Origin of the sequence: Parahoeflea olei, assembly GCF_001703635.1 — a bacterium.
In the GTDB taxonomy this organism is placed as follows: Bacteria; Pseudomonadota; Alphaproteobacteria; order Rhizobiales; family Rhizobiaceae; genus Hoeflea; species Hoeflea olei.
On the sequence record NZ_LQZT01000003.1, the window covers coordinates 84368 to 141370 of the forward strand.

The 57003-nt window shown below is 65.1% G+C and carries 52 protein-coding genes, 2 tRNA genes and 1 pseudogene (2 of these 55 only partly in view); 22 read left to right on the forward strand and 33 right to left on the reverse strand.

The window, feature by feature from the left end:
- Both AWJ14_RS04340 and AWJ14_RS04345 read right to left on the reverse strand, forming a co-directional pair.
- Positions 1 to 554, reverse strand: partial view of a GDYXXLXY domain-containing protein gene (locus AWJ14_RS04340; RefSeq protein WP_066175369.1) — the 5' portion only. Its footprint begins 49 nt before the window's first position; 554 of the gene's 603 nt are visible here — the first part of the coding sequence; its start codon is at positions 552 to 554; its stop codon lies beyond the left edge, outside the window.
- On the reverse strand, positions 551 to 1684 hold the full coding sequence (locus AWJ14_RS04345) for a DUF2157 domain-containing protein (protein WP_066175372.1): 1134 nt from the start codon (positions 1682 to 1684) through the stop codon (positions 551 to 553). The genes AWJ14_RS04340 and AWJ14_RS04345 overlap by 4 nt, the downstream gene beginning before the upstream one ends.
- A gap of 280 nt (positions 1685 to 1964) precedes the next feature.
- On the opposite strand from AWJ14_RS04345, the gene AWJ14_RS04350 reads away from it, so the two are divergent.
- The 5 genes from AWJ14_RS04350 (at position 1965) to AWJ14_RS04370 (ending at position 5398) form a co-directional block, all read left to right on the forward strand.
- On the forward strand, positions 1965 to 2105 hold the full coding sequence (locus AWJ14_RS04350; RefSeq protein ID WP_066175373.1) for a DUF1127 domain-containing protein: 141 nt from the start codon (positions 1965 to 1967) through the stop codon (positions 2103 to 2105).
- A 387-nt stretch (positions 2106 to 2492) separates the two neighbouring features.
- The gene (locus AWJ14_RS04355) at positions 2493 to 2636 is read left to right on the forward strand and encodes a DUF1127 domain-containing protein (RefSeq protein ID WP_066175376.1); all 144 of its coding nucleotides are present in this window, start codon (positions 2493 to 2495) and stop codon (positions 2634 to 2636) included.
- A 327-nt stretch (positions 2637 to 2963) separates the two neighbouring features.
- Positions 2964 to 3110: a DUF1127 domain-containing protein gene (locus tag AWJ14_RS04360; RefSeq protein WP_066175378.1), complete on the forward strand. Its 147-nt coding sequence runs from the start codon at positions 2964 to 2966 to the stop codon at positions 3108 to 3110.
- Between the two features lie 113 nt (positions 3111 to 3223).
- Positions 3224 to 4666 (forward strand): methylenetetrahydrofolate--tRNA-(uracil(54)-C(5))-methyltransferase (FADH(2)-oxidizing) TrmFO, encoded by a 1443-nt coding sequence (trmFO, locus tag AWJ14_RS04365; RefSeq protein WP_066175379.1) that lies wholly within the window; start codon positions 3224 to 3226, stop codon positions 4664 to 4666.
- Between the two features lie 96 nt (positions 4667 to 4762).
- The gene (locus AWJ14_RS04370) at positions 4763 to 5398 is read left to right on the forward strand and encodes a hypothetical protein (protein ID WP_066175382.1); all 636 of its coding nucleotides are present in this window, start codon (positions 4763 to 4765) and stop codon (positions 5396 to 5398) included.
- Positions 5399 to 5447: 49 nt separating this feature from the next.
- Here AWJ14_RS04370 and AWJ14_RS04375 read toward each other — a convergent pair whose 3' ends face one another.
- From AWJ14_RS04375 to yajC, 6 genes are all read right to left on the reverse strand, one after another.
- Entirely contained in the window at positions 5448 to 6419 is a 972-nt protein-coding gene (locus AWJ14_RS04375) for a sterol desaturase family protein (protein WP_066175383.1), read from the reverse strand.
- Complete coding sequence (locus tag AWJ14_RS04380) at positions 6412 to 6870, reverse strand: hypothetical protein (protein ID WP_066175385.1); 459 nt, start codon at positions 6868 to 6870, stop codon at positions 6412 to 6414. Before AWJ14_RS04380 ends, AWJ14_RS04375 begins: the two co-directional genes overlap by 8 nt.
- Positions 6871 to 7005: 135 nt before the next feature.
- The gene (locus tag AWJ14_RS04385) at positions 7006 to 7881 is read right to left on the reverse strand and encodes a phytoene/squalene synthase family protein (RefSeq protein WP_245304126.1); all 876 of its coding nucleotides are present in this window, start codon (positions 7879 to 7881) and stop codon (positions 7006 to 7008) included.
- Positions 7882 to 7885: 4 nt separating this feature from the next.
- Entirely contained in the window at positions 7886 to 8272 is a 387-nt protein-coding gene (locus AWJ14_RS04390) for an Mth938-like domain-containing protein (protein WP_066175387.1), read from the reverse strand.
- Between the two features lie 2 nt (positions 8273 to 8274).
- Positions 8275 to 10836, reverse strand: coding sequence for a protein translocase subunit SecDF (gene secDF / locus AWJ14_RS04395; RefSeq protein WP_066175389.1), 2562 nt, complete (start codon positions 10834 to 10836; stop codon positions 8275 to 8277).
- A 92-nt stretch (positions 10837 to 10928) separates the two neighbouring features.
- Complete coding sequence (gene yajC / locus AWJ14_RS04400; RefSeq protein WP_066175391.1) at positions 10929 to 11255, reverse strand: preprotein translocase subunit YajC; 327 nt, start codon at positions 11253 to 11255, stop codon at positions 10929 to 10931.
- Between the two features lie 302 nt (positions 11256 to 11557).
- Between yajC and AWJ14_RS04405 the strand changes: the two genes are divergently transcribed.
- The gene (locus tag AWJ14_RS04405; protein ID WP_066175563.1) at positions 11558 to 12427 is read left to right on the forward strand and encodes an ATP-binding protein; all 870 of its coding nucleotides are present in this window, start codon (positions 11558 to 11560) and stop codon (positions 12425 to 12427) included.
- A gap of 88 nt (positions 12428 to 12515) precedes the next feature.
- On the opposite strand, the gene AWJ14_RS04410 is transcribed toward AWJ14_RS04405, so the two are convergent.
- From AWJ14_RS04410 to AWJ14_RS04470, 13 genes and pseudogenes are all read right to left on the reverse strand, one after another.
- On the reverse strand, positions 12516 to 14069 hold the full coding sequence (locus tag AWJ14_RS04410; protein ID WP_245304127.1) for a peptidoglycan DD-metalloendopeptidase family protein: 1554 nt from the start codon (positions 14067 to 14069) through the stop codon (positions 12516 to 12518).
- A 249-nt stretch (positions 14070 to 14318) separates the two neighbouring features.
- Positions 14319 to 14972 (reverse strand): protein-L-isoaspartate(D-aspartate) O-methyltransferase, encoded by a 654-nt coding sequence (locus AWJ14_RS04415; RefSeq protein WP_066175395.1) that lies wholly within the window; start codon positions 14970 to 14972, stop codon positions 14319 to 14321.
- 3 nt (positions 14973 to 14975) lie between these two features.
- Positions 14976 to 15734 (reverse strand): 5'/3'-nucleotidase SurE, encoded by a 759-nt coding sequence (gene surE, locus AWJ14_RS04420; protein ID WP_066175397.1) that lies wholly within the window; start codon positions 15732 to 15734, stop codon positions 14976 to 14978.
- A gap of 27 nt (positions 15735 to 15761) precedes the next feature.
- A complete protein-coding gene (serS, locus tag AWJ14_RS04425; protein WP_066175399.1) occupies positions 15762 to 17045 on the reverse strand; it encodes a serine--tRNA ligase in 1284 nt (427 codons plus the stop codon).
- A gap of 87 nt (positions 17046 to 17132) precedes the next feature.
- Complete coding sequence (gene tatC, locus AWJ14_RS04430) at positions 17133 to 17954, reverse strand: twin-arginine translocase subunit TatC (protein WP_066175401.1); 822 nt, start codon at positions 17952 to 17954, stop codon at positions 17133 to 17135.
- Positions 17951 to 18658 (reverse strand): Sec-independent protein translocase protein TatB, encoded by a 708-nt coding sequence (gene tatB / locus AWJ14_RS22965; RefSeq protein ID WP_066175405.1) that lies wholly within the window; start codon positions 18656 to 18658, stop codon positions 17951 to 17953. Before tatB ends, tatC begins: the two co-directional genes overlap by 4 nt.
- A 41-nt stretch (positions 18659 to 18699) precedes the next feature.
- Positions 18700 to 18900 (reverse strand): twin-arginine translocase TatA/TatE family subunit, encoded by a 201-nt coding sequence (locus AWJ14_RS04440; protein WP_066175407.1) that lies wholly within the window; start codon positions 18898 to 18900, stop codon positions 18700 to 18702.
- A gap of 30 nt (positions 18901 to 18930) precedes the next feature.
- Positions 18931 to 20034 carry an ABC transporter ATP-binding protein gene (locus tag AWJ14_RS04445; protein ID WP_066175409.1) on the reverse strand — a complete coding sequence of 368 codons (1104 nt, stop codon included), beginning with the start codon at positions 20032 to 20034 and terminating at the stop codon, positions 18931 to 18933.
- A gap of 60 nt (positions 20035 to 20094) precedes the next feature.
- On the reverse strand, positions 20095 to 20853 hold the full coding sequence (gene scpB, locus AWJ14_RS04450) for an SMC-Scp complex subunit ScpB (RefSeq protein WP_083220005.1): 759 nt from the start codon (positions 20851 to 20853) through the stop codon (positions 20095 to 20097).
- Positions 20850 to 21640 (reverse strand): annotated as a pseudogene (locus tag AWJ14_RS04455) (segregation and condensation protein A). The gene scpB and the pseudogene AWJ14_RS04455 overlap by 4 nt, the downstream one beginning before the upstream one ends.
- Before the next feature lie 552 nt (positions 21641 to 22192).
- Entirely contained in the window at positions 22193 to 25618 is a 3426-nt protein-coding gene (locus AWJ14_RS04460) for an SPOR domain-containing protein (RefSeq protein ID WP_083220006.1), read from the reverse strand.
- Between the two features lie 60 nt (positions 25619 to 25678).
- Entirely contained in the window at positions 25679 to 27439 is a 1761-nt protein-coding gene (gene argS, locus AWJ14_RS04465) for an arginine--tRNA ligase (protein ID WP_066175415.1), read from the reverse strand.
- Positions 27440 to 27507: 68 nt separating this feature from the next.
- Positions 27508 to 28713 (reverse strand): deoxyguanosinetriphosphate triphosphohydrolase, encoded by a 1206-nt coding sequence (locus tag AWJ14_RS04470; protein WP_066175420.1) that lies wholly within the window; start codon positions 28711 to 28713, stop codon positions 27508 to 27510.
- A gap of 140 nt (positions 28714 to 28853) precedes the next feature.
- Between AWJ14_RS04470 and erpA the strand changes: the two genes are divergently transcribed.
- From erpA to AWJ14_RS04485, 3 genes are all read left to right on the forward strand, one after another.
- Positions 28854 to 29189, forward strand: coding sequence for an iron-sulfur cluster insertion protein ErpA (erpA, locus tag AWJ14_RS04475; protein WP_066175427.1), 336 nt, complete (start codon positions 28854 to 28856; stop codon positions 29187 to 29189).
- A gap of 68 nt (positions 29190 to 29257) precedes the next feature.
- On the forward strand, positions 29258 to 30040 hold the full coding sequence (xth, locus tag AWJ14_RS04480; protein WP_066175569.1) for an exodeoxyribonuclease III: 783 nt from the start codon (positions 29258 to 29260) through the stop codon (positions 30038 to 30040).
- A 109-nt stretch (positions 30041 to 30149) separates the two neighbouring features.
- Entirely contained in the window at positions 30150 to 30407 is a 258-nt protein-coding gene (locus tag AWJ14_RS04485; RefSeq protein ID WP_066175431.1) for a hypothetical protein, read from the forward strand.
- Between the two features lie 147 nt (positions 30408 to 30554).
- Here the strand turns inward: AWJ14_RS04485 and AWJ14_RS04490 are convergent, their stop codons facing one another.
- The 8 genes from AWJ14_RS04490 to AWJ14_RS04520 form a co-directional block, all read right to left on the reverse strand.
- Positions 30555 to 31352 (reverse strand): tetratricopeptide repeat protein, encoded by a 798-nt coding sequence (locus AWJ14_RS04490; RefSeq protein ID WP_139112526.1) that lies wholly within the window; start codon positions 31350 to 31352, stop codon positions 30555 to 30557.
- Complete coding sequence (gene ilvD / locus AWJ14_RS04495; RefSeq protein WP_066175433.1) at positions 31339 to 33063, reverse strand: dihydroxy-acid dehydratase; 1725 nt, start codon at positions 33061 to 33063, stop codon at positions 31339 to 31341. Before ilvD ends, AWJ14_RS04490 begins: the two co-directional genes overlap by 14 nt.
- 282 nt (positions 33064 to 33345) lie before the next feature.
- Complete coding sequence (locus AWJ14_RS04500) at positions 33346 to 34776, reverse strand: outer membrane protein transport protein (RefSeq protein WP_083220007.1); 1431 nt, start codon at positions 34774 to 34776, stop codon at positions 33346 to 33348.
- Between the two features lie 40 nt (positions 34777 to 34816).
- Complete coding sequence (locus tag AWJ14_RS22530; protein ID WP_210183496.1) at positions 34817 to 35014, reverse strand: hypothetical protein; 198 nt, start codon at positions 35012 to 35014, stop codon at positions 34817 to 34819.
- A gap of 80 nt (positions 35015 to 35094) precedes the next feature.
- Complete coding sequence (locus AWJ14_RS04505; protein WP_066175438.1) at positions 35095 to 37911, reverse strand: valine--tRNA ligase; 2817 nt, start codon at positions 37909 to 37911, stop codon at positions 35095 to 35097.
- A 581-nt stretch (positions 37912 to 38492) separates the two neighbouring features.
- Positions 38493 to 39347, reverse strand: a complete 855-nt coding sequence (locus AWJ14_RS22135; protein WP_066175441.1) for a DUF2497 domain-containing protein — start codon at positions 39345 to 39347, stop codon at positions 38493 to 38495.
- 272 nt (positions 39348 to 39619) lie between these two features.
- A complete protein-coding gene (locus AWJ14_RS04515; RefSeq protein ID WP_425349611.1) occupies positions 39620 to 40954 on the reverse strand; it encodes a TolC family outer membrane protein in 1335 nt (444 codons plus the stop codon).
- Between the two features lie 196 nt (positions 40955 to 41150).
- A complete protein-coding gene (locus AWJ14_RS04520) occupies positions 41151 to 41819 on the reverse strand; it encodes a protein-L-isoaspartate O-methyltransferase family protein (RefSeq protein ID WP_066175444.1) in 669 nt (222 codons plus the stop codon).
- Between the two features lie 227 nt (positions 41820 to 42046).
- Here AWJ14_RS04520 and AWJ14_RS04525 point away from each other — a divergent pair.
- Positions 42047 to 42120 (forward strand) — tRNA-Cys (locus AWJ14_RS04525).
- Positions 42121 to 42238: 118 nt separating this feature from the next.
- On the opposite strand, the gene AWJ14_RS04530 is transcribed toward AWJ14_RS04525, so the two are convergent.
- Complete coding sequence (locus tag AWJ14_RS04530; RefSeq protein WP_083220008.1) at positions 42239 to 42574, reverse strand: hypothetical protein; 336 nt, start codon at positions 42572 to 42574, stop codon at positions 42239 to 42241.
- 160 nt (positions 42575 to 42734) lie between these two features.
- On the opposite strand from AWJ14_RS04530, the gene AWJ14_RS04535 reads away from it, so the two are divergent.
- From AWJ14_RS04535 to AWJ14_RS04560, 6 genes are all read left to right on the forward strand, one after another.
- Positions 42735 to 42809, forward strand: a tRNA-Asn gene (locus AWJ14_RS04535).
- Between the two features lie 261 nt (positions 42810 to 43070).
- The gene (locus AWJ14_RS04540) at positions 43071 to 44531 is read left to right on the forward strand and encodes a cryptochrome/photolyase family protein (protein WP_066175447.1); all 1461 of its coding nucleotides are present in this window, start codon (positions 43071 to 43073) and stop codon (positions 44529 to 44531) included.
- Positions 44528 to 45868: an NAD(P)/FAD-dependent oxidoreductase gene (locus tag AWJ14_RS04545; protein WP_066175450.1), complete on the forward strand. Its 1341-nt coding sequence runs from the start codon at positions 44528 to 44530 to the stop codon at positions 45866 to 45868. The genes AWJ14_RS04540 and AWJ14_RS04545 overlap by 4 nt, the downstream gene beginning before the upstream one ends.
- Positions 45869 to 45870: 2 nt before the next feature.
- Positions 45871 to 46722: a DUF1365 domain-containing protein gene (locus AWJ14_RS04550; RefSeq protein ID WP_066175580.1), complete on the forward strand. Its 852-nt coding sequence runs from the start codon at positions 45871 to 45873 to the stop codon at positions 46720 to 46722.
- Positions 46723 to 46759: 37 nt separating this feature from the next.
- A complete protein-coding gene (locus AWJ14_RS04555; protein WP_066175455.1) occupies positions 46760 to 48010 on the forward strand; it encodes an SAM-dependent methyltransferase in 1251 nt (416 codons plus the stop codon).
- 123 nt (positions 48011 to 48133) lie between these two features.
- The gene (locus tag AWJ14_RS04560; protein WP_066175458.1) at positions 48134 to 49489 is read left to right on the forward strand and encodes an MFS transporter; all 1356 of its coding nucleotides are present in this window, start codon (positions 48134 to 48136) and stop codon (positions 49487 to 49489) included.
- 8 nt (positions 49490 to 49497) lie between these two features.
- On the opposite strand, the gene AWJ14_RS04565 is transcribed toward AWJ14_RS04560, so the two are convergent.
- Together AWJ14_RS04565 and AWJ14_RS04570 are read right to left on the reverse strand one after the other, a co-directional pair.
- Complete coding sequence (locus AWJ14_RS04565) at positions 49498 to 50301, reverse strand: SDR family NAD(P)-dependent oxidoreductase (RefSeq protein WP_066175460.1); 804 nt, start codon at positions 50299 to 50301, stop codon at positions 49498 to 49500.
- An 89-nt stretch (positions 50302 to 50390) separates the two neighbouring features.
- On the reverse strand, positions 50391 to 51041 hold the full coding sequence (locus AWJ14_RS04570; RefSeq protein ID WP_066175463.1) for a ChrR family anti-sigma-E factor: 651 nt from the start codon (positions 51039 to 51041) through the stop codon (positions 50391 to 50393).
- 275 nt (positions 51042 to 51316) lie between these two features.
- Here AWJ14_RS04570 and AWJ14_RS04575 point away from each other — a divergent pair, with 275 nt between their 5' ends.
- The 6 genes from AWJ14_RS04575 (at position 51317) to AWJ14_RS04600 (ending at position 55784) form a co-directional block, all read left to right on the forward strand.
- The gene (locus AWJ14_RS04575; RefSeq protein WP_066175466.1) at positions 51317 to 52354 is read left to right on the forward strand and encodes a cysteine synthase A; all 1038 of its coding nucleotides are present in this window, start codon (positions 51317 to 51319) and stop codon (positions 52352 to 52354) included.
- Between the two features lie 21 nt (positions 52355 to 52375).
- Entirely contained in the window at positions 52376 to 53101 is a 726-nt protein-coding gene (locus tag AWJ14_RS04580; RefSeq protein ID WP_066175469.1) for an alanyl-tRNA editing protein, read from the forward strand.
- 202 nt (positions 53102 to 53303) lie between these two features.
- Positions 53304 to 53612, forward strand: a complete 309-nt coding sequence (locus AWJ14_RS04585) for a hypothetical protein (protein ID WP_066175472.1) — start codon at positions 53304 to 53306, stop codon at positions 53610 to 53612.
- 187 nt (positions 53613 to 53799) lie between these two features.
- Entirely contained in the window at positions 53800 to 54663 is an 864-nt protein-coding gene (sseA, locus tag AWJ14_RS04590) for a 3-mercaptopyruvate sulfurtransferase (protein WP_066175475.1), read from the forward strand.
- A gap of 1 nt (position 54664) precedes the next feature.
- Positions 54665 to 55216, forward strand: coding sequence for a GNAT family N-acetyltransferase (locus AWJ14_RS04595; protein ID WP_066175477.1), 552 nt, complete (start codon positions 54665 to 54667; stop codon positions 55214 to 55216).
- A 97-nt stretch (positions 55217 to 55313) separates the two neighbouring features.
- Positions 55314 to 55784 (forward strand): DUF1203 domain-containing protein, encoded by a 471-nt coding sequence (locus AWJ14_RS04600; protein WP_066175480.1) that lies wholly within the window; start codon positions 55314 to 55316, stop codon positions 55782 to 55784.
- Positions 55785 to 55893: 109 nt separating this feature from the next.
- Here AWJ14_RS04600 and ald read toward each other — a convergent pair whose 3' ends face one another.
- Positions 55894 to 57003 carry the 3' portion of an alanine dehydrogenase gene (gene ald / locus AWJ14_RS04605; RefSeq protein WP_066175482.1) on the reverse strand. Its footprint extends 9 nt past the window's final position, so only the last 1110 of its 1119 coding nucleotides appear in the window; the start codon falls outside the window, past its right edge — the gene reads right to left on this strand; it ends in the stop codon at positions 55894 to 55896.

Here is a 57003-nt window from a genome sequence, read left to right on the forward strand (position 1 = left end):
GCGATCTGCGGCTCGCCTTCGGCCGAGACCCGCACCGCCACGGTGGTCCGCCCCTGGTTCTGCGCCTTTTCGATCTCCAGCCCCTCGCCTTCGGGCACGTAATAGCGCTCGATGCCGAAATCGAGCTGCGGAATCGAATACCGCAGGCCCGAGGCCGCCCGCACCCGCACCGGCAGCGATTTGAGAACGACCTCGTCGGCGGCGACGTTCTCGGGCCGCGTGAAGCTTGCCGAGCGCGCGGTGAAGATGCCGTCCCCGTCCGCTGCCAGCGTCAGCCAGACGGGCTGAACAGTTTCCGTGGACGGCCAACTGCCGGTGACCATGTCATCGCTCACCGACGAGACGTCGGCATAACCCAGCCGCACGTAATCGCCCCGCATCAGGTCGCGCGGATCGATCGGCTCGGTTCTGAGCAGGATTTCACGGCCGTCCCGCAGGATCGACGCCCGGTGCTCGATCGCCTGCGCCAGGCTTCCGATCAGCACGACAGCCGAAATCGCCGCGGCGATGTAGGGATTGGGCCTGCGCCTGAGAGTGTCTGCAAAGCCGCTCATGCGCTTGCCTCCCGCGTCTTCTTGAACCTTTTTTCGATCTTCATCACCGCAAAGGCGATGAGCGCGAGCAGGAGGCCGCCCAGGAACAGGAAGCCGGAGCTGCCGAGCAACGAGCCGAGCGTTTCGCCCACGACATAGATCGTCTCGCAGGTGAAGGCGAAATAGGCGAAGCGACGCGCCAGCCGGTTTTCGCCGCCGGCCACGGCCAGCACCACCACGCTCGCCACCAGGATCAGGGCGGCCATCGCCATCTCCGTGACAAGCCCCGAGCCGATCAGCGATGCCGGGGCGATCAGCGAAGCCTGCACCATGGCGAGCCCCACCAGCAGCATCACCGCGCCATAGCCCGAGAGTGCGCCGTGACGGGGAATGACGCCCGCCACGGATGCGGGCGCGAAGGAGCCCAGCGCAAAGGCCGCCGCACCGAGCGCCGCCAGGACATAGCCCGGATCGAGCGTCGTGGTGTCGTCGATCACCCACAACGTCCAGCCTACGAACGCAATCGCGCTCAAATGTCCGGCAAGGGCGGAGCGCGCGCGCCAGGCGGCGAAGGCCGTCGCGAGGATCAGCGCCAGCGCGGTCGCATAGGCTCCGACATTCGCGAAACTGCCGGAGATGCCCGAAAACACATCCGCTTCGCTGGCCATGTAGCCAAGCACCAAAGCACCCGCGCCCGCCGAGGCCAGTGCGGACGAAAACGAGAGCGCCACCACCAGGGCGCCAACGGCCCAGGTCAGTGTGAATGCGGTCGCGTCACCGCTGATATGGTACATCTGCCCGATCAGGGCGAGGCCCGCGCCGTAGCACAGAAGCGCGAACACCAGCGCCGCCTCGGCCACCCAGGCCGCCCCGCGGCGCAGCGCCGCCGCAGCAAGGCCGAGGCCCGCGGCAATCAGCGCGAGCAGGCCCGCGACCCGCATCACCCGCGGAATGCCTTCCCAGTTGGCGGCCACCAAGGCCACCACCGCAGCGCCGAACAGCACGGCCGCCAGAACCGCAAGCACACCGGACAGGCTGAAGCCGGAGTGGCGGCGGTCGTGATCGGCCAGCAGCACCTCGCCTTGTCCGGGCTGCAAAAGCCCGCTGCGCGTCCACACTTCGATCTCGCGCGCCAGGTATCGTCTCAACATGCGGCAATTTCCCTCATTGCACTCTTCCGCCCGGAACCTACATCAATCGCCGAAACGCACAACGGTCCGCGTTGCGCGAAGAAACGGCAGCCTGCTCCCGAATTATGGCGAGTCTGCATAGCCATGAGGCAAAACAGCACACGAAACGATTTAGCCATGCATTTACGGTATAGCTTCCATGAGTTTATTGCACTGCACAAATCGGTTTAACCTGACTATATTCACCTCATCGGAACGCCACGGTGGCGCGCCGGAGACAGCGGAACGAAGGAGATAGACCATGAAGCTGATCCGCTCCTTTTCGAGCTGGCGTAAGTACCGCGAAACATGCGTCGAGCTCAACAGGCTCTCTGAACGCGAGTTGAGCGACATCGGCATGTCCCGGGGCGATATTCCATTCGCCGCACGACGCGCCTTGTAAGAGTTTCAAGAATTCGGAGCGGCCTCCTCCTCCTCCCAAAGCCGCTTCGATGTGACTGACGTTCATCCTCCTCCCGAGCGTCAGTCTCCCAAAATGGCGCCCACCGGATCCTCCTCCCCCGGTGGGCGTTATTTTTTGGCCAGTCGCTCTTGTCCGCCTGCCGTTCCCTCCTGATCCCGCACCCGCCACCGCCTGCAGCCGACCCCAGCCCCCCCTGCAGTGCACACGCGCGCCTTAGCCTTGAAAAACAAGGGTTTGTTAAGATGCGTTGCAGTTTACGCATGGCTCCTTTGCGTAATTTTGCTCTGCACAAATTTGCGCAGATTGCCTATATTCAAGTCAACAAAACGGAGCTGCCGAGGCAGCCACAATCGAAAGGATCGAACCATGAACATCCGTAAGGCCTACAAAGACTGGCGCGACTATCGCAACACGGTCAACGAACTGTCCCGCATGTCCGAACGCGAACTGAACGACCTGGGCATTTCCCGCGGCGACATCCCCTTCGTGGCCCGCCGTCCCGGACACTGAAGGCAGGAATTCACAACCCGGCATTAACCGGCTTGTTCAAACGGCGCCCTGGCGACAGGGCGCTGTTTCTGTTTGTGGGGATACCCCTTGCCCGGCCAAGCGCCGGGTTTGTCAGGGCTTTTTTCCCGGGTCCGTTTCAGGCCCGCAACTGCCTCAAATTTCGGCACCACCAGGAACTGCACGGGCGGTTAACCAGCCATACCGGGCACGCATGCCTGACGTGAAAATATTGCTCTGCACAAATCGTCAGCAATCGCCTATATCTAGGGCATTCCAAAGATCAAAACACCGGCAGTGAGCCGGCGCCCCAAAACCGAGGAGCACATCATGAACATTTTCCACCGCGCCCGCACCTGGATGAAAACCCGCCAGACCGCGCATGAACTCGCCAACCTGTCCAACGAAACCCTCGCCGACATCGGCCTGACCCGTTTCGACATCGACAACGTGGCTCGCGGCCTTCGCACCCGCTAAACGACATCGTTCTTGCCCGTTCGCAACGGCGTCCGCTCGGACGCCGTTTTCGTTTGTGCGGATCAGCCACAAACGCCTTTGAGCCGGGCCCGCCTCCGTGATAAACGGGCGCCATGACCAAGCTTAGCCCTCCCCCGTCTTCCTCCCCCGTCCATGTCGTCGGCGGCGGTCTCGCAGGCTCCGAAGCCGCCTGGCAGATCGGCCGGCGCGGCGTTCCCGTGATCCTGCACGAGATGCGGCCGGTGCGCGGCACCGATGCCCACAAGACCGACGGGCTCGCCGAACTGGTCTGCTCCAACTCGTTCCGCTCCGACGACGCGGAAAACAACGCCGTCGGCGTGATCCATGCGGAAATGCGCCTGGCGGGCTCGCTGATCATGGCCTGCGCCGACAAGAACCAGGTGCCGGCGGGCGGCGCGCTGGCGGTCGACCGCGACGGCTTTTCGCAGGCCGTGACCGCGGCGATCGAGGCCGAGCCGCTGATCACCGTCGCGCGCGAGGAAGTGACCGGCCTGCCGCCGGCCGCATGGGGCCAGAGCATCATCGCCACCGGCCCGCTCACCGCACCGGCGCTCGCGGACGCGATCAGCGCCGAGACCGGGCAGGACGCGCTAGCCTTTTTCGACGCCATCGCCCCGATCATCCACACCGATTCGATCGACATGTCGGTGTGCTGGTTCCAGTCGCGCTACGACAAGGTCGGCCCTGGCGGCACCGGCAAGGACTACATCAACTGCCCGATGGACAAGGCGCAGTACGAAGCCTTTGTCGACGCGCTCATTGCGGGCGACACCACCGGCTTCAAGGAATGGGAAGGAACGCCCTATTTCGATGGCTGCCTGCCGATCGAGATCATGGCCGAGCGCGGCCGCGAGACGCTGCGCCACGGACCGATGAAGCCGATGGGGCTCACCAATGCCCACCAGCCGGACGTCAAACCCTATGCGGTGGTGCAGTTGCGCCAGGACAACGCACTCGGCACGCTCTACAACATGGTCGGATTCCAGACCAAGCTGAAATACGGCGCACAAGGCGAGATCTTCCGGCTGATTCCCGGCCTCGAGAACGCCGAATTCGCGCGTCTCGGCGGACTGCACCGCAACACCTATCTCAATTCGCCGCGGCTGCTCGACAGCACGCTCCAGCTGCGCGGGCGCCCCGGCCTCCGGTTCGCCGGCCAGATCACCGGCTGCGAAGGCTATGTCGAAAGTGCCGCCATGGGCTTGCTCGCCGGTCGCTTCGCTGCAGCAGAGCAGCTGGGCGAGCCGCTCGCGCCTCCGCCTGCGACCACCGCCTTCGGTGCGCTGCTCAACCACATCACCGGCGGCCATATCCTGAGCGACGACGAACCCGGCAAGCGCTCGTTCCAGCCGATGAATGTCAATTTCGGCCTGTTTCCACCGCTCGATCCCGGCGCCATCCAGCGCCCGGAAGGTGGAGGCCGGTTCCGCGGCAAGGACAAGGCGAAAGCCAAGAAGCAGGCGCTGGCCCGCCGCGCGCTCGGGGATTTTGCGGCCTGGCTCGGCCAGCCCGGCACCGCCGATGCCGCCGAATAGCCGTTCCGCCGGGCAATATTTGCGCCCCTCGCAAGGTCGAGCGCCCCAAGCGGCGCGGCTGGCGGGTGCGCACAGTCAACGCGCCTCGATCATCGCATGACACCCGTTCGGGATCGCGGCTTTGCCTTCGCCCTGATCGGGCTCGCCGCTGTTGCGACCGCCATGGCCGGACCGGCCCGGGCGGAGCCCAATTGCGCGGACGCCGTGCGCACCCTAATCAAGAGCGAGTATCCGGGCAAGTTTCCGCTCAAGACACCGGTCAAAAGCCGGATCCTTACCAAAATGCCCGGCAGCCCGGCCATGGCCACCTTCGTCCTCACCGACGGCGAACGGCATTTGAGCCTGAATGAGGACGGCGCCCCGGTTGCGCTGTATACCGAGGGCGGGTTCTACACCACGCCCGACAATGGCGAGAGCTGGGTGCTGGAGCAGGCCTTTTCCGCAACGGACCTCAACGAAGCCCGCCGCGGCCTCGAGACGCAGGCGCAGGACGCCCGGAACATCACCTGCACCCATGGCCTCGATCTCGATGGCCGCACGGTCCATCATTACACAGCCAAATACACGCTCCACATGATCGGTATGCCTGTCCACGCCGAATACTGGGTCCTCCCCGATACGGACTTTGCCTGGAAAACCCGGTTGATCTACGATCCCGGTGCAGAGAATGTCGTGGTCGAGCAGACAGCCGAACCGGCTCCGGAAGAACGCCTGCCCAATCCCGAAGGCTGATCAGCGGCTGGCGGCAAGGGCCGCCGCCCGTCCCTCATATTATCTCGGTCTATTCCGCCGCGACCGTGCGCGGAAAGGCTGACGGAGCAAGACCCGGAAGCCCGGGGGTGCCCGCCTGATCGGGGTGTCTTGCCACATAGTCCGCCTTCAGCTGCGCCGACCCCTTGCGCGAACCGTCATGGCTCCAGCCCGGCGGCGCGAACAGATAGGCCAGTCTCTGGCGCAAGCTCAGCCCCGGCTGAAACGCATCGCGGAACATGTCGACCCATTCGTGAAACGCCACCTTGAGCGGGTTGAAGCTGCCGATGTTCTTGACGATGCCGTAACGCGGCATGTCCTCGTCGCGCTCGGGCACGAAGCTGCCGAACATGCGATCCCAGATGATCAGCGTGCCGGCATAATTGCAGTCGAGATAGCGCGGATTGGTGGCATGATGCGCGCGGTGGTGCGACGGCGTGTTGAAGATCGCCTCGATCGGTTTCCACATCCGCCCGATCGCCTCGGTGTGGATCCAGAACTGGTAGACCAGGTTGAGCCCGCCCACGAACAGAAGCAGCACCGGATGAAACCCGATCAGCGCCAGCGGAATGCGCAGGATGAACATGCCGGTAAAGGTGCTGGTCCAGCTTTGCCGGAGCGCGGTCGACAGGTTGTAGTGCTGCGAGGAGTGGTGGTTGACGTGCTCCGCCCAGACCCAGCGGCAGCGATGCGCGATCCGGTGATACCAGTAATAGCGCAGGTCATCGAGAATGAAGCACAGCGCCACCGCCCACCAGGAGGTGCCGAAATCATGGATCCGGTAGTCCCAGGCCCATATCAGCACGCCAAAGGCGACAAACCCGAGCAGCAAGCCCGAGACCACATTGCCCACACCCATCATCAGCGAGGTGGCCGTGTCGCGGGTCTCGTAGTCGCCGCGGCCCTTGAGCACGCGGATGACGAACAGTTCCAAGAGAATCGCGATCACGAAGAACGGAATCGCCAGCTGTGTGACATCCGGAAAATCCTTGAGATCAGGCATGGTCCCCTCCTCCGGGCCCATCGAATTTCGGGCTTGCCAGCACGAAACTGCCGCACAGCCACAGCGACACCTCGGCCGCCTCCTCCCTGTTCAGGAACACATAGTTTCCGCCCTTGAGGGTGGAATCGTGAAACGTCACCTCCAGGCCCGGCTCGTCCTCGAGCGGCTTGACCGCCACCGAACCGGGCATGATCAGCCGGGCGATGAAGTGATGCCCCATCGCCTGCAGGAAGCCCACCTTGCCGTCCGCGAGCCGCAGGAAGCAGGCCTTGCCATCCATGGTCATGGTCACCGAGCGAATCGCTTCATCGGGATAGGCGCGCGCGAATTCCATGATCGCTTCACCCGGATCGCGCGTATCGACCTGCTTGGATCCGCCGCTGTAATGGACCGCAGCAACCACGACCAGCACGCCGAACGTGACCAGAACAACCAAAACGCCGATACTCATCCACATCCTCCGATAGTGACGCGGCTACGGGTTGCGTCACTGGCGCAGACTATGCCGCGCGGCTATGGGTTGTGCAAGCCGGGGCCGCCGGCACCCCACGCCCGGCGACCGAACCTCGAAGCAAGGCGCGAGAAGTTAGAGCCGGCCGCGCCGGGCACTGCGCAGAAGCCGCCATTGCCGGCGCCATTGCGCCGGATTGAGCGAGCCGGACAGGCTGTCAGCCCCCAGCCTTTCAGCGCGCGCAAGCACCGGCTCGACCAGCGACACCGGCAGATAGGCCGGGAAGACGCTGTCGCTCAGCGCCGCAATCGCCGGCTTGGCCTTGGTCAGATGCTCCCGCCCGTAGCTGGAAAAAGCCCGCACAGCGGTGCCGATCGCCGGCCGGTTGTCGCCCGCCAGGAACGAATCGCGGTCGAGCCCGGTGGCTGCCAGCAGGTCGGCGGGCAGGAAAACCTGTCCGCGCGCCTGGGTGATCGGCAACATCAGCAGATGTCCCGCCACCGCCTGCGCGACCCCGGCATGGCCGCTGGCGGTGCCAGCCCCGGCAGCCACTGCGGAATCGAGGATCAGCGCGGACATGTGCAGCACCGTCGCGGCGGTTTCGCCGGCATAGCCTTCATAGCCGTCGCGGTCGGGCATCGGGTCGTCGTAGAGATCGAAGATCCGCGCCTCGCACATCGCCAAAAGCGGCGCCCGCGGCAAGTGCCGGCGCGCGATCACGTCGAGGATCAGGCGGGCCACGGGATTGGCCTCGGCCTCCCCGGCACGTTCCCCCGCAAGCACGTCGCGCCACCATTGCAGCCGGATTTCGCCCGGCAGCGGTTCGCGCACCCTGTCGCGGACCGAGGCGATCTCGGCATTGAACAGCATCAGCGCCAGAAGATCGTCGCGGGCGTGCTCCGGCATCAGCAGCAGCGCCAGATAGCGGTCGAGATCGGCGGCGCGCAACCGGGCGAGCAGCCCGGCACGTTCCTCCGGCGCGAGCGCAGGCGGTGGTTCGGCGGCGCTCACGGGATCAGACTGCGACGAGCGCGGCGGCGACCGCCCGCGATTCGGCCAGCATCACGTTGTAGGTCCGGACCGCGGCCCCGGTGCTCATCGGATCGGACGAAACATGGGCCGCGCGCAGCGCGGTCCTGAGATCGCCCGGCAGCGGCCGGATCGACAGTCCGGTTCCGACCAGCAGGAATTCGATCTCTCCCGTTTCCCGCAGCACCTTGTCGAACAGGCTCGCCTCGAGCGGCGTGTCCCCGGTCACGTCCCAGCCGTAAATGCCGGACGGCAGGCAGAGGATCGAGCCCCGGTGCGACATGTCCGCAAACCGGAACCCGCCATTTCCATAGGCCTCGATCGGCGCACGGCCAGGGAAATGCGCCTCGCGGATCTCGATGCCCCGTGCCATTCTCAGGCCGTGCTCTTGGACGCGCCGCCCGGAGCGGTTTCCTCTTCGGTCTCCTCGTCCTTCTCCGAGCGGAAGGTATCCGACCTGAGCTTGAACAGGATCAGCACCGGCGCGGCGATGAAGATCGACGAATAGGTGCCGACGACGACGCCGAAGATCATGGCGAAGGTGAAGGACCGGATCACTTCGCCGCCGAACACGAACAGGGCGAGCAGCGCCAGAAGCGTTGTCAGCGATGTCAGGATGGTGCGCGGCAGCATCTGGTTGATCGAGAGGTCGAGCAGCGCCGGCAGCGGCATCTTCTTGTAGCGCCGCAGGTTTTCGCGGACACGGTCGTAGACCACCACGGTGTCGTTGAGCGAATAGCCGACGATCGTCAGCACCGCCGCGATACTCGACAGGTTGAACTCGATCCCGGTGACCACAAAGATGCCGATGGTCAGCACCACGTCGTGCACCGTGGCGATGATCGAGCCGAGCGCGAACTGCCACTCGAACCGGAACCAGATATAGACCAGAATCGCGAGCAGCGAGGCGATCACGGCGATCGTGCCCGCCTGCGCCAGTTCGCCCGAAACCGTCGGACCTACCACTTCCACGCGGCGGATATCGTAGTCGCTTTCGAGTTCGGCACGCACCAGGGTGATGACCGTCTGTTCGGCGTTCTCGCCGCCGCCCTGGGCCTGGACCCGGATCAGCACCTCACGTGGCGAGCCGAATTCCTGCGCCTGGATGTCGCCGAGATTGAGTTCGGAGAGCCGCGCTCGGATATCGCCGACATCGGCATCGCCGCTCTTGGCCTGCACCTCGATCATCGATCCGCCCTTGAAATCGATGCCGTAGTTCATGTTGATCGTGGCGAACAGCGCCATCGAGGCGAGCGAAGCCGCCGCCGACAACAGGAACGTGAAGCGCCGGATCTTCATGAAGCGGAACGTGAAATCGCGGATGATCGCATCCAGCGCACCCTTGGGCATGGCCTTGGGACGGCGCCGCCGCACCCATTCCGCCACCAGCCAGCGCGTGAAGGTGAAGGCGGTGAAGACGGTGGTGGCGATACCCACGGCAAGCGTCACGGCGAAGCCCCGCACCGGCCCGGTGCCAAGATAGAACAGGATGACAGCCGCGATCAGCGTGGTGATGTTGGCATCGAGAATGGTGGAGAAGGCCTTGCTGAAGCCCGCATCGATCGCCTGGATCAGCGATCGCCCGGATCGGTGCTCCTCGCGGATTCGTTCGTAGATCAGCACGTTGGAATCGACCGCCATGCCGACGGTCAGCACGATGCCGGCAATGCCGGGCAATGTCAGCGTCGCCCCGAGCAGGGTCAGGATGGCGATGATCATCACCACGTTGGCAATCAGTGCCAGGTTGGCGAGAAAGCCGAGCATGCCGTAGGCCACGAACATGAAGACCAGCACCAGGGCCGCGCCGATCATGCCGGCGATTTCGCCGGCGGCGACCGAGTCGGCCCCCAGGCCCGGGCCCACCGTGCGCACGGTGAGCGTGGCCGGCAGCGCGCCGGCGCGCAGCAGGATCGCCAGATCGTTGGCGCTCTGGACGTCAAAATTGCCCGAGATCTGCCCGGTGCCGCCCAGGATCGGCTCGCGGATCACCGGCGCCGACACCACCTGGTCGTCGAGCACGATGGCAAAGGGCAGTCCGACATTCTTGGTGGTCGCCTGGCCGAAGCGCTGGCCGCCCTTGGAATCGAAGCGGAAACTGACGATTGGCTCGTTGGTGCGCTGGTCGTAGCCGGCCTGGGCATCGACCAGGTTTTCACCCGAGACCAGAACCGCACGCTGCACGAGATAGGGAACCGGCGGATCGTCGGTCGAATAGAGCACTTCCGACCCTGCCGGCGGACGGCCTTCGATCGCCTCCTGCACCGGCATCGAGGTATCGACCATCCGGAAGGTGAGCTTGGCGGTCTGGTTGAGCAGGTTCTTGAGCCGTTCGGGATCGGACAGACCGGGAACCTGAACCAGGATGCGGTCTGCGCCCTGGCGCTGGATCACCGGCTCGGTGGTGCCGAGTTCATCGATGCGCTTGCGCACCACCTCGATCGACTGCGCCACCGCCGAGGACACCCGGTAGGTAATGCCCTGGTCGGTCAGGAGGATGCGAAGCTGGCCGGGTTGCGGCTCCTCGATGGTCGCTTCGGCGACGGTTCCGCCGCCGAACAGGCCGGAATTCACCGGCTGCGTGAGCTCCTTGAGCGCTTCCTTGGCCTCTTCCACGCGGGCATCGTCGCGAATGCGCACCTGCACCATCTGGCCGGTGCCCGAAAGCCCCGTATAGCCGATACCGGCGTCGCGCAGCAGCCGCCGCACATCATCGACGGTGGTGTTGAGCCTGTCCTTGATGATGTCCTGGCGGTCCACCTGCAGCAGCATGTAGGAACCGCCCTGCAGATCGAGGCCGAGCGTCAGCTTCTTGGAGGGCGCCCATTCCGGCAGGTTCTGCACCTGCTGCTGGCTGAGAAGGTTCGGGAAGGCGAAGACGACGCCGGCGAGAACCGCAAGCCAGATAAGGGTTGTTTTCCAACGGGAGAAATAAAGCATGGCGCTCTCGGCTCATCCTCAAGGACGAATAGGGGTGGGCATTACACGGCGGAACAGGACGGACAGGGAAAGTCCCTGTCCGTCATTTGAGGCTATTCCTTGGCAGGCTCGCCCTTGACGCGGACATCCGCGATCAGGCTGCGCATCGTGCGCACCTTGACGCCATCCGCGATCTCGACTTCCAGCTCGTTGTCGTCGACCACCTTGGTCACCTTGGCGACGATGCCGCCGCCGGTGATGATCTGGTCGCCACGGCGGACGTTCTTGAGCATTTCCTCGCGCTTTTTCATCTGTGCGCGCTGCGGCCGGATGATCAGCAGGTACATGATGACGAAGATCAAGAGGAAAGGCAGGATCGACATCAAAATCTCGCCGCCGCCGCCAACAGCGGTCTGGGCATAAGCCGGGGTCACGAACATGAAAAACTCCTTGAGGATAAGCTTGGGAGAGCCTGGGAGGGCTCCCCGACAGTCGAGCGGAATATAGTGGCAAGATAGCCGATTGCAACGCAAACATGCCGCGCATCCTCGCGATTTACGGCACAATACCGCTTTTCCGCGTCAATATGCCGTGCTACCGCCGTGGCTGCATGTTCCGCTCGCGCCAGACGGCCGCATTGCCGGGGCATGCGCCGATTCCATGCGGGCGGCAGGGGCGCTTTTTCGCGGCGCCGGCGCCCGGAAGCAAGACCTCGCGGACTCCCGCCAAAACGGATCATCCCATGCAAGACGATACAGCCCGACAGATTCTCGCTGAACTCGCCCGCCTCGCCAAGGCGGTCGAAATGCTCACGCCCGCACCTGCCGCCCGCAATGACGTCAGCGCCGCCGACTGCTTCGTGTGGGAGGCCGAAACCCGGCATCTGGCGCCCGTGGCCAAGCCGAACCGGGTGGAGATCGGCCTGATCAAGGGTGTCGATCATGTCCGCGACATCCTGGTCGACAACACCCGTCGCTTTGCCAGCGGCCTTGCCGCCAACAATGTACTGCTGTGGGGCGCGCGCGGCATGGGCAAGTCGTCGCTGGTCAAGGCGGTGCATGCGACGCTGGCGGGCGATCCGGCCTTTCCCGCACCGCTCAAGCTCGTCGAGATCCACCGCGAGGACATCAACACCCTGCCCGCACTGATGGCGCTGCTGCGGCCCGAGCCCGCGCGGTTCCTGCTGTTTTGCGACGACCTGTCATTCGATCACGACGACACCGCCTACAAGTCGCTCAAAGCCGCGCTCGACGGCGGCATCGAGGGCCGGCCGGACAATGTGCTGCTCTACGCCACCTCCAACCGCCGCCATCTCCTGCCCCGCGACATGATCGAGAACGAGCGCTCCACCGCCATCAACCCGGCCGAGGCGGTCGAGGAGAAAGTCTCGCTCTCGGACCGGTTCGGCCTTTGGCTCGGCTTCCACAAATGCTCCCAGGACGAGTATCTCGACATGGTGTCGGGCTATGCCGCGCATTTCGGGCTCGAGATTGCGCCCGAAGCGCTCCGGGCCGAAGCGCTCGAATGGGCGACCACCCGCGGCGCGCGCTCCGGTCGCGTCGCCTGGCAGTTCATCCAGGACGTTGCCGGCCGCCACGGCAAGGCGATCTGAACGCCACGCCGACGCGACAGGACAGCCACAACGAAAAGAGGCCGGGGCTCAACGCACCGGCCTCTTTCCGCTTTCGCCTGGAGGGGCGTTATTCGAGATACTTGGCCGGATCGACCGGGGTCGCGTTCTTGCGGACTTCGAAATGCAGCCGCGGGGTCTTGGCGATGCCGGTCATGCCGGAGCTGGCGATCACCTGGCCACGCACCACCTTGTCGCCGCGCGACACATTGAGGCTTTCGGCGTGGGCGTAGACCGTGACCAGCCCGTCGTCATGGCGCAAGAGCACGGTCTTGCCGTATTCCTGCAGGCCATCGCCGGAGTAGATCACAACGCCGTTTTCCGCGGCCTTGATCGGCGTGCCTGTCGGCAGCGAAATGTCGATGCCATCGTTGCGCTTGCCGTTCTCGGTCTTGGCGAAGCCGGTGATCACCTGCCCCCGCGCCGGCCAGCGGAACTTGTCGATGCCGGTGGATGCGGGCGCGATCGAGGCGGTTTCTGACTTGGCCTTGGCGGCGACGCTGTCGGTCTTGGCGCTCGCGGGCGGCGTATAGGGCTTGGGCTGCTCGGCCGCAGGAACCGACGCGGTCCTGGTCGTGCGGTCCACGGCCGGGGCGCCGGCAGCCGGAATGGTAAGCGTCTGGCCGATGCGGATATTCGTGTTCGACAGCGAATTGACCGCCTTGAGCGCGTCGACGCTCACCCCGTGCTGGTTGGCGATCCTGGTCAGCGTGTCGCCGCTCTTGACGGTATAGGTGCCTTCGGCGGAGCCCTTCGGGGCGGCATTGTCCGCATTGGCGGTCAGCGCCTGCGGCGACGCGTTGTCGGTCCGCGGATTGCGCGGCGACGGCACCGTGGGCAGAACCGCCACATCCTGGCGCGGCGCGGGTGCGGGCACGGGCAGTTGATCCTGCTTGGCTTCGCCGAGCAGACCGGTGCCGGACCTCGAAGACCGCGTCATCGGGTTGTTGTCGGGAGCCGAGACCGGCGCCTGGCGCGAATAGACATAGACCGGGATCAGCAACTGCCGGCCCGCCGACACCCGCGAGGCATCGTCAATGCCGTTGGCCTTCATGATTTCGTTCGCCGGCACGCCGTAGCGCTTGGAGAGATTGTAGATGGTCTCGCCTTCGCCGAGCGTGATCCGGGTCGCCCCGGCCGTGGTCCAGCCATTGCCCTGCGATGCGGTGCCGGTCACGATCGGATCGGGCGTGATCGCGGGCGCGTTGGCGGCATAGGCTGGCTTGGCCTCGACGCCGGCCGCCGGACGGGCGGGCCGTTCCGGGAACGGCTGCTGCGGGGCCTGCGCGACATCGCCCTGCCGGCGCGGCGTGCTGGGCGCGGCGAGTGCCGGCTGCGGCGCCGCAAGCGCCTGACGCGCCACCACCGGCTGGCTGTTCGAGCCGCTGTTGATCAGGCCTGACGAAGATGCCGAGGCACGTGCCGCGGAACCCGGCACCGACCCGGTCGCGGTCGGATCATAGGCGGGAACCGAAGCCGAGCGATAATCACCGGGATAGGCCTGGGAGACGGAACCGGGCGCCGCCGGATAGCCGCCGTTCTGTGCGGGCAATCCGCCGGAGCCACCGATATCGGCAAGCGGGGCGAGCCGAGAGGCGGACGGCGCAGGCACCGAAGCCGTCAACAACTGATCCGTGTTGCGGTAACCGAAGCGGGTCGCATCCGAGCTGCAAGCTGCAGCGGACCCGGCCAGAAGGGCGACACCGAGCAAGCGGCTCACCGATGCACCTGGAACGACAGTCTTTCTGAGACGCATAACACACCCAATCCACGCAATACCTAGTGCGATGATTAAAGCGCGTTAGTGTTACTCTTCAGTTAAAACGGCGCGTTTGTCTGCATTTTTACGGGTCGCCGGCCCCCGCGCACGTCGTCACAGGGCCGCGGCCAGGCCCGGGATAAAGGGCCGGTAAGGCACCTCGAACAGGTCTTCGCGCTCGAACCGGCTGCCGATCTTTGTCAGGCGCGCCATCCGCGCCCTCCCGTCTTCCGCCAGGATCGGCGCCAGCATCACGCCACCCGAGGCGAGCTGTTCGACAAAGGCGCGCGGCATGCTGTCGAAAGCACAGGTTGCAATGATGCGGTCGAAGGCGCCCTCCCCGCTCATGCCCTTGAGACCGTCGGCCTGGCGGGCGATGACATTGCCAATCCCGAGATGCGCAAAGCGCTGTTGCGCGAGCTGCACCAGGGTCTTGTAGCGGTCGACGGTCACCACCCGCTCGACCATGCGCGCAGCCACCGCGGCGAGGAACCCGCTGCCGGTGCCGACATCGAGGAAGCGCTGTCCCGGCTCCAGCGACAAAAGCGACAGGAGCCGCGCCACGAGGTCGGCGCTTTCGGCAAAGCCGCCGCAATCGATCGGCAGCAAACGGTCCTGATAGGCCGCATCGGCATGGGCGGCGGAGACGAAAAGGGTGCGCGGCGTCTGTTCGAGCGCGGCCAGCAGCGGCTTGTCGGCCAAGCCTTCGGCGCGCAGGCGCATGAACAGGCCGGCAAACCCTTCCTTCTCCAGGAGCCGCACATCCATGCGTCAGTCTTCCAGGGCTGCGGCCAGCTTCTCCTGAACCGCGTGATTGGTCAGATCGAGCTTGAGCGGCGTGACCGAGATATAGCCCTTGGAGATCGCCTTGATATCGCTGTTGGCTTCGGAGGAGAAATTGCGTCTGCCGAATTTCAGCCAGAAATAGGGAAACCCGCGGCCGTCGCGGCGCTCTTCGATCGAAAGCCCGTGCGTCATCTGTCCCTGGTCAGTGACGATCACGCCCTGCACCTCGTCGACCTCGCAGCTCGGGAAATTGACATTGAGCAGCGTGCCGGCCGGCAGGTCGACGGCAATGAGCTTTTCCAGAAGCTTCGGCGCCAGGGTTTCGGCCACCCCCCAGGGGATAATCCGCCCCTCGCCCGAATTGTGGGCCTGGCTCAGCGCAATCGAGCGCACGCCGAGAAGCGTGCCTTCCATGGCGCCGGCGACCGTGCCCGAATAGGTGACGTCGTCGGCCACGTTCTGTCCGGCATTGACCCCGGACAGCACCAGGTCGGGCGCCTTGTCCATCAGCTGCCGGACCGCCATGATCACGCAGTCGGTGGGCGTGCCGCGCAACGCGTAAACCTGGTCGCGCACCTTGCGCAGCCGCAGCGGCTCGGACAGCGTCAGCGAATGCGCAAGACCGCTCTGGTCGGTCTCCGGCGCGACGATCCAGACGTCGTCGGACAGGGTGCGGGCGATGCGCTCAAGCACCTCAAGTCCCTCGGCGTGGATGCCGTCGTCGTTGGTGATGAGTATGCGCATTGCCTGTTCCTTCGAAATATGACGCCGTTAAATTGCTTTCTCGATCTTCGTCAGACCGCCCATATAGGGCCTGAGCGCCTCGGGCACGGTGATCGAACCGTCGGCGTTCTGGTAATTCTCCATCACCGCGATCAGCGCGCGACCGACAGCCACGCCCGAACCGTTCAGCGTGTGGACGAAGCGCGTGGCCTTGTCGCCGGGCTTGCGGCAGCGCGCATTCATCCGCCGCGCCTGGAAATCGCCGCAGACCGAGCAGGAGGAAATCTCGCGATAGGTATCCTGCCCCGGCAGCCAGACCTCGATGTCGTAGGTCTTCTGCGCGCCAAAGCCCATGTCGCCGGTGCACAGCACCACCGTGCGGAACGGCAGTCCGAGCCGCTTGAGCACGTTTTCCGCGCTCGCGGTCATGCGTTCATGCTCGTCGAGCGACGTGTCCGGCGTGGTCACGGACACCAGCTCCACCTTGATGAACTGGTGCTGGCGCAGCATGCCGCGCGTGTCGCGACCGGCCGACCCGGCTTCCGAGCGGAAACAGGCGGTCTGGGCGACATAGCGACGGGGCAATTCGTCCTCGGACAGGATCTCGCCCGCGGCGAGATAGGTCAGCGGCACTTCCGCGGTCGGGATCAGCCAACGACCGTCGGTGGTGCGGAACAGGTCGTCGCCGAATTTCGGCAGCTTGTCGGTGCCATAGGCCGCCCCGTCATTGACCATCAGCGGCGGATTGACTTCCGTGTAGCCATGCTCGGCCGTGTGCAGGTCGAGCATGAACTGGCCGAGCGCGCGCTCGAGCCGCGCCAGCGCTCCGGTGAGGATCGTGAAGCGCGCGCCCGACATCTTGGCGGCACGTTCGAAATCCATCATCCCCAACGCTTCGCCGAGTTCGTAATGTTCCTTCGGCTTGAAGTCGAAAGCCGGCTTGTCGCCGACCTTGCGCAATTCGACATTGCCGCCTTCGTCAGCGCCGACCGGCACCTCGTCGAGCGGAATGTTGGGCAGCACGGAGAGCGCATATTTGAGCGCCTCGTCGAGTTCGCGCTCCCTGGCTTCGCCCGCCTGGAGTTCGTCCTTGAGGGTGGCGACCTCGGCCTTGAGGGCCTCCGCCTTCTCCTGGTCCTTGGCGGCCATTGCCTTGCCGATATCCTTGGAGGCCAGGTTGCGCCGCTCCTGAAGCGCCTGAAGCGCGCCCACATGGCTGCGGCGCGCTTCGTCAAGCTCGATCAGGGTCTGTGCCTGCGGCGCAGCACCCCGTTTGGCCAGCGCTGCGTCAAGAGCTGCGGGATTGTCTCGTATCCACTTGATGTCAAGCATGTCAGGTTCCGCTATTCGAATGCAAAGCCCGCGCCGCGACCGCACGCGGCGCTGCTGTCTCGCGGGAGCGCAGGCGTCGGATGGGGATCAGGCAGAGCCCGACGACGACGGGTCGCCAGCTTCCGCCAGGGCCTCTCTCTGAGCGCGCTGACGCTCCACGAGTCGGGCGCAATAGATGGCAATCTCGTAAAGAATGATGGTTGGCAGCGCAAGCCCGATCTGGGAAACCGGATCCGGCGGCGTCAGGATCGCGGCGGCGATGAAAGCCGCGACAATGGCATATTTGCGCTTGTCCTTGAGGCCTTCGCTGGTCACCAGCCCGACCCGCGCAAGCAGCGTCGTCACCACCGGCAGCTGGAACACCAGCCCGAACGCGAAGATCAGCGTCATGATCAGCCCGAGATATTCCGATACCTTGGGCAGAAGCATGATCGAGGCTTCGCCCGATCCGCCCGACTGCTCCATCGACAGGAAGAACCACATCACCATCGGGGTGAAGAAGAAATAGACCAGCGCCCCGCCCATCAGGAACAGGATCGGCGAGGCCACCAGGAACGGCAGGAACGCGCTGCGCTCGTTCTTGTAGAGCCCCGGCGCCACGAATTTGTAGATCTGGGCGGCGATCATCGGAAAGGCGATCACCAGCCCGCCGAACATGGCGATCTTGATCTGGGTGAAGAAGAATTCCTGCGGCGCGGTGTAGATCAGCTCGATCTTGCGGTGGTCGAGCCCGGCCCACTGCACCGCCCAGGTGAAGGGAATGACCAGCAGGTTGAACAGCTGCTTGGCGAAGGCGAAGCAGAACAGGAACGCCAGGAAGAACGCACCCACCGCCCACATCAGCCGGTTGCGCAGCTCCATCAGATGCGCAAGCAGCGGCTGCGGCTTGTCTTCGATCTCGTCGCTCACGCCTTGTCCTCACCCTGCTTGGGTTTGCCCTGCCGGGGCTTTGCGGCGCGCGCGGCCGGCTTTGCAGCCGCGGGCTTTGCCGGCTTCTCCGCTGCGGACCTCCCCGAGCCGGCCGGGGCCGACGGGGTTTTCGCAGCCGCAGCCTTGGGCTTGTCGGCAGGCTTTGCCGCCGTTGCAGCCTTGGCCGCGGCGGGCTTTGTTGCGGGTTTGGCCGCTGCCGGCTTCTTCGCCTTGGCGGCGGGCTCCACAGCGCCTGCGGGAGAGGACGCGGGCGCTGCAACGCCGGAAGCTGCGGCCGGCTTCACATCGGGCGGGCTGTCGGGAAGCTTCATCGTCGCGTCCGGGATTTCGGGCTTTGGCGCCGCCACCGGCGGCGGCGCGGCCGGCGTCGCCGCCGGCGTATTGACCGATTTCTCGATATCCGACCGGATCGATTTCGCCGAATCCTTGAGCGGGTTCACCGCGTCGCGGATGGCCTGCATCGGGTTGAGCTTGCGGGCGTCGTCAAGCGATTTCTTGACGTCATCGAGCTCCGCCTCGCGCAAGGCCTCGTCGAACTGGCCGCGAAACTCGTTGGCCATGCCGCGGAGTTTCTTGGTGGTCCGCCCGAAGGCGCGAAGCATGGGCGGCAGGTCTTTTGGACCGACCACGATGATCAGCACGATGGCGACGACCAGAAGCTCTGGCCAACCGATGTCGAACATGAAGGCGTCTCCTCACCCGTCAGGGCAACGGGGAATGGGTATCAGCCGTGATCCTTGGCGTTTTCCGCCTTGTTTTCAACAGTCTTCGTTTCGGGAGTGGGTTCGTCTTCCCCCATGCCCTTCTTGAAGCTCTTGATGCCCTTGGCAACGTCGCCCATCAATTCCGGAATCTTGCCGCGGCCGAACAACAGCAGCACGACGACCAGAACGATAATCCAATGCCAAATACTCAGTGAACCCATGATACTCTCCTGTATGCAGCCTACCCTGATTTAGGGTGTGTGTCCGTTTCTTTCAAACACCAAAATGTCACGTTCATTGACGGTGACGGAAACATCGCGGACGCCTGTCCTTAAATGACCGGCGCGGATGCGGGCGTCAATGGGCCTTTCGCCTCCGGCGACGGCAAGCGTGACCAATTCTTCCATTCCGAGGAACCGGCGGGCAACCACGCGGGCCGATACGCCGCACGGTGTTTCCGTAACCTCGATCCCCGGCAGCCTTATGGCAACCGAGACTTCCGCGCCATCGGAAAAGCCCGGGGCGTCGACGGGGCCGACCGGCGTTTGTGCCTTCCCGCCCGAAACAAAACCGTCGAAGACGTTGATTTCGGAGAAAAAACCAGCAGCAAACAGATTGACGGGACGATGATAGAGATCCTCGGCGGTGCCCACCTGTTCGAGCGCACCGTTGCGCAGGAGCGCGATTCGGTCGCCCATGCGCATGGCCTCCTCGGCATCATGGGTGACCACCACGGCGGTGGCCCGCGCCTCGCGCAGGATCGCCAGCGTTTCCGCACGCACGCTGTCCTTGAGCCGGGAATCGAGTCCCGAGAACGGTTCGTCCATCAACAGCACCGCCGGCCGCGGCGCGAGCGCGCGCGCCAGCGCCACACGCTGCTGCTCGCCGCCCGACAGCGCATGCGGATAGTTGTCGGCATAATGCACCATGCCCACCCGCTCGAGCGCCGCCAGGGCCTCGCTGCGCGCGTCGGCGGCAGAAAGCGCGGTCAGCCCGAAGCGGACATTGTCGAGAATGGTCAGATGCGGAAACAGCGCAAAATCCTGGAACATCAGGCCAATGCCGCGCCGCTCCGGCGGCAGGTTCACCGTGGGCCCCGCGATTTCGCGGTCGTTGAGCAACAGCCTGCCGCTGCGAAGCGGCTCGATTCCGGCGGCAATGCGCAGAAGCGTGGTCTTGCCCGATCCGGACGGGCCGAGCAGGCACAACACCTCGCCCGGCTCCGCCGACAGCGTCACGCCGCACAGCGTTTCCTGCTCACCATAGCAATGGCGCACATCCTCGAACGCCAGCCGCGCGGCGAATGTCACGCCTGCCGTCCGGCGTGCATTGGCGGCATTGAGTTGTTGTCTCACCTCGGGGATCCCCGCTTCCAGCCTGTTGCGTAGTGCCGGTCCGGGCCGGCACCACGGGGCTTAGTCCTCTGCTTCACCCATCGGTGTCAAGAGTCCCAGTTCCTCAAGATCCAACTGGGTGATCGGATCCTCGTCCTCGGTCAGCTCGTCATTGGCAGGCAGCACCGGCGCCTGGAAGTTGGACGGCACCCGCCCCGAAAGCAGCCCCGCGCCCTTGAGTTCGTCCATCCCCGGCAGGTCTCTGAGTTCCTCGAGCCCGAAATGATCGAGAAAGGCCTGGGTGGTTCCGTAGGTGACCGGACGCCCCGGCGAACGGCGCCGGCCGCGCATGCGCACCCAACCGGTTTCGAGAAGCACGTCGAGCGTGCCCTTCGACGTCGCCACGCCGCGCACATCCTCGATTTCGGCACGCGTCACCGGCTGGTGATAGGCAATCGTCGCCAGCACCTCGAGCCCGGCGCGCGAGAGTTTCTTGACCTCGTTTTCTTCATTCCTAATCAGGAAGCCGAGATCGGCGGCGGTGCGGAATGCCCAGGCGTCGCCGACCCGCACCAGATTGACGCCGCGATGGGCGTAGCTCTGCGACAGCCGCTGCATCACCCGCCCAACCGGCACGCCCTTCGGCAACTTGCTGACGATCAGGTTCTCCGCGACCGGCGCGCTCGAGGCGAAGATCAACGCCTCGGCAATGCGCTCGGCGTCCTGCAGCGCACGGTCCTGAAGCGTTTCGAGCGCCTCGGTGGTCATCTTGTTGTCCTCCGTCTGGCGGTCATATCCGCCATCGGCAACCGGCCTTGCGGGACCGGGGTCCATGCTCATGGCCTGCTCCCCGCGGTCGCGGAGGCCTGTGCGGGACGCCGCATGAAAATGGGTTTGAAGACGCCGTCCTGACGGATTTCAAGGCGGCCTTCCCGCACCAGTTCGAGACTGGCGGCGAACGAACTCGCGATCGCGGTAACCCGTTCTTCCGGATCGGACAGGTAGCGGATCAGATACTGGTCGAGCGCCATCCAGTCCTTGAGTTCGCCAATCAGCCGGGTCAGGATCACGCGGGCGTCGGCAAGCGACCACACCCGGCGGCGCGTGATCGTCACCTGCGTCACCATCTGGCGTTGCCGTTGCGCCGCATAGGCGGTCAAAACGTCGCCTCGAATTGCTGGCTCTTGTCGGTGACGGTCGGCTCGGGCTCGCCGCGCGCGAACACGTCGCGGCCGAGCCGGTTGCGGTTGATCAGCCGTGTCGCCGCCTCGCGCATCGCTTCCAGGCGCTTGAGCCGAAACGCCAGTTGCGCCGCCATTTCCTCGCCGCTCGGCTCATCGCCGCGCGGGCTGTTGGGGATCAGCAGGCGCGATTTGAGGTAGGCGAGCCAGGCGGCCATCACCAGATAGTCGGCCGCAAGCTCCAGCCTCAGCGCCCGCGCCTTCTCGACGAAGGCAAGATACTGTTCGGCCAGCGCCAGCACCGAAATCCGCGCGAGATCCACCCGCTGCGTGCGCGCCAGATGCAGCAGGAGATCGAGCGGGCCTTCGAAACCGTCGACGTCGATGACCAGCGACGGGTCGCTGATGGCCCTGTCTGCCTTGACCTCGTCCCACATCGCATCCATGGGCGTCCTGGCCGGGGACGCCCTGTCGGATGTGCTGCCTTGCCGATTGCTGCCGCTCACGTTTTCAGCCTCTCGCTCCCGGACTGCAGGGTTCTGCATTCCGACCATGCCCCGCTCCGGCCGGACACCGCGCCGCAGGCGGCCGGTCCGGACCGCAGCTATCTGCGGGACCCCTGACATTGCATCCTGCGGCGCAAAATGCACCAGTCTCGGGGGCGCAATCCCCAGAAAGCGCGCAGCACGGCGAAAACAGGACGAAAAACCCGACGGGACATCAGTCCGGACAGGTCAGCTCGAAGACCGGGCAATGTCCCGCTCCGGCACTCTTCAATCGGCCAAAAAGCGACCGCCTGGAGCGACGACATCGCCGATCCGGTGCGAATGACAGGGTCTCGCCGCAAGCCTGCGTCCGATTCGCTCATCGGCGCATGATACCCCATCGCCCGGCAATTTGCTGCGTTCGGATCTGGGCAGGCCTTCAACGGCCAAGGCCGCGCCTTGCGGGCGCGGCCTTGGCAACAGTGGAGCCGGAAGACGTGGGCAGACGTGGGCTCAGCGCGAGACGAAGCAGCTTCCGCCGGCGGCCTTGTAGCGGGCGCACAGCGCATTGGCCTCGTCACGGTTGCCGGCAGCAACCCGGACGCGGTGGAACACGCCCTTGCCGGGAATGTCGGCGCGCTGGATATCGACGTTCATGCCGCCGATCACCGAACTGTAGCGGCTCGACAGCGTGCGCCAGGAGGCCTGTGCACCTTCCTCGGTCGGCTGCGAGGCGATCTGCATGTAATACCCACCCGGATTGGCGGCCGGCGCCGCAGCGGCGGGCGCGGAGGCAACTTCCACGGGCTGCGGCCGGGCTGCAGGCTGCGACTGGCCGTTATCGACATTGCCGCCTTGCGTGACCGTGCCGATCACGTTGACCGGCTGGTCGGCAGGCCGGCTTTCCGGCACCGGGGCCCGCACCGGCTGGGTCTGGACCACGCGCACCGGAGCGATCGATTGATCGCTGCCGTCCGCGGGCTGCTGCGCCGTGTCAGCGGGCGCGGCGGCTTCCGCAGTTGCCGTGTCACCGGTTTCCGCGGCAGCGGCCGGTTCTTGCGCTGCGGCACTTTCCGCCGGCTGCGTCGCGGTCTCGCCAGTCGCCGGCTGAGCCGCGGCAACTTCGGTCACGGGCTCGGGAGCCGGTTCCTCGCGCGCAACGATCGAGCCGTCGGGCTTGACGATCATGGTGCGCACGCGCCGCGGCGACACCACCGGCGCGCCGGACGCATCGACGCCCGTTCCGGCCTCGTCGCCGCCGGCCGCAAGCCGCTCCTCGGACTTGCCGAGCGCGTCATCACGGCCTTCGAGCGGCAGGATCTCGGGATCGAGCGTGCGCTGCACCACATCGACCGGCTCCTCGGCGGAATTGACCAGCGCCGGCTGGCCAGAGGCCGTGCTGTCACGCCCGGCGACACGGTCGTAAACGGCCTTGTCCTGGTTGGGAACGGTGACGCCACCCGGATTTTCCGGCAGCACCTTCACCGGCTCCTTGTCGGCCCGAATGATGCGCGGCCCGCCATCGGCACTGGTGTCGTCACCCGAGAGCATCGACCAGCCGAAGGCGCCAAGCCCCGCGAGAACCGCGACACCGGCGACGACGGCCGCGAGCAACGGCCCACGGGAAATCCCCCGATCCGCCCCTGCGCCACCGGAGGCTGCTTCCATCGGGTCGACCCGATAGGCCACCGGATCGTCGCGATAGGACCCGGCATTCTGATAGGCAACGTCCGAAACGCCGTGCCCGGAACGCAATTCCTGTTCGAGCGAACCGTAATCGCTGGAAGCCTCATAGCCATGCGCCGCTGCACCAGCCCACTCCTCGGTCTCGGCATAGACCGCGGCCGAGGCGAGCTCCGGTCCGGGATCGCTCACATCGGAGGCCTCGATGATGTCGGCGAATTCCCGTTCGATGTCGGTGTCGTAGTCCGGCTCGACCGGCTGCGGTTCGTCCTGAACCAGTTCCGGCACGCCGAAATCGGCGACGGGCTCGACGACCACATCCGCTTCGGTGATCTGTTCGGGGTCGAAATAGAAGCCGTCGTCCGCCGATTGCGACACGGTGTCGGAGGTTTCGAAGGCGCCGAACCAGTCTTCCTGATCGGCCGCACCGGCCTTCCCGGGATCGGCCGCGCTGTCCGCGGCCGGCAGCGGCGACGGATCGGGCACCAGGTTGAGAAAGGCTTCGCTCATCTCGTCGCGCACGACCGCCGCAGGCACCGGCGCTGCGGCTGTGGCGAGCCAGGCATCGCCGCCATGGGCAGCCGCCTCGTCTTCGCCGGACGCATCCACCTCGTCGGCATCGGCCGGTTCGGGCAAGGTGTCGTCCCAGTCAGGCGCCACGACGCCTGCATCCTCGGCCAGCACGTCCTCGAGATCGAGTGCGAGATCGAGCGCCAGATCGTCGGCGTCGTCGGCCTTTGCCGCCGTGCGCTCCGGAAGCGCGACCATGTCCTCGAGTTCGTCCTGCATCTCCTCGCCGACACCGGCTTCGATGTCATCGACAGACCAGGATTCCGCAGAGGAGCGATCGCTTGCGGCGCCATTGCCGAAGTCGTCCGCGTCACCGTCCTCGGCGCCGATATCGGCCAGCAGTTCCTCGGCCGCGTCATCGAACACGGAGGCTTCGATCTCGTCAGCCAGCGCATCCGGCGCCCCTGCCTCATCGAGTTGAGGGGCCGTGACGCCGGCGCTCGCATCCCAACCGGCCGCGACTTCCGAGCCGCGGGCAGCCAGCGACTGCTCGAAATCGTCGAGTTCGGTGGAGAGGAAATCCTCGAAATCCACCGCGGCGGCAGGCGCCGGTTCCGGCGCGGCTTGCACTGGACCGGTGTCTGCTTCGTCGGCATGCGCCACGTCCCACGAATCCGCGACGACCGGCGCTTCCGGTTCCGCCTCATCGCTGTCAGGCATCGGCTCGGCATCCGCCTCCCACTCGAAGGCCTGTTCCGGTTCGGGCTGCGGCAGCGCGTCTGCCGCGAAACCGGTGTCCTCGGGGTCCTGCCCCGCCGGCTGTGCTACCGATGCGGCCGTCAGCTGCTGCGCGTCACGCCCCGGCAGGTCGAAACGGAACATGTCGGCCAGCACGTCGTCATCGACGGCGTGATCCTGGACGGGGGCGGCAAAGCCATCGGTGGCTGCGGGGTCGGCAGGCCAGGTGGCGGCCTCCTGCGGCGCGTCTGCCCCGGCGGGCAGGCCGGGGTCGTAGGCTTCCCATTCGGGAGCAGGCTGATCTTCGTCGACCACCGGCGCGGCGGCGTATTCGGTCCGCTCAATCGGCTCTTCAGCGGCAAACACGTTGTCCGGCTCTTCAGCGGCAAACACGTCGTCAAGCGGCGCAGGCAAGTCCGACGGTTCAGTCGCCTCATCCTCGATCGCGCGCTCGAGCACATCCTCTTCCTCGATGGCGCGCGCCAGCACATCGGCGGTCAGCTCGTCGGAAAAATCCCACTCCGCCTCGTCGCCGGCCTCGTCAACCGTCCAGTTGCCGGCGAGATCTTCCTCGGCCGACGGAGCCCAGGCGGGTTCGGCAACAGCTGCGCCACGCCCATCGACGTCGCCCGAATCCGTGGGGTCGAGATTTTCTTCGCGGAGATCTTCGTCGCGGAGAACTGCATCGCTGAAATCAAAATCCGCGAGGTCCGCGGCGTCGTCCTCGACGGCGACCGCTTCAGCCGGCGCATCCTGACCAAGCCAGGCATCCTGCTCGCCGGCATCCCGCAAGTCCGCCTCGTCGGCGTCCGGAAACTGTGGCACGTCGAGCTCGCGCATCAACTCAGCCTCAAGATCGAACTCCGTCGATTGAGGCTCCGGAACGGTCCTGGCCTGCCCTGGGGCCGGCCGCTCGTAACCGATGATCCGGGCGAGTTCCGCCAGGGGATCATCGTTGTCGGCATCCGGGTTAGGGGTCCGGGTGTTGATTTCCAATTGATCAGCCATGCATCACTCACAAACTCTTGCACGTTTTACTGCCAGAGCATTGTGGGGAAAAGGTGACGTCTAGCGCATTTCTTGCGGCGCGTCAGTTCCCGTAATCATGAGACCCGACTTCAATACCGATGCGACGGCGTACACCAAACCCAACCTGGCGATGGTTGATTGTCTGTTTTTATCGTTAACAAACCGCAAACCCGGTTCATCTCGGCCTTTATTCCAGTGCGCATGCAGAAGACTGGCGAGATCATAGAGGTAAAACGCGACCCTGTGCGGCTCCTGTCCGGACGCCGCGGCCTCGATCATCCTGGGATATTCGCCGAGCTTGGCGATCAGCGCCAGCTCGCTTTCATGGGCGAGATCGGACAGATCGGCAGAGGCCAGCGATTCGGGCGACAGATCGAGATCCGGGAAGGTCTCCTGCGCCTGCCGCATCACCGAGGCACAGCGCGCATGCGCATATTGCACATAGAAGACCGGATTGTCCTTCGACTGCTCGGTGACCTTGGCGAAGTCGAAATCGAGCGATTCCGAACTCTTGCGGTAAAGCATCATGAAGCGCACCGAATCGACGCCGACTTCATCGACGACATCGCGCAGCGTCACGAAATCGCCCGAGCGCTTGGACATGCGCACCGGCTCGCCGTTGCGGTAGATCTTGACCAACTGGCAGAGCAGCACCGTGAGCTTGGCCTCGCCCGCCGAGACCGCCCGCGCCACCGCTTCGAGCCGCTTGATGTAGCCGCCATGATCGGCCCCGAGCACATAGATCATCTCGGAAAATCCGCGCTCGAACTTGTCGCGGAAGTAAGCAACGTCGGCCGCGAAATAGGTATAGCTGCCGTCCGACTTGATCAGCGGCCGGTCCATGTCGTCGCCCACATCGGTCGAGCGGAACAGCGTCTGTTCGCGGTCTTCCCAGTCCTCGGCCACCTGCCCCTTCGGGGGCGGCAGCTTGCCCTTGTAGACATGTCCCTTGAAAGTCAGATCGTTGATGGCGGCCCGGATCGCACGTTCGCCGTCGGCATGCAGGCTGCGCTCGGAGAAGAACACGTCATGCTCGACATTGAGCGCCTTCAGGTCGTCGCGGATCATGTCCATCATCGCGTCGATGGTGCGCTGCTTGATCAGCGCCATGCGCTCGTCTTCGGGCTTGGCCTTGAGCGCGGGGCCGAAATCGCGCGCCAGCGCCTGCCCCACCGGCACGAGGTAATCGCCCGGGTAAAGCCCCGGCGGGATCTCGCCGATCTCTTCGCCGAGCGCTTCGCGGTAGCGCACATACACCGACTGCGCCAGCACATCGATCTGCGAGCCGGCATCGTTGATGTAGTATTCCTTGGTCACCTCATAGCCGGCGAACTGCATGAGGTTTGCGAGCGCGTCGCCCACCACGGCGCCGCGGCAGTGGCCGACATGCATCGGCCCGGTCGGATTGGCCGAGACATATTCGACATTGACCTTGCGACCGCCGCCGAGATCGGAGCGGCCGTAATCGGTGCCTTCGCGCACGATCCGCACAACCAGCCGCTGCCAGAAGCCCGCCGTGAGACGGAAATTGAGAAAGCCGGGACCGGCGACGGCGGTCTCCGCGACATCGGGGTCTCCGTCGAAGCGGGCCGCGATCAGCTCGGCAAGCGCGCGCGGGTTCATGCCGAGCGGCTTGGCCAGCACCATCGCCGCATTGGTCGAAATGTCGCCATGGGCCGGATCGCGCGGCGGCTCCACCGTCAGGCGCTCGAAGCTGATGTCCCCGTCCGCGTTTTTAACGATATCAAGGGCTTCCACAGCCTGCTTGATTCTGGTCTCGAAGTCCTTGAACACATTCATGGCAATTGTCCGGAAATGGCGGATAAGAAGGCGCGACGGGAAACCCGCGCGGGCATCGGGACCGCTGCCTATCGCAATTCGGGTGTGTGGTCAAACAGGCGCCGGTGCGCCGCAATGGCATAGGTATCGGTCATCCCGGCCAGATAATCCCGGACTTCGCGCGCCCGCATCTGCACAGGCCAATCGCCGACTCCCGCCTGTCCGTGCCTGCCTCCCATCGCGGCAGGGTCGGCCATGTAGGCGGCATAGAGATCCTGCACGATCCGGGTGGCATTGGCCCTGACCCGCATCACGTCCGGATGGCGGTAGAGATGGCGGTACAGGAACGCCTTGATGTCGCGGTCGGCCGCGACGAATTCGTCGGAAAAATGCGCCATCGTCCGCCCGGCATGGCGCACGTCGTCCGCCGATTGCGGCTTGACCGCGGCAAGATTGGCCTGGGCCACGCCGATCACGTCCTCGACCATCACGGTGATCTGGCGGCGCATCACCTCGTGGATCAGCCGCGGCTCCTCGAGCCCGGGATAGCGGTGCCGGACATCAGCAAGCAGCCGCGCGATCAGCGGCAGCTCTTCCAGCATCTCGAGCGTGATCAGGCCCGAGCGCAGGCCGTCGTCGATGTCATGGGTGTTGTAGGCGATGTCGTCGGCGATCGCGGCGACCTGGGCTTCAAGGCCCGCATGGCTCGCCAGCCAGAGGTCGTGCTTGAGATTGTAGTCGACGATCGGCTCGGGTACCGGCTTTGCCCCCTCGCCCACCAGCGGCCCGTTGTGCTTGACCAGACCTTCGAGCGTTTCCCAGGTGAGATTGAGGCCGTCGAACTCGGCATAGCGCTGTTCGAGCTTGGTGACGATGCGCAGCGACTGGGCATTGTGATCGAACCCGCCGGCATCGGCCAGAAGCGCGTCGAGCGCCTCTTCGCCGGTGTGGCCGAACGGCGTGTGGCCGAAATCATGCACCAGCGCCACGCCCTCGGCCAGATCCTCGTCGAGTTTCAGCGCCCGGGCGAGCGCGCGTGCGATCTGCGCCACCTCGATCGTGTGGGTGAGCCGCGTGCGGTAGTGATCGCCCTCATGGGCGACGAACACCTGGGTCTTGTGCTTCAGGCGCCGGAAGGCGGTGGTGTGGACGATGCGGTCGCGATCGCGCTGGAACTCCGACCGCGTCGGGCTCGAGGGCTCGGGCACCAGCCGGCCACGGCTGGCCCACGGGTTTTCCGCCCAGGGCGCGCGCGCCCCAGTTCCGAATCCCAGCTGTGTGACGTCGAATTCCATGCCTATCCCGTCAACAGGCGTTCCTACCGTTGCCGACTCAATCCGTCCAAGCATTGACGTCGGGCGAGCGTCTTCATACCTATAGACGAGGTGATTTGAAACATGTCTCTGCCGGACCTTGACCCCGGCAAGGAGGACCCATGACTGAACCAGCCCAAGTGACCCTGTCGGATTCCGCAGCCCGGCGGATCCGGGAAATCGTCTCCGCCGAAGAAGGCAAGTCCGCGCTCAGGGTCTCCGTCGAAGGCGGCGGCTGCTCCGGCTTTTCCTACAAGTTCGACCTGGCCGACAGCCCCGCCGAGGATGACATCGTGCTCGAAAAGGACGATGCCCGGGTGTTGATCGACCAGATCTCGCTGGTCTACATGGCCGGCTCCGAGATCGACTTCGTCGATAACCTGATGGGACAGTCGTTCCAGATCCACAATCCGAACGCAGTCGCTTCCTGCGGCTGCGGAACCAGTTTTTCGATCTGAACCGGCTGCCCCGGTCCATCCGCCGCCCGCGGCGCCGTTTTTGAAGGATGCCCGCCGTGACGCCTGCCTTGAAGATCGCCACCTGGAACATCAACGGCATCAAGGCGCGGATCGACAATCTGCTCACCTGGCTCAAGGAGAGCGACCCCGATATCGTCTGCCTGCAGGAGATCAAGTCGGTGGACGACGGCTTCCCGCGGCTCGAGATCGAGGCGCTCGGCTATCATGTGGAAACCCACGGCCAGAAAGGCTTCAACGGCGTGGCGATCCTGTCCAAACAGAGCCCAGACGAAGTCACTCGCGGCCTTCCCGGCGACGACGCGGACGAACAGGCCCGCTTCATGGAAGCGGTCTTCTCGGTCGGGAGCGGCTGCCTGCGGGTGGCTTCGATCTACCTGCCCAACGGCAACCCCGTCGATACGGAGAAATTTCCCTACAAACTGTCGTGGATGCAGCGGCTCGAAGCCTTCGCGGCCGAGCGCCTCGCCTTCGAGGAGCCGCTGGTGCTCGCCGGCGACTACAATGTCATCCCCGAGCCGGTGGATTGCCACGACCCGAAGGTCTGGGAGGGCGACGCACTGTTTCGCCCCGAGAGCCGCACGGCGTTTCGCCGGCTCGAAAACCTCGGTTTCACCGATGCCGTGCGCACGGTCGATGACCGGCCTGAGACCTATACCTTCTGGGATTACCAGGCCGGCGCCTGGCCCAAGAACAACGGCATCCGCATCGACCACCTGATGCTCTCGCCGGAGGCTGCCGACAGGCTCGGCGCGGCCACGATCGAAAAGCACGTGCGCGCCTGGGAACGGCCCTCGGACCACGTTCCGGTCGCCATTTCGCTGACGATCTAGCCAAGGCCGGGCGCCCCGCCGTTGCGGCGGCGGAAGCTCCGCCCTTGCCAAGCGGCCACGATACCGGCATCATGCCCCCATGACACATGCGCAATCATGGCTGGTGGCCATGAGCATCAGCATTGTTTCGGTGCTCGGCCTGACCGCACAGCCCGCCTTTGCGGGCAAGGACTGCGAATGCCTGGGCAACGGCAAGCGCATCAAGGAAGGCGGCGTGATGTGCCTTCAGATCGGGTCCTCGCAACGCTATCTCGCGCGCTGCGAAAGCAACAACAACAACACAAGCTGGAAAAAGATCTCCGACGGCTGCCCGACTGCCGGCATGTCGCCCTGGACAACGAGATCCGCAAGCCTGCTGCCGGGCTGAGGCGGAGCCCTCGGGTCGCAAGGGATCGTCGGTTCCACCGACCGGGGCCGTCATTCACAAACCATCCTTGACCGGCAAGTGCGACACCGCGCGGAAAGGCCGGCGCCTGGTGACGGGTGCGCAGCGGACGCGACCCGCGTCACCCGATCAGTTGATACCCTTGGCCAGCATGTCCTGCGCCAGCGCCACCGCGGTGCGGCGGTCGGCTTCGCCGGCAAGCGAGAAGGCGCGCTCCTGAAGCGCCTGGATCCAGGGCTTGTCGGAAGGGGCTGCGCGCTCGAGCGCGGTGGTCATGAAGGCCAGACCGCGCACCACCTGCCCTTCCTCGAACACCACGTTGCCGAGCACGGCGGAGGCGGCAGGATGGCCGCTCACACGGGCGCGGTTGAGCCATTTCTTGGCCTGCTGGATGTCGTTGGCGCCGCCCTCGCCTTCCAGGATCATGCGGCCGAGCCGGTATTGCGCTTCCGGCACCCCGAAGGCGGAGGCCGCCTGAAAATAGAGCTGCCGCGCCGCGCCGAGATTGGCCTTCACCGGGCTGCCGGGAATGCCCTTCTGGTAATAGGTGGCGAGCGACAGCAGCGCGTTGACGAAATAGCCGGTGTCCTCGGAGCCCGGCTCCACGCCCTGCCGGGCGATGTCGTCATAGATCTTGAAGGCCTCGTAGTCGTTCTCGACCACACCGTCGCCATAGGCATACATGTTGGCCAGCGCCCAGCGGGCGCCGGGATGGCCCTTCTCGGCGGCATATTTGTAGGCTTCGACCGCCTCTTCCTTGCGGCCCTTCTTGTAGGCGGAGAAGCCGAACTTGAAGAGATCGAACGGCCCCGAATCGCGCGTCACGCCGGCATTCGGATCGAGTGCCAGGGCTGGCCCGCCGCAACCGACAGCGGCGGCGATGACAACGCAAAAAAGACCGGTCCGGGTACGATTAAATGTCCGCATAGCAGTGCTTTTCTTTCCCGCCGCCCGGATGGGTGACCGCGCCGTGGCGCGCCGCTCCCACCGTCTGGGCGTATTTCCAGAGCGCGCCCGAGGCATAGTCGGTTTCCCGCGCTGTCCATTTTTCCCTGCGGGCGGCCAGATCCTCGTCGGACAGCCGCACCGCCAGTTTGCCTTCGACAGCATCGATCTCGATGATGTCGCCATCTTCAATCAGCCCGATCGGCCCGCCTTCGGCGGCTTCCGGGCCGACATGGCCGACGCAGAATCCGCGGGTCGCGCCGGAGAACCTTCCGTCGGTGATCAGCGCAACCTTGTCGCCCATGCCCTGGCCATAGATGGCCGCCGTGGTCGCCAACATCTCGCGCATGCCCGGGCCGCCCTTGGGGCCTTCGTAGCGGATCACCAGAACCTCGCCTTCCTCATACTCGCCGTTCGTAACCGCCCTGAAGCAGTCCTCTTCCGAATCAAAACACCGCGCGGGACCGGAGAACGTGAGCCGCTTCATGCCCGCGACCTTCACGATCGCGCCATCCGGCGCCAGATTGCCCTGAAGGCCCACGACGCCACCGGTCGCGGTGATCGGCGTGTTGGCAGGGTGGATCACGTCCTGATCCGCGTTCCAGCGAACATGTTCCATGTTTCCGGCCAAAGTGCGGCCGGTGACGGTCATGCAGTCGCCGTGCAGATAGCCATGCTCGAGCATGGTCTTCATCAGTTGCGGAATGCCGCCCGCCTCGAACATGTCCTTGGCGACATATTTGCCGCCGGGCTTGAGGTTGGCGATATAGGGGGTGCGCTCGAAGATCCTGGCGACATCGAACAGGTCGAATTCGATCCCGCATTCATGGGCGATCGCCGGCAGGTGCAGCGCTGCATTGGTGGAGCCTCCGGTGGCGGACACCACGGCAGCGGCGTTTTCGAGCGACTTGCGGGTGACGATGTCGCGCGGGCGGATTTGCTTGGCGATCAGTTCTATGATCTTCTCGCCCGCGGCATAGCAGAACTTGTCGCGCAACTCGTAGGCCGCCGGCGCGCCACAGGAATAGGGCAGCGCCAGGCCGATCGCCTCGGCCACGGTGGCCATGGTGTTGGCGGTGAACTGGGCGCCACAGGAGCCAGCGGAGGGACAGGCGGCCTGCTCGATTTCGGTGAGATCGTCCTCGGAAATGTCGCCCACCGAATGCTGGCCGACCGCCTCGAACACATCCTGGATGGTAATCTGGCGTCCGCGATAGCTGCCGGGCAGGATCGAGCCGCCATAGATGAAGATCGACGGCACGTTGAGCCGCACCATCGCCATCATCATGCCGGGCAGCGACTTGTCGCATCCGGCAAGGCCGACGATGGCGTCATAGCAGTGGCCGCGCATCGTCAGTTCCACCGAATCGGCGATCAGGTCGCGGCTCGCGAGCGACGCCTTCATGCCCTGGTGCCCCATGGCGATGCCGTCGGTCACCGTGATGGTGCAGAATTCGCGCGGCGTGCCCTTGGCCGAGGCCACGCCCTTCTTGACCACCTGCGCCTGCCGCATCAGCGAGATGTTGCACGGCGCGGCTTCGTTCCAGCAGCTTGCGACACCCACCAGCGGCTGCGCGATCTCCTCGCTCGACAGGCCCATCGCATACAGGAACGACCGATGCGGCGCACGTGCCGGACCGACCGTCGTGTAGCGGCTTGGAAGCCGGGATTTGTCGAATGCGCTGGCGGTCATCTGTTCCTCGGATGCGTCACCGGTCTGGACCGGCCGGACCTCGCAAAGCTGGCCTTGGGTCTGGCCTGCGCCCCGTTTGTGGCGGGAAATGGGCACCCCTGGTCCGCCAAATTCCATAGCAGATGCATTTGAAAAATGTGTTGCGGAATCGTCACATTGCGTGATCACCGACAAGCTGTGAACACACGACTTCCCCCCAGACAAACGCAGAACCCCGCCACGAGGGCGGGGTTTGCAGGACGCTTGGTCGAGGTCTGAAATGAAAGGCGTGATCCGGTGGGATCAGAACTTCACCTTGAGCGCACCGGACAATCCGTAGACCACGTCGTTCCCGAAGCTGTACCGGACATTGTTGGCTGCATCGCCGCCAGGAGCCCGCACCGAGGAGCCGGACGTGAGAACACCGACCGCGCCACCGAAACGAAGCTCGACGGTCTCGTTGAACTCATGGGCCAGGCCGCCGGAAACGGTCCATGTGTCCGTTTGCGTTCCGGTCGTGGTCGACGTGCCGCGATCCCAGGTCAAGGCCAGCGAGCCCGAGAGGGAATCGTTGAACTTGCGCCCCAGACCTCCGGTAATCGTCCAGCCGTCGCGGTAAACAGGATCGAACGACAAGTTCGTGGGCTGACCATCGACCGGGCTTCTGCCGCCAACGACCGGAATAATTCCCAACCGGCTCCACTCCTGCCATTTGATGCTGGCAAAAGCGAGCGTGCCGGGCGCGATACCCGACTGAATCTTGAACTCCAATGACTGCGGAATTTCCGTGTTCATCGTGATCGGCACAAGGGCCGACCCCGGAATGGCTGCACCAAATCCGGTATTGTTCTGGGTGCCCGACAGGTCATAATCATACTTGGACCCGTACATCAGCGATGCCCGGAAGGCGATGTCCGGGATTTCGAAGGCGGCTCCGAGCCGGTACCCGACGGCATTGCCGCTGACGCTGAACGTACCGATGCCGGAAGTGTTCGTCACGCCACCGACCGTCGTCACACCCAGTTGCGCGAAATCGAGAAACCGCTGACGCGCCTGAAACCCGTCCAGTTCCTGGTAGGAAACGCCACCGATGATCCGGAAGTAGGACTGGCCGACGCCGAGCTGCATGCCGGCGAAACGGTAGGAGCAGGTCAGGCCGATGTCGCGCGTTTCAATCGAAAACTCGGTTGCCGCAGCGGAATAGGCGTTGCCCGTTCCGTATTCGGCCTTGGCCCCGAACGGTTCGGTGTAGGTGCCCAAGCAGGCAAGATCATCCGTAACGCCGACTTTAACACCGACCCGGGGAACAACGTAGTCACCTTCCACGTCGATCGACGCAGTGGTCGCGGCAGCGGGATTTCCGCCACCGGTCACGATTGCGTTGATCACGCCATTCTGAACGCCCTGCACAATGGGGCCGCGCGTTGCCGGATCCACGGCAATGTAAGCCGCAATTTCAGCCGGAGTGGCGGCCGGGCCTGCTGCGCCAACCACGGGGGCCAGCGCCTGGGCAACCGCTGCCTGTGTGGCCTCGTTGGTGCCGCGGGTCACGTCTTTGATCGTCCGCTGCGGAGACACGTAGGTAACGGACAATTCCGTATCAACCCGCTTGTCGCTGAACAGCAGATCCGTATTGACCCCGCCCCGGTCAAAACCACCCGCCTGGGCTGCCGACACGATCGCAACGCTCGCGGTGAGGCCTGCAACAACCGATCTATAGTTAACGCGAATCATGAATCCCCTCCAGAGACGTAAAAGCTTACGATTGGGGAGATTAGGTAATGAAATTCAGACGATTGTAAACAGTCTCGCAAGACAGCCGCGGGTTTGCTGCCTCACTATTGATGACAGCAGCCTCAAAAAGGGCCGCTTCCAGAGCACAAAAGACGATTTTGGGCACATTCTGAGCCATTTCGCCGGCAAAACCGGGTAAAATCAGCCCTGCGTCACGCATTTGTTGCAGTTGCGCCACATTCCTCGTGAATTTGTGGCAATTATGCGGCCAGTCCGGCGGCAAAGTGCTGCGCCCGGCGGGCGCAGCACGCAGATCCGTCAGCCGGCCTGGCTGACGCGCGCGATCGCCTGGACGAGCTTGTCCTTCTGGCCCTTGAGATCAGCGAGCTTTTCCCGCTCGGCCGCCACCACGTCAGGCTTGGCATTGGCCACGAATTTCTCGTTGGCAAGCTTGCCCTCGATCTTGTCGAGATCGGCCGCGATTTTCGCCAAGGCCTTTTCCAGACGCGCCTTTTCCGCACCAAGATCGATCAGGTCGCCGAGCGGCAGGCAGGCCGTCGCTTCCCCGACCACGATCTGCGCGGAGCCGGCCGGCACCGTGGCTGCAGTGACGATGTCGCTCACCCGCGCCAGCCGCTTGATTGCCGGGTCATGGCGCGCGAGCCGCTCCTCGGTGGCGGCATTGGCGCCCACCATCACCAGCGGCGCCTTGGCCGCCGGCGGCACGTTCATTTCCGCACGCACCGAGCGCAGGCCCGAGACGAGGTCGATCAGCCAGTTGATCTCGCCGGCCGCATCCTCGTCAGCAAAGCCGGGTTCCGGCCATTCGGCGTGGCAGGCAAGACCGGCATCGGAACCGGCCAGATGCGCCCACAGCTCTTCGGTCATGAACGGCATGAACGGATGCAGGAGCTTGACCGATTCCGCCAGCACATGGGCGGCACAGGCCCGTGCCTCCACCTTGGCGGCTTCGTCCTCGCCGTTGAAGACGGGCTTCAGGAGTTCGAGATACCAGTCGCAGACCTGGTTCCAGACAAAGCGGTAGAGCGCGCCGGCCGCCTCGTTGAACTTGTAGGCCTCGATTGCCGCCTTGACCTCCGCCGCGGTGCGGGAGAGTTCGGTCAGGATCCAGCGGTTGATGGTGAGCTTGGCCGACCCCGGATCGAAATCCGGGTCGAGCACCGCCCCGTTCATGTCGGCAAAGCGGGTGGCGTTCCAAAGCTTGGTGCCGAAATTGCGGTAGCCCGCGATGCGCGCGGGATCGAGTTTCACGTCCCGGCCCTGCGCCGCCATGATCGCCAGCGTGAAGCGAAGCGCGTCGGCACCGTATTCGTCGATCAGCGCCAGCGGGTCGATCACGTTGCCCTTGGACTTCGACATCTTGGCGCCGTCCTTGTCGCGCACCAGCGCGTGCACATAGACGGTGTGGAACGGCTCTTCCTCCATGAAGTGCAGCCCCATCATCATCATCCGGGCAACCCAGAAGAAGATGATGTCGAAACCGGTGACCAGCACGTCGGTCTGGTAGTAGCGCGCAAGTTCGGGTGTCTTCTCGGGCCAGCCGAGCGTCGAGAACGGCCACAGCGCCGAGGAGAACCAGGTGTCGAGCACGTCCTCGTCGCGGGTCAGGATCTCGCCCGGCTGGAAATTCTCGAGCTTCTCCTCGACCCAGGCCTTCCACGGGCCTTCATGGGCGATGTAGTGCTGCACGGCGGCCTCGAGCGCGGTCTCTTCGTCCTTCTCGACGAAGACCTGCCCGTCCGGCCCGTACCAGGCCGGGATCTGGTGGCCCCACCACAATTGCCGCGAGATGCACCAGGGCTGGATGTTTTCCATCCACTCGAAATAGGTCTTTTCCCAGGATTTGGGCACGAAATTGGTGCGGCCCTCGCGCACGCTCTCGATCGCAGGCTTGGCGAGCTCGGCGGCATTGACATACCACTGGTCAGTCAGGAACGGCTCGATCGGCACGCCGCCGCGGTCGCCATGGGGCACCATGTGGGTGTGCGGCTCGATATGGTCGAGCAGCCCGATCTCCTCCATCTTGGCGACGATCACCTTGCGCGCGGCAAAGCGGTCCATGCCGTCGAGTTCCTCGATCACCTCGATCAGCTTGCCCTCGACCTTGAGACCTTCGAGAAAGTCGTCATTGTCCTTGAGCGTGATCTGCGCGTCGGTGGTCAGGATGTTGATCGCCTTGAGGCCGTGGCGCTTGCCCACCTCGAAGTCGTTGAAATCATGGGCCGGCGTGATCTTGACCGCGCCCGATCCCGCGGTCTCGTCGGCATAGTCGTCGCCCACGATCTCGATGCGACGGCCGACCAGCGGCAGGATCACATGCCTGCCGATCAGGTCCTTGTAGCGCACGTCCTCGGGATTGACCGCCACCGCGGTGTCGCCAAGCATGGTCTCGGGCCGCGTGGTGGCGACGATGATGTAGTCGCGCGTCTCGTAGGTGTAGGTGTCGGTTTCCTCGTCATGGCTGACGGGATGCTCGTAGGTCACGCCGTCGGCAAGCGGATAGCGGAAATGCCACAGATTGCCCTGAACCTCGATCTGCTCGACCTCGAGATCGGAAATCGCGGTCAGGAGCTTCGGGTCCCAATTGACCAGCCGCTTGTCCTTGTAGATGAGACCTTCCTTGTAAAGGCTCACAAACACTTCGAGAACCGCCTGCGACAGTCCCTCGTCCATGGTGAAGCGCTCGCGCGACCAGTCGCAGGATGCGCCCAGCCGCTTGAGCTGGTTGAAGATCATCCCGCCGGATTCGTCCTTCCACTCCCAGACGCGCTCGACGAAGGCGTCGCGGCCCATGGCGTGGCGATCGGGCTGCTGCCGCTCGGCGAGCTGCCGTTCGACCACCATCTGCGTGGCGATGCCGGCATGGTCCATGCCCGGCTGCCACAACACGTCGCGGCCGCGCATGCGCTGAAACCGCACCAGGATGTCCTGCAGCGTGTTGTTGAGCGCGTGGCCCATGTGCAGCGAACCGGTCACGTTCGGCGGCGGGATGACGATGCAGTACGGATCCGCCCCGGATTTCGCGCCGGCGCCGGCCGCAAAGGCATTGGCCTCGGCCCAGCGGGTGGCGATTTTCGGCTCGACGGCCGAGGCGTCATAGGTCTTGTCAAGCATGTCGGGTCTCCGTACTCCGGGATTGCCTTCGCTGTAGAGCCGTTTGCAAGCCAAGGTCAAGCCGCAACGGCGTCGCCCCCGCCTCGAAGCGGGTCGCGCCATTCCTTCAAGGATCGCCGGCTGCTCGCAGCTTCTTGAAGCCTTTGCACGCCTTGGCGGCAGCAGGTTTCTTGCCGGCCCTGTCGCGCGCTTCGACCGAGAAATGGCAGCGATTCTTTCGCGGCGGGCACGGCCCGTTGGGGCGCAACGCATGGCAAGGAAGCAAGTTCCTCGCGGTGCAGGCCATCATCGCCTGTGCGTGCGGCCTGTCGACCATGCGGGGATCAGCCTGTCCCTTGGCTTCGCCCTGCCCTTATGAATATTGGAGAGGAAAGTCCGGTGCTGGCTTCTGATCGGACCATTACCCGATCAGCCCCGGGCCGCAACGCACAGATCTCGCGATGCTTCTGCAACAATATCGACAAGCATCGGCACCGCAATCGCGATGCGCCTGGCGAGCCCGACGTCAGGATTCCTCCGGCGCGACAGGCGGAAGGTGCAGTTATCCCCCTACCCGCACCGGCGATCCATGGTCCTTCGCCTTAGCGGCGGTTGCCGCGGGACACCCGTTCGATTTCCTCGCGCACCAGACGTTCGACCAGCGTCGGCAGATTGTCGTCGAGCCATTGCGTGAGCATCGGCCGCAGCATTTCCTCGGCGATCTCGTCGAAGGAACGGGTCTGGCCGGCCGCAAGCGCCGCATTGAGCTCGCCGAAGGCTGCCGCAACCTTCTCCCCGGTCTGCAGGGAAACGAGCTGTCCACCCGCCTCCGGCTGCCCCGGCGCTTCCGCTGCGGAAATCCCGCGCGGCGCATCGGCCGTGTGATCGGCCGGACGGACAGTCGCGGTCTGGCTTGCAGCACCAGCGTGGCGGCCATCCTCGTCACCCGCATCCGCGTCGGACCGGCCTTGCGCCTTGACCGGCTCGTTCGAGGTCAGCGCCTTGCGCAGCTCTTCGCTAGCGGCATCGTCGATTTCCGCAACGATCCGCACATTTGCGACGCTCGCCACGGGTGCGGACGATGCCTGGCCGACGAAGGACTGGCCGGCAAAAGCGGGGGCGGCAGGCGACATATCCTGGTGCGAGGCGGAGCGCGCGAGAGCCGCCACTTCGGCAAGCGAGACCGGCCGTGCGACCGGCTGCTCGTGCCTGACGGCCTGGGGCTCTTCCCGCTCGGCGTGCTGCACCGCAGGCTCGTCGTTCCCCGCATCGGCCTCGTCCACCTCGGTCTCGTGGTGGTCGGAATAGGCGTGCTCGGTGTCGTAATCCTGCGCTGAGGCATGGGATGCGGTCGCGTGGCCGCCGTCTGCCGCAGGTTCGTTGTTCTCGATGATCCTGCGAATGGAAGCCAAAATCTCTTCCATCGACGGTTCGCGCTGCGCGCCAGCCTGTCCCATGATTACGCTCCGTTACACTTGCCGCCGGGTTCGTGCCATCCGGCGAATCACCTTGACAGTGTACGTCATCGGTTGTGGCTTGAGAATCAGGACGGCCAAAGCTTCTGCCGTCATGCACAGAATTTCCCCGTCACCGCCTGCGGCCAGGACCGAAGCCACTCCGGCTCTTGGGGCCGAAAGCAATGTGCGCCCCCGAGGGGCGCACACATGCGTTCTGTCATGGGGATTTGAAAGCATGTGCCGGTCAGGCGTCATCGCCTGACCAAAACACCTCAGCGTCCGTCGACGGTGCGCAGGCCGTACCAGCGGTCCTTGGTGGCTTCGTAGTGCTCTTCCGCGCGGTAATTGGCCACCTGCAGCCCCAGGCGATCGATGGTCAGCTTGCCGGTGGCGGCAAGCACGGAATAGCTCGCCACGATCGCGTTGCGCTCGGATTCGGAAATGGCTTCCTTGGCATCAAGCACGGTCTGCTGCGCGTTGAGCACGTCGAGCGTGGTGCGCTGCCCGACGCGGCGCTCTTCGACCACGCCGTTCAGCGCGAGATTGGCGGCCGACAGCTGTGCCTTGTTGGCCTGGATCAGCGCGAGCGAGGCTTCCATCTGGGTCCAGGAGGACACCACCGACTGTTCGATGGCGCGGCGGGCCGAATCGACCAGGATCCGCTGCTGGCCGAGCTTTTCCTTGGCCTGGCGCACCTTTGCCGAAGCCGCGCCGCCCTGATAGATCGGGATCGACACCCGGGCCTGCACCTGTGCGTTGTCGGTGCCGCCGTCTCCGCGACCGACACTGCCGCTGACCGTGACGCCGGGCAGGAACGTGCCTTCCTCGGATTTGACGGCATAGCCGGCCGCATCGACGCCGAACAGCGCCGCGAGAACCGTCGGATGCTCGGTCGTGCCCTGCGCCACCGCCGCGTCCAGCGAGGGCGGCAGCAGCTTGCGCGGCAGCGGTGCTGCCTGAAGCTTGCCCGGCACCGTGCCGACGATCTGCGCGTAGACTGCCACGCTGGATTTGGCCTGGGCGACGGCGGCGGTCAGGCTCGCGCGGGCACCGGCAAGCTGGGCCTCGGCGAGGCTCACATCGGTGCGCGTGCTCTCACCCACGTCGAAGCGGGCCTTGGCGGCGGAAAACTGCTCCTGAAGAAAGGCGATGTTCTGCTTGCGATAGACCACAATCTGGTTGTCGCGGTTGACATTGGCATAGGCCTGCACGGTGGCGAGCAGAATGTCGATTTCGGTGCCGCGCAGGTTTTCGCGGCCGGCAAAGACCTGGGCCTCGGCGGCGCGCACATTGTTGCGCGTCTGGAAGCCGTCAAAAAGGGTTTGCGTGATGGAAACGCCGACGCTCGCCGAATTGGTGACAAACCCGTTGGTGTTGACCGACGTCGTCAGTGCTTCCACGCCGACCGTCGGCCGGTAGCCCGATTTGGCGAGCGCAACGCCCTCGTCGGTCGCCCGGAGGCCGGCGCGCGCGGCGTTCAGGTCGGGGTTGTTTTCGTACGCCTTGGCCATGGCCTGATAGAGCGAGTCGGCAAACGCCGGCTGGGGCATGAAGGCCACCGCCGATATCAGTGCGAAACAGGCGAGCGATTTTTTGACAAAATACACGAGTTCATACTCCAGCGTGCGCGACTACGGAATACCGGGGCGGCGCAGGACACATTCATGGTGTTAACCACATATGAAGTCTTGCGCCGCCCCGCGCAATCAAACATGACGACACCGCCGCCACTAATCCCGGTCACGTTGCCGACGCGCAACAGCGCAAGCTGTCTGGTCGCGTCCCACCCAAGGCAAGCCCGGCTCAGAAAACGAATTCTTCGGCCTTCCGGAACCCTGGAAGCGGCTGAATTGAAACATTGAATGCGGGCCGGCCGGAGACCTCGCCCGCGTCCTTGACAAAAAGATGTGCCTGCGCGGAAAGGCCCGAGCCGATGGCGGCCACGAGCCGGCCGCCTTCGCGCAGCTGGTCGAAAAGCGCCTCAGGCACGTATTCCACCGCGCCGTTGAAAAAGATCAGGTCGTAGGGACCCTCGGCCGCATATCCCTTTTCGAGATCGCCGGTCACCACCGCGACATTGTCATAGCCGCTTTCGCTCAGCAGCCTGCCCGAAGCCTCGGCCAGCGCCGCATCGCTTTCGAGCGCCACCACCGAACCGGCCAGCAGCGAGAGGATCGCGGCGGTATAGCCCGAACCGCAACCGATCTCGAGCACCACATGGTCGCGCGAGACCGCGGCCAACTGCAGCATCTTGGCCAGAGGCGACGGCTCCATCATGTAGCGGCCGACACCGTCGGTCTCGCCGATCTTGAGGTCGGAGTCGATATAGGCCAGCGGCTTGAGCGGCGTCGGAACGAATTCCTCGCGCGCCACCGTCAGGAATGCCTTCAGCACCGAATGCGAGGTGACATCCGTCGTGCGGATCTGGTTGTCCACCATTTTCTGGCGCGCAGATTGATAGTCGGTGCCCATTCGGTCTCTCCGATGCATCTCTTCTGGCGCTTCAATAGAGTGCCGTTTGCCGAGATTCAAGCCGAACCGCGCCGCAAGGCCGCGAATTCACCGATTTCGCACCGACCGGTTTTCACCGCGCCGGCATGGGGCTGCGACAGGAAAGCCACCCGGGGCCTGCATATGCCCCTTGCGCCGCGCCGATTCTCCGTCTATTTGCCTGCCGTCCGGTCAATGAACGGACACGAGGCCTCGTGGCGGAGTGGTTACGCAGAGGACTGCAAATCCTTGCACCCCGGTTCGATTCCGGGCGAGGCCTCCACCTCTTCCTTTCTTAGCAGACACACTGCCGACCGGTTGCTGCCGCGCGGTCGCGCTTTGCCATGACCGGGTACGGGATCGGCATATAGGCATGCGCGCCCTGCCCCACGGCGGAATCGTCAGGCGTCAGGCTCCCGGGCCGCCGGCCCATCGCCATCCGCCATGCCGCGGGCGGGCGCGGACCGCGCCGGGCGCCTGTTGCCGCGGCGCTCCATGCGCACCACCAGCGCACGCCGCCAGCGCCGGACGGCCGGCAGGTCCTGCGACAGCACCAGAAGCCCAAGGGGAATCATCCAGAAGCCGAGCACGGGCAGAAATCCGAGCATGCCGCCGATGACGAGAGCGATTCCCAGCACGATTCGGGTGCGGGCGCGCTGCGGAAGCTGAAACTTCCTCGTTCCTATCCACACTTCGCCGCGCGCGGCGTTGAACTGAAAAATCGGGGATTTGGCCATGGTACGGGGCGGATATCCGGGGTTTGCGGGGCATTGTTGTCGATACCGGAAGATGGGGCTGCGGGGGGCCTGCTGCAAGTAAGAGAGATTTTCTTCAAAAAGCCCTTGGCAAATCGGAGAGGCATTTGTTATAGGCCGCTCACGCTGCTTGAGGCAGTGTTCCCCGGTAGCTCAGTGGTAGAGCAATCGACTGTTAATCGATCGGTCGCTGGTTCGAATCCGGCCCGGGGAGCCAAATTCCAGATTTCCTGACATTCGCTCCATTCGCCCCGCCCGCCGCGCGCTTTCGCGCCGGCCTGACGGGGCTTTTTGCCGGTCAGCGATCCGCCTTGACCGGCGCGCAAGTGTTTCTCGCCACCCCACTGCGTCCGATTGCCGCCATCGTGTGGAAAACACGCGACTTTTTGTGAAACTTCTGATCCGGTTTTTCCGTAGCTCCGTATGAGACAATCAAAAGACATGGCGATTTTCGCCCACAAGGACACAACGCTCCGGGATGGAACAGGACAGCGACATTTTCGACCAGCCGGCCCTGGTGTGGTTTCGCGCGGATCTGAGGACCGCGGACAATGCCGCCTTGCGCGCGGCGTGCCGGCACAGCGCGGTCGTGCCCGTCTTCATCCGCGAAAATCCCTCGCCTGCGCGTCCGCTCGGCGGGGCGCGGGCGTGGTGGCTGCATCATTCGCTGGCAAGCCTTGCCGCCCGGCTTGAGAAGCTCGGAGCCCCGCTGCTGCTGCTCACCGGCGATCCGGCCCGGCTGATTCCCGAGCTCGCGGCCTCGACCGGCGCCTCGGCCGTCTACTGGAATCGCCGCTACGACCCGGCCTTTCAGGAAGCGGATGCCGGGCTCAAGGCCCATCTTGCCGATAGGGGAATCGTCACCGAGAGCTTTGCCGGGCAGCTGCTGCACGAGCCCACCCGGCTGCGCACCGGCGGCGGCGTGCCCTACAAGGTCTACACCCCGTTCTGGCGGGCGATGGAGCTCGGCATCGAAGACTGCCGGCCGTTGCCGGCGCCGGATCACCTGCCGGGACGCCCTGCCGACGGCGTGCCGGATTGCGAAGCGCTCGAGAGCTGGCAGTTGCACCCGTTCAAGCCGGACTGGTCCGGGGGCCTTCAGGAAACCTGGACGCCAGGCGAGGACGGCGCCCATGCCCGGCTCGCCGTTTTCCTCGACCAGCGGCTGCAAGGCTATGCGGAGCGCCGCGACATCCCCGGCAAGCCCACCACATCCGGTCTTTCGCCGCATCTGGCGACCGGCGAGATCACGCCGGCGCAGATCATCGAGGCGCTTTCACAGTCGGATGCCCCCGCCGCGCCGGATGACCGCAGCAAATTCCGCAAGGAAGTGGGCTGGCGTGAATTCGCCTGGCATCTCCTGGTCAACGACCCGGACCTCGTCACCTCCAACCACAATCCGAAATTCGACGACTTTCCCTGGAGCGACAACGCCGCGGCGCTCGCGGCCTGGCAGAAGGGCATGACCGGCTATCCGATCGTCGATGCCGGCATGCGCGAACTCTGGCAGACCGGCTGGATGCACAACCGTGTGCGCATGGTCGTGGCCTCCTTCCTGACCAAGCACCTGCTGATCGACTGGCGCCAGGGCGAAGCCTGGTTCTGGGATACGCTGGTGGATGCCGACCCGGCTTCCAATGCCGTGAGCTGGCAATGGGTGGCGGGCTCCGGCGCCGATGCCGCGCCCTATTTCCGCATCTTCAACCCCGTGCTCCAGGGCGAGAAATTCGACGCCGACGGCGCCTATGTGCGCCGCTACGTGCCGGAGCTCAAGGACATGCCCGACAGGTTTTTGCACAAGCCCTGGGACGCGCCCGACGAGGTATGTCTGGCGGCGGGTGTACAACTTGGCGTAACCTATCCCAAGCCCATCGTGGACCATCAGGCAGCGCGCGACCGCGCGCTTGCCGCCTACAACAAGATCAAGGATGCCGCATGAACGTTCACCACTCGCCCCAACCCGCCAAAACCGGCCCCGATCGCCTGAAGATCGCCGTGATCGGCTCTGGCATCTCGGGGGCGTCGGCAGCCTGGGCACTGCATCCGTTCCACGACGTTACGGTCTATGAATCCGACACCCGTCCGGGCGGCCATACCGCCACCGTGGACATCGATTACAAGGGCGTTCCGGTCTCGGTGGACACCGGCTTCATCGTCTACAACGAGCTCAACTACCCGAACCTGACGGCGCTGTTTTCGCATCTCGACGTCAAGACCCATGACAGCGACATGAGTTTTGCGCTGTCGCTCGATTACGGCAAGCTCGAATGGGGCGGCGACAACCTGTCGACCCTGTTCGCGCAGAAGCGCAACCTGTTGCGCCCCTCCTTCATCCTGATGCTGCGCGAGATCCTGCGCTTCAACAAGATCTGCCTGAAGGATCGAGCCGATGGCCATCTCGCCGCCCGCTCGATCGGCGACTATCTCAACTGGCGCGGCTTCTCCCCGGGCTTCACCAACAATTACCTGGTGCCGATGGCGGCGGCGATCTGGTCGACGCCGGCCAAGCGGATGCTCGAGTTCCCGGCCACGCATTTCGTGAATTTCTTCGAGAACCACCGGCTGATCCATTCCGAACGGCCGGTCTGGCGCACGGTGACCGGCGGCAGCCGCAACTACCTGCAAAAGCTGCTGGCCCCGCTCGGCGCGCGCGTGAAACTCGGCTGCGGCGCGGTGTCGGTCCGCCGCTCGGCCACGGGCGTCGACATCCTCGATGCGACCGGCCATTCGGCCAGCTACGACAAGGTGATTCTCGCCTGCCACACCGACCAGGCGCTGGCCATGCTCGACCGGCCGAGCGACGAGGAGCGCGAAATCCTGACCGCGATCCCCTACAGCGCCAACCGGGTGATCCTGCACCGCGACGAGCGGCTGATGCCGGTGCGTAAGAAAATCTGGGCCTCATGGAACTATCTGCGCTCGTCCGACCCGCGCAGCGACGCCAATGTCGCCGTCTCCTACTGGATGAACCGGCTGCAGGGCATCGATGCGTCAAAGCCCTTGTTCGTGACGCTCAATCCCGACCGCGAACCGCTTCCTGGCACCGTGTTTGGCGAATACAGTTACGACCATCCCCAGTTCGGCACCGACGCCATGCAGGTGCAGGCGCGCCTCAAGGCCATCCAGGGCGACAACAACACCTATTTCGCCGGCGCCTGGACAGGCTACGGCTTCCATGAGGACGGGCTGAGTTCGGGCATCGCCGCCGCCGAAGCGCTCGGCGCGACCCTGCCGTGGCGCTCAGGCTCCGCGACCGCCGCCGCGCCGGTGGCCTGAGCATGAACGCGCCACTCGACCATCGTCGCCTCGAGGCCACGACCGACCGGCCGGCCGCGGCTCTTTATGTCGGCGACGTCATGCACCAGCGCATGAAGCCCGTGGGACACCGGTTCCGCTACAGGGTGTATTCGCTGCTGATCGATCTCGACCGGCTCGAGGAGGCCGACAGGCTGTCGCCCCTGTTTTCGGTCAATCGCGCCAATGTGGTGGCGTTCCACGAGGCCGATCACCTGCGCGGCGCACAGGCGCCGTCGCTGCGCACCCATATCGACCGGCTGCTCGAAGAGGCAGGCCTGCCGGAACGCGCAGCCCGCATCGAACTTGCCTGCTACCCGCGCCTGTTCGGACAGGTGTTCAACCCGCTCTCGGTCTATTATGCCTATGGCGCGGCCGGAGAGCCGCTCGCCCTTGTCTACGAGGTGCGCAACACCTTCGGCGAGAGCCACACCTATGCCTGCCGGATCGAAGACAAGGACCTGACGCCCGCGGGGATACGCCAGAGCCGGTCGAAGATCTTCTACGTCTCGCCCTTCATCGATCTGGCGATGCGCTACAATTTCAGGATGAACCTGCCCGGCGAGCAGATCAAATGGCGCATTCTCGAAACCGATGCCGGCGGTCCGCTGCTCGCGGCCACCTACAACGGCGCGCGACGGGCCCTTTCGACCAGGTCGATTCTCGCTTGCCTCTTGCAGTTTCCGCTTTTGACATGGAAGATTGTCGGCGGCATTCACTACGAAGCCCTCATATTGTGGCTGAAGGGAATGCGCCACGTGCCCCGACCGGCCCCGCCTCCCCGCGCGAGTTTTCGCGACGAGGCGAATTTCGAGAACCATGCGGCGGAGCCGTGAGTGACAACCACCTGTCGAGACGGAGGAGGCTGCTCTCATGAAGACTGAAGCCACCTGGACTGAACATGCACACGCCGTAAAGCTGTCCACCGACAACCTGTCGGCCTATTTGCGCGGGCTTCCGGCAAAGGCCAAGATGGCGCTGCGCGGATTGCTGCATCTGGGGCACGGCCGCCTGCAGATCCGCATGCCCGACGGCCGCACCGTGCTGATCGAGGGCCGCACCGAGGGACCGGAGGCGGTGCTGATCCTGCACAACTGGAACCTCGCGCAGCGGGCGCTGGCCGGCGGCACCATCGGGGTCGCCGAATCCTATATCGACGGCGACTGGGAAAGCCCGGACGTGACGGCCTTTCTCGAGCTGTTCCTGGTCAATCTCGAGGTCGGCGACTCGCTTGCCGGCGGCGCGCGCGGCGTGGCCCGCATCCTCGAGAAGATCCGCCACTGGCTCAACTCGAATTCGCGCGCCCAAGCGCGCAAGAACATTTCCGCCCATTACGATCTCGGCAACGCCTTCTATTCGAAGTGGCTCGACGAGACCATGACCTACTCCTCCGCCCTCTACCAGGAAGGCGCCAACGATCTCGCCAGCGCCCAGACCGCCAAATACCGTGCGCTCGCCGAAGCCACGGGCCTGAAGGCAGGCGACCATGTGCTCGAGATCGGTTGCGGCTGGGGCGGTTTTGCCGAATTCGCCGCGCGCGAAGTCGGCTGCCGCGTGACCGGGCTCACGATCTCGCGCGAGCAGCTGGCATTCGCCCGCGAGCGCATCGAAAGGGCCGGTCTCAGCGACCGGGTCGAGCTTCGCTTCCAGGATTACCGCGACGAAACCGGCCGCTATGACGGCGTGGTCTCGATCGAGATGTTCGAGGCGGTGGGCGAAAAATACTGGCCGGTCTATTTCTCCAAGCTCCGCGAGTGCCTCAAGCCCGGCGGCAAGGCCGGCCTGCAGATCATCACCATCAAGCCCGAAGCCTACGAGACCTATCGCGCCAATCCCGATTTCATCCAGCGCTACGTGTTCCCCGGCGGCATGCTGCCGACCGAGAACCATCTGACCTCGCTGGGTGAGGCAGCCGGGCTCAAGCTCGTCGGCCACCGCGCCTTCGGCGCCGACTACGGCCGCACGCTTGCTGAATGGCGCGAGCGGTTCTGGTCCGTCTGGCCCGAGATCGAGCCGCTCGGCTTCGATCTGAGGTTCAAGCGGCTGTGGGAATTCTACATGTATTACTGCGAGGCGGGCTTCCGCTCCGGCCACATCAATGTCCGGCAGGTGGTCTACAGCTAGGCACGGGCGCCGGCCCACGCCAGAGCTGGCTGACGCAGTGAACCGCAGCGGCGGCGAAGGCGTAGAAAGGGGACTATCAACCTGTCCCGGATCTTCGCGGGGCCGCTCTCCCCGGATGGTTTCGTGACCGAATCCAGAGACACCCGCTCCGCGCTCCCAGGCTCCCCCCGCACGCTGGGCTGGCCCAGGCTTCTCGCCTATGCGCTGCCCGCGATTCCGCTCGCGGCGCTGACGCTGCCGCTCTATGTGCTGGTCCCGACCTTCTACACCGAAACCTTGGGGCTGCCGCTTGCCTCCGTCGGCTTCGCCCTTCTGGTCGTGCGGATCTTCGATGCCGTCAACGATCCGCTGATCGGCTGGGCGGCGGACCGGTTCCGCCCCCGCTTCGGCCGCCGCCGCGCCCTGTTCGCGCTGAGCCTGCCGCTGACGGCGATCTCCGCCTTCATGCTGTTCTGGCCGCCCACGGACGCCTCGATCGCCTGGCTGGTGGGGTGGGGCTTGATGCTTTCGCTCGGCTACACCGCGGCGCTGATCCCGTTTTCCGCCTGGGGCGCGGAACTTGCGACCGACTATCACGGCCGGTCCCGCATCACCGGCTGGCGCGAAGGGTTCACGCTGGTCGGAACCCTGATCGCGATCGCCCTGCCCTTCACGATCGGCTTCGACAAAGCCGACGGATTACACGGCCTCGCGCTGCTCGGCATCGTCATCCTTTTGGCGCTACCCCTGTTCGGTGCCTTCGCCATCATCGCCACGCCAGAGCCGGTCGAGCATTCGAAGACGCGGCTCAACCTCGCCTCCGGCCTCACCCATCTCGTGCGCAACAAGCCGTTCCTGCGCCTGATTGCGGCGTTCTTCCTCAACGGGCTCGCAAACGGCATTCCGGCGACACTGTTTCTCTATTTCGTCTCAGCCCGGCTCGGCCTGCCCGAAGCCCGCGGTCCGCTGCTGTTTCTCTATTTCCTCTGCGCGGTGGCGGGCGTGCCGGTTGCGACCTGGGCGGCCCGCCGGGTCGGCAAGCACCGCGCCTGGTGTTACGCCATGCTCGCGGCCTGCCTCGCCTTCGCGCCTGCCCCGCTGTTGCCCGAAGGCAGCCTGATAGCCTTTGCGGCGATCTGCGTTGTCACGGGCGTGCTGCTCGGCTTCGACCTTTCTTTGCCGCCGGCGATTCAGGCCGATGTGATCGACGTCGACACGGCCGCGTCCGGCGAACAGCGTTCCGGTATCTATTTCGCCGCCTGGAGCCTGTCGACCAAGCTCTCGCTTGCCGGCGGCGTCGGCATCATCTTCCCCGTGCTTGCGGGTTTCGGCTTCGATCCCGGAACCGCCTCCGGTGCGCAGACCGGCCTGACCGCGCTCGCGGTCGCCTATGCCTGGGTGCCGATCTGCGCCAAGCTGATCGCGATCGCGCTAATGTGGAATTTCCCGCTCGACGAGGCCGCCCAAAAGCGGCTCAGAACCAGCATCGAAGCCGGCTGACCTAAGCGTCAATCGGTTTCCAGCGGCCGCTTGCTCCAGCCCGTGGCCCGGTTCATCAGCGCGAAATAGGCCGGATAGGGCAGGAACTGCAGGAGTTTGAGCACATAGGTGAAGCGGCGCGGAAAGGTGATTTCGAACCCGTTCGACTTCAGCCCGCTTGCGATCCGATCGGCCGCGTCTTCGGGCTGCATCAAGGCCGGCATCTCGAAGGCGTTGTCGGCGGTGGCCGGCGTATCGACGAAACCCGGATTGATCACCTGGATGCGCACGCCCAACTTGTCGAGATCGAATTTCAGGCTTTCGGCCATGTTGATCAGCGCCGCCTTGGTCGCGCCATAGGCCGCACTCGTGGGCATGCCGCCATAGCCGGTCACCGAGGACACGATCGCGATTTGTCCGCGCCCACGCGGCTTCATCCGCTCGATCGCCGGCACCAGGCAATTGACCACGCCGCTCAGGTTGACCGCGAAGGTCTTGTCGAAGTCCTCGACCTTGAGGGTTTCGCCATGCACCGGCAGATAGACCCCGGCATTGAAGACGGCGAGCGCAAGCCCCCCACCCTCGGTGTCGATACGGCGCGCGACGGCGGCCATGGCGCCGCTGTCGGTCACATCCCCGGGGGCCGCGATGATCCGGCCCTTGAGCGGCTGGGCCTCCTTTTCGAGTTCGGCAAGCGCATCCGCGCTGCGCGCGGTCGCGTGCACCGTGAACCCCTCGCGCGCGAGCTTCAGCGCCAGCGCACGGCCGATGCCGCTTGAGGCGCCGGTCACCCAGGCAGATCCGTCGTTTGGCGTGGCCGAATAGGTGGTCATGGTTTCTCTCCAATGCAAAAACGTCCGAAGCTTGATACGCTCCGGACGCCCGTTCGGTTGCATTCGTTGTAACGATTTGCGTCCGGCGCTCAGCCGATGATGTCGCCGATCAGTTGCCGGAACGATCCGGTCAGCTTCAAAGGCGCATCCATCACCGCAAAGCCGATGCAGGGCCGGCCGAGATCGACACTGGGGCGGTGATCGACCGAATCGTCGGCAACCGAGATGTCGCCGCGCCGGTAATGGCCGCGCGCATCGCTGAACGCGCCGTCGAGCACCAGCGACAGCTCGCTGCCTTCATGGGTATGGGCCGGAACAGTCCGCCCGGGCTTGAGCCAGAACAGGCTGACATGGCAGCCCTCGATATCGCCGAGATCATATTCCCTGAACCCCGGCATGCGCGTGCGCCACGGCACGTCTTCGGCATCGAAGCCGACGAAATCATAGAGCGCCTTCGGAAACACCCTGTCCGCGGGAGACGCCGCGGCTTGCGCGGCGGCCGCTTGCGGCGCCTGCGAGGCAAGCACGGTCGCAAGCATCGCGTCCCGGTCGGCGAGCGGCGCCGGCTCGCATTGCATCAGTTCCAACCCGGCCATGGCTTCGAGGTCGCGGACCCTGATCCGGCTTTCCGGCTTGAGTTCGAGATGGGCCTCGACCAGCACCCGGGCCGGCGTCGGAAGCGTTCCGGCAACATAGCGCGCGAGCAGAGAGTCCAGTGTATCGATGTGTTCACGCACCATGCGGCCTTGACTCTCCATCCTTCGTCAGCGGTCACGGTCGCGGGGGCGCGGCACGCAGCTTCGCTGTCCTATATCGAAGTTTACGCGGAAAAGGACAATCCGGATCACAAAAACATCCTGTTTCGCATTTTAGCCATTTCGCGGAAAATATCACCCGTCGGGCAACCGCAGGCAAGCAGCTATTTCTTGCCACCGCCGGCTTGAGACGCCACAACTGACGACCTACTACGCTCGCTCTTCGGGGCGGGACCACGCCAATCATCACAGGATACGTCATGCCAGCCTATGATTCCGTACTCGATGCCATCGGCAACACTCCGCTTATCCGCTTGAACGCGGCGTCGGAAGCCACGGGCTGCACCATCCTGGGCAAGGCCGAGTTCCTCAATCCCGGCCAGTCGGTCAAGGACCGGGCCGCGCTCGAAATCATCCGCGACGCCGAATCGAAGGGGCTGCTCCGCCCCGGTGGCACCATCGTCGAAGGCACCGCCGGCAACACCGGCATCGGACTTGCGCTGGTCGCGCGCGCGCTCGGCTACCGCACCGTCATCGTCATCCCCGAGACCCAGAGCCAGGAGAAGAAGGACGCGCTTCGGCTGCTCGGCGCGGAACTGGTGGAGGTGCCCGCGGCGCCCTACAAGAACCCCAACAATTATGTCCGGCTTTCAGGACGGCTCGCCGAGCAGATCGCGGCGAGCGACCCGAATGGCGCGATCTGGGCCAACCAGTTCGACAACACCGCCAACCGTCAGGCGCATGTGAAGACGACCGCGCCCGAGATCTGGCGCGACACGCAAGGCAAGGTCGATGGCTTCATCTGCGCGGTCGGCTCGGGCGGCACGCTCGCCGGCGTCGCCGAAGGCCTGCGCGGCTTTTCCCCGGCCATCAAGATCGGCCTCGCCGATCCCGATGGCGCGGCGCTGCACAGCTTCTATTCGACCGGCGAGATGAAATCCTCTGGCGGTTCGATCACCGAAGGCATCGGCCAGGGCCGCATCACCGCCAATCTCGAAGGCTTCACGCCCGACATGTCGTTCAACATTCCCGATTCGGAAGCCATTCCGCTGGTGTTCGACCTGCTCGAGAACGAAGGCCTGTGCCTGGGCGGATCCTCGGGCGTCAATGTCGCCGGCGCCATCCGCATGGCCCGCGAGATGGGACCGGGCCACACCATCGTCACCGTGCTCTGCGACTACGGCAATCGCTACCAGTCGAAGCTGTTCAATCCGGAATTTCTTGCATCCAAGGGCCTGCCTGTGCCTGAATGGCTGACGCGGAAGAGTGCGCTCTCCGTGCCCTATGTCACTGAATAAGCCACGAAAGCCATTGCACCCATGCCGCTTCTCTTTCTCAAGGATGCCTATCTCTCCACCGCAGAAGCGCTCGTGACCGGCATCCGGGCCGACGGCGGCATCCTGTTGCACCAGACCTGCTTTTACGCGACCTCCGGCGGCCAGCCCGGCGACACGGGCTTTCTGGAGCGCGCCAATGGCGAGAAAATCATGATCGCCGCCACGGTGACCGGCGACACCAAGGCCGAGATCGTGCATCTGCCCGCCCCGGGCCAGCCGATGCCCGAGATCGGCGAACAGCTGGTGCTGCACATCGACTGGGACCGACGCTACAAGCTGATGCGCATGCACACCGCCTGCCACCTGCTCTCAGTCGTCTGCCCCTACCCGATCACCGGCGCCTCTGTCGGCGAAGAAGACAGCCGGGTCGATTTCGACATGTCGGAGACCATCGACAAGGCAGAGGTGACCGCAAAGCTGATGGACCTCGTCAACGGCAACCACCCGATCTCCTACACATGGATCTCGGAAGCCGAACTCGAGGCCAATCCGGGTATCGTCAAGTCCAAGAATGTCCGCCCGCCGCGCGGCCAGGGCAATATCCGGCTGGTCTGCATCGGCGAGAACTCCTCCATCGACAGCCAGCCCTGCGGCGGCACCCATGTGAGCGAGACCGCCGAAGTGGGCCAAATCCACATCGGCAAGATCGAGAAGAAGGGCAAGGAAAACCGCCGCTTCCGCATCCGCTTCGGACCGGCGCCGGAATAGGCCACGGCGCACGGCGGCCTGGTGCAGCCGCTCCATCGCCGGGATTTTACGAGAATCTTAACGGTTTGTTTGAGCCCGCGTTAAAGGCTGCGGGGATAGGAATGGACGCTGCGCACCGGTTGTCGATTGCTTCACGGCAACCCACCGGATGCGGTGTCCGGCCGCTCCCGGTCCCGGGCGTCAACTGTTGAGAACCGAACCGATGCCGTCCATTCAAGGTGCCACCTACCCGATCTCAGCCCTGGCCCAGAGCCAGGTGCCGGCTCCCCCCGCGCGCTCGGCCATGGCGGCGCCGCTGGCTGCGAAGCCGGAGGCGGTCTCGGCGCCCGTATCGGGCGAACGCACGCTCGTCTCCAACCGGGTCAACGCCTATCTGTCGACCGAGCGCTCCGGCGCGCCGCGCTCCGACCGGGACTCGGCCGATGGCGACGGCCGTGACGGCGAAGCCGACGAGAACGGCGTCCTCGACATGGACGAAGCGGCGACCTACAGGCCCGGCGCGCTCTACTGATCCGCCCTGCCGCTCCGAGCCTCTCCCGCGGGCGCGTCGCGCCCCCTCTCCCGCATCATCCCCGACGAACCGGTTGCTGCCGCATTGCCGCAAGCCGCGGCAATCGCCTATCCTCAGGCTTCAGCCCGATTGAAAGCGCTGATTCCCTGCCTTACACAGTGAGGCTCCCGACACGAGGACTCCAGCCATGACCGCCACGCCCGACACAAGTCCGTTCGTCGTCTCCTTCGACTGGCTCCGGAGCAGGCTGGGCACACCCGGCATCAGGATTGTCGATGCCTCCTGGTACCTGCCGACGCAGAACCGCGATGCCGAGGCCGAGTATCGTGCGGCGCGGATTCCGGGCGCCGTGTTCTTCGATCACGACAAGATCGTGGCCCCGGATTCCAGCCTGCCGCACACGCTGCCCGATGCGGCGACCTTTGCCCTGGCCGCAAGCCGGCTCGGCCTGTCCGACACCGACACCATCATCGTCTATGACGGTCCCGGCCTGTTTTCCGCGCCCCGGGTCTGGTGGATGCTGCGTACCTTCGGCGCGGCCAACAGCTTCGTTCTGAACGGCGGCTTCGACGCCTGGAAGCGCGAGGGCCTGCCGGTCGAAACCGGCGCGCCGCAACACCCCGCCCCCGCAACCTTCACGCCCGATTTCGAGCCCAACGCGGTCACCAGCCTCGAAGAGATGCGCGCGATCGTCGAAAGCCAAGGCGCCCAGATTGCCGATGCCCGCGGCGCAGGCCGCTTCACCGGCGCCGAGGCCGAGCCGCGTGCCGGCATGCGCTCGGGTCATATGCCGGGTGCCCGCAATGTCCCGTTCACCACCCTCCTCGACGGAGGAAAGCTCAAGCCTGTCAACGAATTGCGCCAAGTTCTTGAAGGCGCCGGCCTCGATCTCGACAAGCCTATCGTCACCAGTTGCGGCTCAGGCGTGACCGCGGCCGTCATCACGCTGGCGCTGCAGTCGGTCGGCCACCGCGACAACGCGCTCTATGACGGCTCCTGGTCCGAATGGGGCGGTCGCGACGATACCCCGGTCGTGACCGGGGAGGCTTGAAATGGGCAAGTCCGGATCGCTCAAGGCCACGGAAACCCGTCTCGAAATGACGCGCTATCCGCGCGCGCTCAAGCCGCTGCCGGTCAATCTGCATGCAAGCCTGATCCGTGCCACCGACATTCCGCTGCATTTCTATCGCTACCTGCAATGGCGCGTCGGCCGGAAGTACAATTGGGTCACGCGCCTGCGCATGAAGGACGAGGACCTGGCCAAGATCGTCCATGCCAAAACCACCCGGATCTATGTGCTGAGCCTCGACGGCGCGCCGGCGGGGTTCTTCGAACTCGCCGAACTCGAGGATGCGACCGTCTATTTCGGTCTGATGGCCCACGCCCGTGGCCGCGGACTCGGGGAATGGATGCTCGGCCAGGCGCTGGCGGCGGCATGGTCGCCCACCACCACGCGGGTGATCGTGTCGACCAATACGCTCGACCATCCCGCCGCACTGCCGCTCTACCAGCGCGTCGGCTTCAATCCGGTGAGCCAGCACCAGGCGATCATCCGGCCGCTGACCGATGCGGAAATCCTCGCCGTCATGAAGGGCACGGACTGACGCCACCCGCGCGGCCGGGCGACGCAATTCGGGTGGCGCCGCGGCAAGCCGTCCTTTAGCTCCGGGGCTTCCCACGAACGGCCCCCGCGAGGACATCATGACAATCAGGTTCATCCCCATGGACGAGGCGACCGCCGCCCATCTGCGCAACGGCGGACCGGACGCCTATGGGAACGCGCCCGAAAAGCGGATTTCCGACGGGGCCGGAGTTCGCTGCCGACGCTGCATGGATTTCGTCGCCCGCGGCGAGCCCTATCTGGTTGCCGCCTGGCGGCCTTTCACCGCGCTCCATGCCTATGCCGAGACCGGCCCGGTGTTCCTGCATGCCGACCCCTGCAGCCCCGCGCCGCTCTCTGGCGCCCTGCCCGCCTTTCTCGAAAGCCCTGCCTATGTCCTGCGCGGCTACGATGCCGGCGAGCGCATCGTCTACGGCACCGGCGACGTGGTCGAACGGGGATCCATTCTCGCGCGTGCCGAAGAACTGCTGGCAATGCCTGAGATCGAGGCGGTGCATGTCCGCTCGGCACGCAACACCTGTTACCACTGCAAGGCCGTGCGCGAGGCGTGAGTGCCGTCCTGAGCGTCGGCCCGTCGCAAAAACCGCCCGCATCCCCTTGGGGACGCGAGCGGAGCGGGCCTGGGTGAACAGCCCACGGAGCCTTGTCGCGGCCGGCCGCTCAGGCGGCCCGGAGCGCCTGGTCGATATCGGCGTACTCGTAGCCGAGCGCTTCGGCCACCGGGCGATTGGTGATGCGCCCGCGGTGAACATTCAGTCCCGCCCGCAAATGGCGGTCGCCGGCAATGGCGTTGAGCCCGCCATCGGCCAGCATCAGCCCGTATTGGAGGGTGGCGTTGTTGAGCGCATGGGTCGAGGTGATCGGCACGGCGCCGGGCATGTTGGCCACGCAGTAGTGGATCACGCCGTCGACCTCGTAGGTCGGTTCGGCATGGGTGGTGGCATGCGAGGTCTCGAAGCAGCCGCCCTGGTCGATCGCCACATCGACAATGACCGAGCCCTTCTTCATCCCCGACAACATGTCCCGGGTCACGATCTTGGGCGCCGCCGCGCCCGGAATCAGAACGGCGCCGATCACCAGATCCGCGCCGAACACTTCCTCTTCCAGGGCTTCGAGGGTCGAATAGCGCGTATTGACCCGGCCATTGAAGATGTCATCGAGCTGGCGCAGCCGCGGCAGCGAGCGGTCGAGAATGGTGACATCCGCGCCGACTCCGGCAGCGATCTTGGCCGCGTTCAGGCCGACGACGCCGCCGCCGATCACCGCGACCTTGGCCGGCAGCACGCCGGGCACGCCGCCGAGCAGAATGCCGCGCCCGCCATTTGCCGTCTGCAGAGAGGTCGCGCCGGCCTGGATCGCCAGACGTCCGGCAACCTCAGACATCGGCGCGAGCAGCGGCAGGCCACCACGGTCGTCGGTCACGGTTTCATAGGCCACGGCGGTGCAGCCCGACGCGAGAAGACCCTTGGTCTGCTCCGGATCCGGCGCCAGGTGGAGATAGGTGTAGAGCAGCTGGCCTTCGCGCAACTGCGCCCATTCATCGGGCTGCGGCTCCTTGACCTTGACGACCATGTCGGCCCGTTCGAACACATCCGCGGCGGTCGCGGCAATCGTCGCGCCGGCAGCCTGATAGGCCGCGTCGTCGGCGCCGATCCCCATGCCGGCACCGGTTTCGACGAGGACCTGATGGCCATGCGCCACATATTCGCGCACCGCGCCGGGGGTCAGCCCGACACGATACTCATGATTCTTGATTTCCTTGGGGCATCC

Coding starts and splice junctions, on each gene's coding strand:
- yajC (WP_066175391.1), bottom strand. CDS start 11,255: ATGTTCGTGACCCCGGCTTATGCCCAGACCGCTGTTGGCGGCGGCGGC.
- argS (WP_066175415.1), bottom strand. CDS start 27,439: ATGAATGTGTTCAAGGACTTCGAGACCAGAATCAAGCAGGCTGTGGAA.
- AWJ14_RS04585 (WP_066175472.1), top strand. CDS start 53,304: ATGCCGTCCATTCAAGGTGCCACCTACCCGATCTCAGCCCTGGCCCAG.
- sseA (WP_066175475.1), top strand. CDS start 53,800: ATGACCGCCACGCCCGACACAAGTCCGTTCGTCGTCTCCTTCGACTGG.
- AWJ14_RS04550 (WP_066175580.1), top strand. CDS start 45,871: ATGAACGCGCCACTCGACCATCGTCGCCTCGAGGCCACGACCGACCGG.
- AWJ14_RS04485 (WP_066175431.1), top strand. CDS start 30,150: ATGAGCATCAGCATTGTTTCGGTGCTCGGCCTGACCGCACAGCCCGCC.
- AWJ14_RS04415 (WP_066175395.1), bottom strand. CDS start 14,972: ATGGATGTGCGGCTCCTGGAGAAGGAAGGGTTTGCCGGCCTGTTCATG.
- AWJ14_RS04545 (WP_066175450.1), top strand. CDS start 44,528: ATGAACGTTCACCACTCGCCCCAACCCGCCAAAACCGGCCCCGATCGC.
- AWJ14_RS04470 (WP_066175420.1), bottom strand. CDS start 28,713: ATGGAATTCGACGTCACACAGCTGGGATTCGGAACTGGGGCGCGCGCG.
- ilvD (WP_066175433.1), bottom strand. CDS start 33,063: ATGACCGCCAGCGCATTCGACAAATCCCGGCTTCCAAGCCGCTACACG.
- AWJ14_RS04380 (WP_066175385.1), bottom strand. CDS start 6,870: ATGAGTATCGGCGTTTTGGTTGTTCTGGTCACGTTCGGCGTGCTGGTC.
- secDF (WP_066175389.1), bottom strand. CDS start 10,836: ATGCTTTATTTCTCCCGTTGGAAAACAACCCTTATCTGGCTTGCGGTT.
- AWJ14_RS04345 (WP_066175372.1), bottom strand. CDS start 1,684: ATGTTGAGACGATACCTGGCGCGCGAGATCGAAGTGTGGACGCGCAGC.
- AWJ14_RS04370 (WP_066175382.1), top strand. CDS start 4,763: ATGACACCCGTTCGGGATCGCGGCTTTGCCTTCGCCCTGATCGGGCTC.
- serS (WP_066175399.1), bottom strand. CDS start 17,045: ATGCTTGACATCAAGTGGATACGAGACAATCCCGCAGCTCTTGACGCA.
- trmFO (WP_066175379.1), top strand. CDS start 3,224: ATGACCAAGCTTAGCCCTCCCCCGTCTTCCTCCCCCGTCCATGTCGTC.
- AWJ14_RS04440 (WP_066175407.1), bottom strand. CDS start 18,900: ATGGGTTCACTGAGTATTTGGCATTGGATTATCGTTCTGGTCGTCGTG.
- AWJ14_RS04565 (WP_066175460.1), bottom strand. CDS start 50,301: ATGACCACCTATTCGGCCACGCCAAACGACGGATCTGCCTGGGTGACC.
- tatB (WP_066175405.1), bottom strand. CDS start 18,658: ATGTTCGACATCGGTTGGCCAGAGCTTCTGGTCGTCGCCATCGTGCTG.
- AWJ14_RS04540 (WP_066175447.1), top strand. CDS start 43,071: ATGGAACAGGACAGCGACATTTTCGACCAGCCGGCCCTGGTGTGGTTT.
- AWJ14_RS04355 (WP_066175376.1), top strand. CDS start 2,493: ATGAACATCCGTAAGGCCTACAAAGACTGGCGCGACTATCGCAACACG.
- AWJ14_RS04505 (WP_066175438.1), bottom strand. CDS start 37,911: ATGCTTGACAAGACCTATGACGCCTCGGCCGTCGAGCCGAAAATCGCC.
- AWJ14_RS04375 (WP_066175383.1), bottom strand. CDS start 6,419: ATGCCTGATCTCAAGGATTTTCCGGATGTCACACAGCTGGCGATTCCG.
- erpA (WP_066175427.1), top strand. CDS start 28,854: ATGACTGAACCAGCCCAAGTGACCCTGTCGGATTCCGCAGCCCGGCGG.
- AWJ14_RS04600 (WP_066175480.1), top strand. CDS start 55,314: ATGACAATCAGGTTCATCCCCATGGACGAGGCGACCGCCGCCCATCTG.
- AWJ14_RS04575 (WP_066175466.1), top strand. CDS start 51,317: ATGCCAGCCTATGATTCCGTACTCGATGCCATCGGCAACACTCCGCTT.
- AWJ14_RS04460 (WP_083220006.1), bottom strand. CDS start 25,618: ATGGCTGATCAATTGGAAATCAACACCCGGACCCCTAACCCGGATGCC.
- AWJ14_RS04350 (WP_066175373.1), top strand. CDS start 1,965: ATGAAGCTGATCCGCTCCTTTTCGAGCTGGCGTAAGTACCGCGAAACA.
- AWJ14_RS04530 (WP_083220008.1), bottom strand. CDS start 42,574: ATGGCCAAATCCCCGATTTTTCAGTTCAACGCCGCGCGCGGCGAAGTG.
- AWJ14_RS04390 (WP_066175387.1), bottom strand. CDS start 8,272: ATGGCACGGGGCATCGAGATCCGCGAGGCGCATTTCCCTGGCCGTGCG.
- AWJ14_RS04595 (WP_066175477.1), top strand. CDS start 54,665: ATGGGCAAGTCCGGATCGCTCAAGGCCACGGAAACCCGTCTCGAAATG.
- AWJ14_RS22135 (WP_066175441.1), bottom strand. CDS start 39,347: ATGGGACAGGCTGGCGCGCAGCGCGAACCGTCGATGGAAGAGATTTTG.
- surE (WP_066175397.1), bottom strand. CDS start 15,734: ATGCGCATACTCATCACCAACGACGACGGCATCCACGCCGAGGGACTT.
- AWJ14_RS04490 (WP_139112526.1), bottom strand. CDS start 31,352: ATGCGGACATTTAATCGTACCCGGACCGGTCTTTTTTGCGTTGTCATC.
- AWJ14_RS04580 (WP_066175469.1), top strand. CDS start 52,376: ATGCCGCTTCTCTTTCTCAAGGATGCCTATCTCTCCACCGCAGAAGCG.
- AWJ14_RS04360 (WP_066175378.1), top strand. CDS start 2,964: ATGAACATTTTCCACCGCGCCCGCACCTGGATGAAAACCCGCCAGACC.
- AWJ14_RS04555 (WP_066175455.1), top strand. CDS start 46,760: ATGAAGACTGAAGCCACCTGGACTGAACATGCACACGCCGTAAAGCTG.
- AWJ14_RS04570 (WP_066175463.1), bottom strand. CDS start 51,041: ATGGTGCGTGAACACATCGATACACTGGACTCTCTGCTCGCGCGCTAT.
- AWJ14_RS04405 (WP_066175563.1), top strand. CDS start 11,558: ATGCAAGACGATACAGCCCGACAGATTCTCGCTGAACTCGCCCGCCTC.
- AWJ14_RS04520 (WP_066175444.1), bottom strand. CDS start 41,819: ATGGGCACCGACTATCAATCTGCGCGCCAGAAAATGGTGGACAACCAG.
- scpB (WP_083220005.1), bottom strand. CDS start 20,853: ATGAGCATGGACCCCGGTCCCGCAAGGCCGGTTGCCGATGGCGGATAT.
- AWJ14_RS04500 (WP_083220007.1), bottom strand. CDS start 34,776: ATGATTCGCGTTAACTATAGATCGGTTGTTGCAGGCCTCACCGCGAGC.